We start from the raw sequence: 57,671 nt of genomic DNA, 5'->3' as shown, positions 1-57,671 counted from the left end.
CTTTTCCGGAGATGGAAAAGCTACAGCCAGTGCCACAGAAAATAACCGCCGGCAGCAATGCCGGTAAGGGTGAAAAGGTGCGGTAAGAGCGCACCAGCGGCTGGGTGACCAGTCCGGCTGGGTAAACCTTAGGAGTTGAAAGACCAAATAGGCTGGCAGCGTCCTGCTTCGGCAGGGCTAAGGGCTGCTCGTCCGATGCCAGTGGGTAGGTCGATGGAGCCTGTGCGTGAGTGCAGGCCTAGATAAATGATAAGACGCACGCCCTTGGGCGTAGCGACAGAACCCGGCTTACAGGCTTGTTGTTAAATTTTATTTTTCTGGCTCCTCTCCTTATAATCTCAATAAACTCTTTATTCGGAACTAGCTTCTACCTTCCTTATCTTTGCAGCATAATTGCAACAATTCATCATGCTTGATCTTACTTTATATGACCCGTTCGGAAACATGCAGTTCACAGACACGAACTGTTTCCTGTGCGGCACAATCATCACACACGAACATCGTACACCAGTCTTTGGAGAATGGCTGCAGGACAAGTACAATCTGGGTAAAAAAGAATTATTGCTGCTTGATAAAAGTGTTACCACCTTCAGCCAACTTACCATACCCTGCTGCGATCATTGCCACACGCACTATGTGCTACCATTAGAAGCAGAAATAGAGGAAGCTGCAAGCAACGGCATAACCGGCCTTCAGGCACTGAACCAGCAGAAGGTTTTTCAGTGGATTGGGAAAATGTACTATGGCACACTTATAAATGAGCTAATAAAAGAGGCGAGCCCATACGTAACGCCTGAGTATGCCGTAAGTGAAGACCCTAAAATGCTGGGTAAATTCAGATCCTTTTTTCAGGTGCTGCAGTCAATGCGCGTGCCAATGGTCTTTTCAGATTTCCTGCCCTGTTCTCTCTTCTTTGTGGAAGTAAATCCTGCTGAAGATGATCTTCCTTTTGAATACCAGGATGAGTTAACAACCATGGCGTTCAGTATAAAATTAGGCTCTTTAGCCATTATATGTACACTGCTCGACAATGGTATTATTGGCAGGGCGCTTGGAAGGTTAAGTCAGGTAACCGAGGGCCAGCAGCTACACCCAATCCAGTTAGCGGAGTATAAGGCACGAGTTTTCTATGCGGCTTATATTTTTAACGTAGTACCAGAGTACTTTATCCGTCCTGTAAAACCAGAGGATGATCATTTAGTACTGGATACCCTGATAGACGACGTTACAAATGAAATTTTTAACCCGTGGGATATGACCGCTTATGCACACATGCTAGAAGAGATGTTGAAACCATGGGGGATCCGGGAACAGGAAATCCTTCAGAACCCAAGGCAGCCTCTGAGCTTCCTGCTTACTGAAGAAAATACCTTCAGACCAATGGAGAAGCTGGAAAGGTAATTTTGATAGCTTCAAACAAAAGAGGCGCCTGCTATAGCCAGGCGCCTCTTTTGTTTAATTGCATGCTCTTCTACTCAATTATAAAGCTTACATCTACAGTAGAAGTTATTACCAACTCGCCAGCGGAAATGGAAGGGCCACCTTGATCTGCGTATCCTGCAGATGCCTCCTGCAAAGCCATTTTATACATCGGTCTTGGTCCGCCACCAGGCATACTATCATTAATTGCATACACACGGCCAACTTTTGCTCCAAGCTCGGATGTTAAAGAAGTAGCTTTCTGCTTCGCATTGGAAACAGCTTTCTTCCGGGCTTCTGCCTTATACTTCTCCATATCGCCTACCTGAAAACTAACTCCATCAATGCGATTGGCACCAACTCCATATAAGCCTGAAATGATCTCATCATACTTATTCAGCTTTTTGATCACCACCGTCATTGTTTTCATGGCCATATAAAAATCCGGAGAGGTCTTTCCATACTCCCCCCCATTGTAAACAGGATGAAGGGTGACATAAGAAGTTTGAATATCCCTGGCATCAACTCCCTGCTTTTTCAGGTAGTTGATAATAGCAGCTGCTTTTTTGTCTGTTTCATTCCGGGCAGCTTCTAAAGTTTTCTCGCGCGTTTCAACCCCAAGGTTTACCACAACCTCAGTGGGCTGCACTCTTACCTCTCCCACCCCTGTAACACTTACAAGCGGGGGTAAAACCTGTTGCTGCTGCGCCTGCACCTGTAAGGCTCCCAACACTAATACAAGGAGGAGAATTAATCTTGTCTTTTTCATAATCGGTAGTTTTTTAGTTTCACTTTTATAAGGAAGCTCCTAATGTATAGAGATTCCCTATATAATAGGTTTATCAAATGTTGTACCATAAAAAAGACCCTGGCTTTGTTAACCAGGGTCTCTTCTTTATTTTAGTATTCAGAGTGCGCTCTACGCCTCCTGATACTCAGAATCATCTTCGCTATACCGAGCCAACAGAACTGCTCCTATTGTTAAAGCACCCGCAGCTAGAATTAATTGTGCGGTGGTCAGCTTCTTTGTTGCTTTCAGAATGATGTTACCAACATCGTGCATCAACTCAGGAAGCTTGTCGTGGTGGCCCTGAAATACATGCATGGCAGATTCCACTGTTCTGGACATGTCATGTGGCTGCAGGACTTTTAATACACTTTCATTATCCTTTTTTTGCTGATCCTTGTTACTGTTACCGCTATTGTTGTTTTTTTCGCTGTTATTTTGATTTTGTGATGTGCTGTTTTCCATAGTTATCTGGTTTTTTCAAGTTTTTTGAACAGTAGTTACTTATACGGTGCAATACGTTTAAAAGGTCCGGAATCAGGCTAAGGGCCTTCCTCCATGCTGCACAATCAGCTCTGTCATACGTTGCTGTAAGGAGTCAGCACTTAACATCATGCTTGCCGGAAACCCTACTTTTAGTTCGTCTATATCCAGCGTCTCAGCACCAGGATCATAGTTGTAATTACCTGAAACACCTTTCTCATTAAAACTCCCGCTGTTTGCCTGTAAAGATAGCCCCATTTGTTGCAGACGATCTTTTAGCTGATCGAAAGCCTCTGGCTTAACCCCTGTATATTGCAGTCTTCTACTCATTTTTTTCGTTTTTACTTTGTTATAAAATTGTCTAACGCAAGAAGCCTTTAATGGTTGAAAGTTACAAGGCCTGCCTTTTGTACTAAAATTTACTGGTTGATTTTCAACCACTTTTAACAATCTCTTAAAAAAATAAAATGCTGCCTATTGCGGATAAAAAAACACCCGTTATATTTGCACCACAATCAGACAGAACGGCCCGTTCGTCTAGGGGTTAGGACGCCAGATTTTCATTCTGGTAACAGGGGTTCGATTCCCCTACGGGCTACTGAAAGGGAAAAGTGATCATTCGCATCGCTTTTCCCTTTTTCTTTTTTCGCTAGGTAGTTGTTTACTTCGCTGGAAAGGGCGAAAAAGCCATTGACCCGCTGGGTTCGATAAGCCTCCATTTCACGGTCATAATACCCCCCTCTGTAAACATCATCGCCTGCCGTCTCCTTCTGCTAAGGCCTTGCATAAATGCCGACCAAATTAAACTCCACCTAAAGGAAAATCCTTGCCCGCTTCCATATTGTACACCAGTTCAAGGATATACTACAGCTAACTTAGGAACACAGAGTCAAGCGAAGCTTTAGGCTATGTGTTCAAAATCTAATAAGGGCTGCCTTCTGTAACCATTCTTCTCTATCAACGCGCTTCAGCAAAAACCAACCTGCCCCTATGAAAATTAGGCTCATTCCAATTACGACGCCTAGGGTTAATACCACTGTTGTTAAAGTGGGTACTGCTGCAACTGCTTCCACCTCACTCAGCGCACTGGCACCATTCGTGAAATCCACCAGAAAGTGAATAAAGACTGGCACAAGAATGTTTCCCGTTCTCAGTAGCATACATGCAAAAAAGAAACCTATTCCGGTAGCGAATATCACGGTGTTTGTAACGCCCCAAACATTCTCAGGGTGCCTGATCAGCCCCACCAGGTGAACGGCACCAAAAAGCAGGGAAGAAAGCCAGACTGCCTTTATAATCGGCTGCTTCTTGTTCGCAAAATGCAGGATCAGCAGTGGAAAAACAATTCCCCTGAAAAGCAGCTCTTCCATAATCCCGATCAGGGCCTGCCCAATGCCAAACAGGAGCAGTATGGATGGCGTTGTTGCCAGGTAAAACCCATAGCTGGAATAAGAGAGAATCAAAATAATAGCAACAGAAAGGAGCAACAGCTGAGCATTGGATAAAGTGAAAGGCTTCAACCCATTGAAGGGAAGCAGTCGCTTCTGGAGGACAAAAAAACTCAGACCGATGACAATCAAGACTCTCACAGTCGAATCGGCCAACAAATTGCTGATTAAAGGCCTCTCAACTATAGGAAGTAAGCTCGCTTCCAGGGGTACCCTCAGAGCTAGCACCATCAAGGAAACAATGATAAGAAGAAATGAATAAGTAAATGCTTTAGTCATAGTTCCCGAATTTTAAATGGATGTAGGTGTAACTCTTTTAAAGGCAGCAGGACCATTACTTATAACTTAATCATGATGGGCTGCTACTTTCTAAATATCTGAGAGAAATGTACATTTCCCGTTTACTGCAAAAAAATTAATTATACCAACGCCCGGTTTAAGTCGACCTAAACTGCGTGAAGGCCTCCTAGCTATGGTCTGGGTAAGAGAGACTTGAATAGCTGATAAGAGTAAATGAATAGAAAATAAAATGAACAGCAGGCTCTAATAGGTACAGCAGGGTATTTTAATCCTACACCCCCACCACAATGACAAGAGCCGCTTCCATGCAATGGTGCGGCTCTTTTTGTTTTACAGTTTCCTTCTTAGCCTGAACAAGGCCTGCACTGTCTCTCACAAATGCTTTGCAGCTTAACAGGAAAACGAGCTGTAATTAGAGGAATACCTGTACAACCCCTCTCCGACTTCTCATCTGAAGCCTTTGAGTGTTGGTTCAAGCTACTAGTCAAAGGACATTCTTTGTATGCGCACGGCGTTCAGAATTGCAAGAAAAGCTACACCCACATCGGCGAATACCGCCTCCCACATGGTGGCCAGACCACCGGCACCAAGAATCAGCACGAGGGCCTTTACCCCAAAGGCCAGGGCAATGTTCTGCCACACAATTTGCCTGGTTTTTTTGCCAATGTTGATGGCTGTAGCGATTTTGGAAGGGTAGTCTGTCTGGATAACCACGTCCGCCGTTTCGATGGCTGCGTCGGAACCCAATCCGCCCATGGCCATACCTACATCCGCCAAGGTAATTACGGGTGCATCGTTGATGCCATCCCCCACGAAGGCAACGGTTCGGCCCTCTGCCTTCAGCTTCTCCACATGGCTCACCTTATCCTGAGGGAGAAGTCCGCCATAAGCTGCGTCCAACTTCAGTTCGGCTGCCACTTTCTGGACAATAGAGTCTTTGTCACCGGAGAGCATCACCAGCTGCTTCACGCCTAGTTCCCGCATGCGCTGCACGGCTAGCGGCGCATCTTCTTTTGTTTTATCTGCAATGGTAATATAACCAGCGTAGGCACCATCCACGGCAACCAGCACAATGGCCTCCACAATGTCACGCACGCCAGGGTCGTAGCTCACGCCATACTTCTCCAGCAAGCGGCTATTGCCCACGAGCAGTTGCCTTCCGTCAACTTCACCTTTCAGACCATGTCCGGGTATCTCTTCCACCTGTCCTACTTGATGCTTGTTAAATGCTGGTCCTGCCTCAGCCACTATCGCCTGAGCAATCGGGTGTGTGGATTTACTCTCGAGCGCGGCTACTGCCGTCAGGAACCAGGCTTTATCCTCCATCAACGTCTCTACCTCCCGCACCTGGAAGACACCTTCTGTCAGTGTGCCGGTCTTATCCATCACTACTGTGTCTACCTGCGTCATCAGGTCCAGGAAGTTCGACCCTTTAAAGAGCAACCCATTCCGTGACGCCGCACCGATACCCCCAAAATAGCCTAGCGGAATAGAAATCACCAGCGCACAAGGACAGGAAATCACCAGGAAAATCAGGGCCCGGTACAGCCACTGCTGAAAGTCATACACCTCCACAAAGAAGTAGGGGATAAAGATGAGCCCCACGGCCAGGAAGAAGACAATGGGCGTGTATACCTTGGCAAACTTGGTAATAAACTGCTGCGTTTTGGCCTTACGCGTACTGGCCTCCTCCACCAGCCGCAGGATTTTAGACAAGGCACTGTTCTCGTAGGCAGAAGTCACCTTAAGTTCAATTACCCGATCCAGGTTAATCATACCCGCCAACACGGTCTCACCTTTTTCCTTTGTGTCTGGTTTTGACTCTCCGGTAAGAGCGGCGGTATTAAAGGAGGAGCGCTCGGAGAGCATCTCCCCGTCCAGGGCCACTTTCTCGCCAGCTTTCACCTGTATTACATCCCCCACCTGCACTTCTCTTGCCTTCACAGTAGTGATACCCTGTTCTGTCAGCAAACCCACCTCATCCGGCCTGTTGTCTATAAGCGCCTTGATGGAACGGCGGGAGCGCAGCACAGCCGCCTCCTGAAAATGCTCCCCTATCACGTAGAACAGCATCACGGCAACACCCTCAGCATATTCCCCTATATAAAAAGCGCCCAAGGTGGCCATGGTCATCAGCAGGAACTCATTAAAAAAGCTGCTCCTGATGCTCCGGATAGCGTGCCACACCACGCGCCATCCTACCAACACATAGGAAATGCCATACACGATCAAGCGCACGTAGCCCGTAAACCAGGGCGTATCCAAATAATCGAGCAACAGGCCGGCCAAAAGCAGGATCAGGCTAATAGCTGTCGGGATGTAGGAAGACTTTGCTTCTTCTTCCGCCTCTTCATGTTCCTCTGCTCCCTTTACTTTAGTTCTACCGTCAAGGGAGCAGCACTCTGCTCCTACATTAGGTCCGGGAGCCTCCGCAGTACGGGGAGAAGTGATCTCCAGGGGCTTAAAGTCTTCTTCTATATTTTCGTTCTCTTTCTTTGTAGATTTCATTTGAATCAAATTAGACTTGTTTAAAAAAAGCTTTTTTGCTCAACAAAAAATCTCTTTAATGTACGCGCATATCTACAGCAGGTCTTAAACGCGGTATATTATGGCACCGTCATCTGTGTACCAGGATGTATAGGACTAACAGGTTAAAATAATGAAGGAACCAGCAAAGGGTTTCGTAGGCCAATGTAGTTAAATGAGGTGAGCCCCTCGTACGGCAGATTTACTATGCCCATTCTTTTCCTGTTACCAGGATTGTTCCTTGGTGTGGGGCAAAGGTAAAACAGACCGAAAACGAGCCTTTTACAAAATTTGGGTTATGAATTACATAATTATGATGTAACATCCGAGAACCTGTGTGTCAGGCATAGCCTACAACCTCCACCAGTCACCTTACGATAGTGGCCAGCCTTGTGGTTGAGGCCAGGCAACTCCGTCTTGGGTAAAAAAAGGCAAGGCCACTCTATCAGTCTGATAAAGTGGCCTTGCCTTATTTGTACTCTTCTTTTTATTAAACCGGTAGCTAAGTTACCTGTTCAATATAAGTTTCATACTTTTACTGCCCTCGACGGTTTTCAACCTTATAATGTAGAGTCCTTTACTTAGCCCTTCCCCATTGACTTCTACCTTATTGACCACACCAGGTTTAGCAGTTCCCTCACCAAGGAGTCTGACTAGTTTACCATTCGAATCATACAGTAATACAGTGTAGTCTCCTCCTTGTTCAGTTGTAAAGCTAACTGTAGCTAAATCTACAAAAGGGTTAGGATATACATAAAGATTACCTCTTTTCTCAGATTCTGAAGCAAACAAGGTTTCAACAGAAGTAGCCTTTAACTCCTTTGTTTCCTGTAGATCTACCGGCTCGGAGCCCGCGATTTCTGAAGTTAGCAACGTAAAGTCCTGCTTGCTGCTTACAATACCATTCATAGTGTTAACAGTGATTTTACCAGTGGTGGCATTATGTGGCACTACAGCAACGATTGTGCTGGCATCTACCTCTCTAAAAGATGCCATGGCACCATTAAAACGGACATTGTGTACATCAACTAAGTTTTTACCAACTATAGTAACCTCTGTACCCACAGTGCCAGAAGAAGGTGTAAAGTACTTTATCTGAGGTGATACACCTGCTGTTTTCTTCACCACATTTACCTTGATGGTTTCACTTGCAGACAAGCTACCGTCAGACACGCTCAAGGTGATGGTATAAGTTCCCACTTGTCCACCTGTCGTACTCCAGAAGAAGGTTCCTGAGGCAGCATCAAGTGTGGCACCACGCGGTAAACCTACAGCGCTATAAGTAAGAGTACCTGCAGGTAAACCATCATCTGTCGCGACAATGATAAAGGCAAGAGCATTTCCTGCAATTACTGTTTTATCTCCGATAGTGGCAAGTACAGGTGCCTGGTTGCCTGAGCGAACCGTCATGCTCACCAGCTGCTCGGCTGATGCACCGTAGGGATCTGCTGCACGAACCTTAAACTTATATTCGGCATAGGCATGTCCCACCGAACTCCATTCAAAGGCACCGGTCGCGGAATTGATCATAGCACCCTGCGGATAGTTTTCACCTGCAATAGGCTCCAGGGAGTAAGTGAGCCGTTGTGCTGGCAGGTCTGCATCAGAGGCTGTAGCTGTAAAGCTTACCAAATCACCACTCGTGAAGAACTGAGCAGGAATTGTAGCTAGCACAGGCAGTTGGTTTACCTCATTAACATTGATCGTGATTTCCTGCTCAGCTGACAGAACAGGGTTACCATCGTCTGTTAACCGCACTTTGAAAATATACTCACCTGGTCCTTGTGCTTCTGTCGGTGTCCAGGCAAATACACCCTGCTGGTTTAAAGTTGCCCCCTGGGGTGCCCCTGCTAAAGACAGCGTCAGCTTATTTGCCGGTAGATCCTCATCAGAGAAAGTAGCCGTGAAGGTATAAGCAGCTAGCTCATCTACGGTAACTGCAGCAGGAACGCCTGCAAGTAGCGGAGCCGCATTTACTTCCTCAACTGTCAAGTTGAGCGTCTGCTCGGCATACAGCACAGGAGTATTGTTGTCTGTGGCTCTCACCGTAATACTGTAGCTGTCTGGTCCCTGTGCCTCAGTTGGTGTCCAGGTTACGGTACCCGTTCCTGCATTGATGCTCATGCCCTGCGGCACTTCACCAACCAGGTTAAAGGTTACGACATCTCCGTTTACGTCGGTGGCCGAACTCAGCAGTGTAAGTTGTTCATGCTCCTTTACTGTTGTTTCGCCGGTAACTGTCAGCACAGGAGCCCCATTCACCGTAATGTAAGCTTTAGTCCCGAACACACTGTTGTAGTTGGCAGCATCCTGCGGCACAAAGTCTACAGACAACTCTCTGTTGTTACCTGCTGCCAGTACGGTACCTGTCGCTGGGCTATATGTAAAAGCTCCCGGTACAGTAGCGGTGGCATTTAGCTGTAAAGAAGAGAGTGCTGTGCCCTCGGCAATGTTTGCTGGTCTATTCCAGGTGACACCAGGCGTCGCTTTAAACACTGTGAAGGTTTGCGCTGCAGTGGCCTGATGATAGGTCTCATTTCCTGCCTGCATAGCCTCCACTGTCACACTGCCTGCACCAAGTATGGTAAGCATATTGCCTGACACACTGGCCGGACCAGACACTACCCTGAAGTTAACCTCCAGACCAGATGAGGCCGAGGCAGAAAGTTGAAACGGAGCGTTTCCGTAGGTCTTGTCGGCGATAGCTACAAAGCTGATTATCTGCGTTTGCTTATCAGGCGAGTTCACCACAAAAGAACGATCAACCGACTCGGCTGCCAGGTAATTCTCGTTACCGCCCTGCAATGCTCTGACAACTACTGTTCCCGGTCCCGTCATGGTCAGCATGTTTCCACTGATGGTGGCAGGTCCGGATACAACACTAAACGCTACAGGTAAGTCTGATGAGGCAGTGGCAACCAACTCAAAGGGAGCATCGCCATAGGTTTTATTCGGCAAAGCGTTGAACGTGATAGACTGGCTTGCCTGGAGCACGTTGAAGCCAAAGGTAGCACTTGCAGGTTTGTAGTTTGCATTTCCCTCCTGGTAATATTCCACCTCTACCCGACCAGCACCTGTCATGGAGAGCATTGTCCCGTTTATTGTGGCTGGACCGCTGATCACTCTGAACTTAACTTCAAGACCTGAAGATGCCTCCGCAGAAAGCGCAAATGGTGGGTCACCGTAGGTTTTGTCTTCGATCGTAGCTAATGTCAATGTCTGCTGTGCCTTGTCTACTGTAAGCGTACCTGTGGCGGAACCGACATAGTTTGGATCAATAGCCGAAACAGCTACTGCATAAGTACCCGCATTCACCGGAGCTTCTGCGGTACCACCATAAGTAAGGTTGTAAGGCACATTGGCTGGAGTGGTGCTAACCGTTACAATTCTTGGCTGCCCATTGTATACCTGCTCAAGCCCCTCCAGCTGGAATGCCATAGGTGCCGGATTTACTATGATTCTAACATTAGCACTAGCATTGTTGTAGTTCTCTGGCTGTTGGGGTGTGAATATTACACTCAGCAGCTGGTCTGACCCAGCGTTTAAGACTGTTCCTGCAGCTGGGCTATAAGCGAAGCTACCTGGCACAGAGGCCGTGGCATTCAGCTGTGTAGCAGAAAGTGCTGTGCCGTAGCTAATATCAGCTGGGTTAGCCCATGTAATGGTTGGCGTAGCCTTTTCTACTGTAAAGCTTCGCGAAACAGGAGCAGCGGCATCGTAAGTATTGTCGCCTGCCTGCGTAGCCTCCACCGTTACGGCACCTGCCCCAAGTATGGTGAGGATTCTGCCAGAGATACTAGCCTGTCCTGTTACTACTCTAAAGCTTACCGGCAGACCAGAAGAAGCGGTAGCAGACAATTCAAACGGTGCGTCCCCGTAGGTTTTGTCGGTAATGGCTGCAAAGGTTATGGACTGAGCCACCTTATCCGGAGAGGTAACCTGAAAGGACCTTTCTACAGGCGTCGCCGCATTATGGTTTTCGTCTCCAGGCTGCGAAGCTCTAACGACCACAGTACCCGTGCCTGTCATGGTCAACGCATTACCAGAGATAGTAGCCGGCCCAGACACAACGCTGAAACCTACAGTCAGGCCTGAAGATGCTGTGGCACTGAGCGTGAAAGGAGGATCGCCATAAGTCTTGTCCTGCAGCGCTGCAAAGTTGATGGTCTGGTCAGCTTTGTTCACTGTAAAGGTGGTGGAGACATCAGCCGCAGCTAAATAATTCGCATCGCCTGCCTGCTTAGCAGTTACGGTTACTGTACCGGCACCAAGGATGGTAATGGTGTTACCTGAAATAGAGGCGATACCCTCAGGCACAGCGCTTATACTCAGGCCCACCGGCAAACCGGAAGAGGCAGAAGCCAATACCTGGAATGGTGCATCTCCATAGGTTTTGGTAACCACAGACTCTAGCGTAATACTTTGTGATGCCTTGTCTACAACCAGAGTTCCTGTGCTGGAGCCAGTGTAGTTAGGATCAGTAATGGTAGCTACTACGGCATAAGAACCTGCATTTACCGGTACTGTGGAGCTGCCACCATATGTAACACTTGTTGATAGTCCTGTAGGTGCCGTCGTAACAGTAATTGGGCGTGGCTGCCCGTTATAAGTCTGGCTCAGGTTGCTCAACGCTACAGTTGCAGGCAATGGATTAACCATAAAAGAGTTATCTACAGGCGTAGCAGCGTTGTAGTTTTCGTCTCCTGCCTGAGAGGCTCTGACTATGACTGTTCCCGCTCCGGTTATGGTCAAAGTGTTGCCTGCTATGGTAGCAGGCCCGCTCATAACGTTAAAGCTTACCGGAAGACCGGAACTGGCGGTGGCACTTAGCGTGAACGGAGCATCACCATACGTCTTATCCTGTAGTTGTTCAAAAGTTATCGTCTGGTTAAGCTTGCTGCCAGAGTAGCTGATTACATTCGACTCAGGACCGACACCACAAGAATTCTTATACCTGACCGTATAGTTACCGTTTTCAGTGGCATAAAACGAGGAACTATTAGCAGAGACAATTATGGCTCCGTTCAGGTACCATTGGTATTCTGACACACCAGACCCAAGTGGAGCTGCGGAAGCATACATCCAGCGGCCACTGGCGGTAATAACAGGCGTTAGTGAAGGAGCCTTATCATAAACAGTTACATACAACGTTCTTACATCCCCCTCACCGCAACTGTTTGTCGGCGTGACGGTGATAGTGTGTGTGCCCGCCGTGGTCCAGGTGACAGAGGCCGTATTACCCAGGGATGTAAGGGTGCCACCTCCGGATAGGTTCCAGGCATAAGTTACCCCGGTTTCAGATGACACACTGTAATCTTGCAGACCTGTACAGGTAGACTGAGCACCGGAAATACCGGATAGTACGGCTAGTCGTTTAATGGTTAGATTTGTTGAATTTGGTGTACTGGTATGGGTTGGAGAGTTTGCCACCACCCGAATACGGTAACCAGTACCTGCAGCGGCAGTTTCAGGAATAGTCGCGTTTATGGTACCTGCAACACTGCTTGTAAGGCTCCCAATCGCTACAGGGTTAGTAAAATTTCCTGCTGCATCGGATAGTTCGGCGGTGAACACGTTGTTCGACCCAAACGGTGCGTTAACAGTATACGGCACCTCAACTGACTCGCCTGCACAAAGCTGATCGGTAATAGTGCCAACCAATACATAAAGCTCCTGAGGCGACTCCACCTCAAAACCACTGACATTAACCAAACTCCAACTTCCTTTGGCATCCAGCACCCGCACATACAGCTTATGGTTGCCAATGGAAACGTCGGCCATATCCAGCGCGAAATTCAGGTTACTTAGCTCTGTATTAGGAGAAACGGGAATATTTTTCCCCTTACCATAACCAGGATCGGTGTCTACAAAATACTCTGCCTTTACCAGGTTAGGCAGCGGGTCTTTTGCGGAGAACACTTCTTTATAGATGGAGCGTACGGTAGTTTGCCCCCAGTTGCCGTTGGCATCCTTAAAGCGGGTATACAGTTGGTGAAAGCCAGCCGGCACGTTACTTATATCTGCTGTAAAGGCAAGGTTTGAAAGATTTGCACCCGGCGTGATAGCAATGTTTGTACCGTTACCAAACCCCGGGTCCGAATCAATAAAGTACTCTCCTTTTACAATGTTAGCAGTAGAGGCAGTATTGTTGCTGAGGTTCTCCTTGTAAAAGGTGCGTACCGACGTTTTACCCCAGTTCTTATTCGCATCTTTAAAACGGACATACAGGTTATGGAAACCTATTGGTAATTGCGTGATGTCGAACGAGAAAGCTAAATTATTAAGGTCCGGACCTGGAGACAAAGTGATGTTTGTTCCTTGGCCAAACCCCGGATCATTATCAATAAAAAACTCCCCTTTTACAATGTTGGAAAGTGTAGGTGTTCCGTTGAAGCTTTCCTTGTAAAAGGTTCGCACAGCGGTAATCGACCACCCCCCTTTTGTTGCCGTTGCATCGCCTTCTGTTACCTGGTGCTGCTTTACCAGCGCACGAACATACAGGTTATGGAAGCCAGCCGGTTGTGAAGCAATGTCCACTGGAAAGGTTTTGGTAATGTCCACACCGGGTATGATGGCTATGCTCTGTCCATTTCCAAAGCCGGGGTCATCGTCGATATAATACTCCAGTTTTATGATATCCTGTGCCTGCACCACCGAACCGTGGTAGCAGAGGGCCAGCCACGTGAGCAGCCCCAGCAGCACTGAGGATCTTCTTATATAATTTGTCATAAGATGTTTCTATCAAAGTAAAATGAACGCTTTTATGCAGTATGAGCAGCAGAAACAGGCACAACAAACCAAGCCTGTTACCAATCAGGGGCTAAACCTGAAATCGGTACAGGTACAGTTAAAATGCGCCACTGGCTTCTGCACCAATAGCAGCAGGCGAATACCTGATACTTAGTTGTTTGACTTTACTTTAACCGTGACATCGATTGGGTCGGTACTGCTACCTACAGGCTGGGCCTCCAGGAAGTAAATAGCAGGCACAGGCGGAATGCCAGAGAGCACATAAGGCGTTTGGTTGCTGTACATGCCGGCATCAACAGGATTTGTGGTGGTACTGCCGTAACCAGCACCAAGTGCGGGAGAGCCTACAGCTAGCTTCCACTGCCCGTCTGTTGAAATACCAGCGCCTGGTCCTACAAACACAGTGCTCATATCCACATTAGACTGATTTCCGTTTGCAGTCCCGAACTGCGTGCTGTTGCCTATGTTGTTGGACATCATGTTACCTGTACCTTCCATCGTACCAGTAAACATTATATTATTTGTAAGGGTACTGTTATAGGCAGTTACTTTACCTCTCCGGAAGATGTTGTTCTGAATTAAAGCTACTGTGCCAGAAGAGAGTGTAAGAGCATCCCCGTTAGAAGCTTCACCTTCGAATGCATTTGTAGCTATATGATTATTTGTAATTAGAACACCTGTAGAGGCATAGCTACTCTGGATTCTTACTCCGTAATTCTGAGATATTAATATATTCGAGACAGGAATTGAGGTATTATTGGATTGGTAGTATAAAAGAATTACACCTGTGGCCCAATCAGTAATTTCACCATTTATGCTTGTAATAAACTTGTTTCGCTTGATGGTAATATTATTGGAAAAAATAGTTACAGAACTCACATCTAGCCCCATAATTTCAGAACCCTCAGAGCCACTATTATAAGTTATGGCACCCACTTGAGCAGATATAGAATGCGCCTGTGTATTTGGGTTTTGATCAAGGTAATAGCCCGGACCAATTACTACCAGCTTTTTAGTACTTGTTAGGTTACTATAACTTGTAGCAGACCCTTCCAAGTGTATGGTATCGCCAGAGGCAGCACCATCATGAGCTTCCTGCAGGGTCTTAAAATCGGCGGTTACGCCGTTGTTGTTGTTTACGCGCCAGATTTTGGCAAATGCAGCCGAAGTGCTCAGCCCCAATAACACTACTACGAGTAGTAAAGCATTCTTTTTCATATAATTAAGTTTAGGTTTTCAATATTTTATTAACTTGTTTATTGTTAATAATAAGGTATGCGTAGAACCTGATAATGGAGCCAAGGCTAAGAATGGCTGATTATCTTGTAAAGCACTGGTAATGGTAAACTTGTAAAAGGAGTATTAAGAGAGAGGCAGAGACATCCTTACCTCCAGGAATTCTTTGATAAAGGTGAAGCAGAGATATAGAACAAGTAGAAAAAGCCTTCTTGTTTTGCTCTATTGTAAAGGAGCATCTGTTTAACAGCCTCCTTTAGTTAAAATTTTTATTATAATTTTTATATTAAAGGAGTATGTTTTTATACTAATATAAAATAAGATTGTTTACTGGTATACTTATTAAAACCATATATTCACCCCAGCCTAGGCACCTCCTGCTGAAATCAGAATCTTTCTTTTAAGTTCAGATAGAAAATGTCATCTCCTACTAAACCTTAAAATAGGAGAAGGATAAGAAAAAGTGTGCCCCTCACCACTACCTATTATTTTTAACTCTCTATTCAAGTAACTCCTCTCAGGACTTTTTTTGCCGTTTGGTTTGTTAGATGGCAAAGTGAGAAAACTCCCAAACTGACGGGGCAGACCTTACGCAGCATTTTTGCCACAGTGCTCCCTCGTTTTACCAGATAGTTTTGTAGTTATATTTGAGTACAAGACAAGGAGAAAGTCTTGATACTTGAAGCACATATAGCCACTTTTTTAAATTTAAACGGTAACTTTGTGGCCTGAAAACAGATAATCATGATCCATTTCTTTTTTAGCCAGCCTGATATAGTTTACGCCCTACAAAGCGAGGGAAAACTAACCCCTACAGACATTCAGAAACTTGAATGGTTATTCGGCAACGCCACTCTAAAGCAGGAAACTGTGCTGAGTGGCTTTTTTGTTGGCCCCCGTGCTGCCATGATAACTCCATGGAGTACCAATGCCGTGGAAATTACCCAGAACATGGGCATTGAGGGGATTATACGAATAGAAGAGTTTAAGATAGTAACAGAAGATTTTACCGATTTTGATCCGATGCTTTCTCAAAAGTATAAGGGTCTTGATCAGGATATCTATAACATCCATATTCAGCCGGAGCCTGTGCAACCGGTGACGGATATTGCCGCTTACAACAAGCAGGAAGGATTGTCGCTTAGTGAGGAAGAAGTTGAGTATTTAAACCAGCTTTCCGATAGAGTAGGCAGACCGCTCACCGACTCAGAAGTATTCGGATTCTCGCAGGTTAACTCAGAGCACTGCCGCCACAAGATCTTCAATGGCAAATTTGTAATTGATGGCGAAGAGAAACCAGTGTCGCTGTTCAAACTGATCCGCAAGACATCTGAAGCCAACCCGAACGATATTGTTTCGGCCTACAAAGACAACGTGGCCTTTGTGAAAGGGCCGGTAGTGCAGCAGTTTGCGCCAAGACGTGCCGATATACCTGACTTTTACCAGATAAGCGACTTTGAATCCGTTATTTCCATCAAAGCAGAAACGCATAACTTCCCAACCACGGTAGAACCATTTAATGGGGCAGCCACGGGTTCGGGTGGTGAGATAAGAGACAGGCTGGCCGGCGGACAGGGAGCACTGCCGCTTGCCGGCACAGCTGTTTATATGACGGCTTTGTCGCGCCTGGAAAAAGACCGCCCATGGGAAAAGGCAACGCAGGAAAGAAACTGGCTATACCAGACGCCAATGGATATCCTGATTAAAGCGTCTAACGGAGCTACTGACTTCGGAAACAAATTCGGACAGCCTTTGATCACTGGATCAGTTTTAACGTTCGAGCACGATGAAAAAGCGGATGCAGTTGAGGCGCCAAGAAAACTGGGCTACGACAAAGTGATCATGCTGGCCGGTGGCGTTGGCTACGGGAAGGCAAGCCAGGCACAGAAACAGCATCCGAAAACCGGTGATAAGATTGTTATACTTGGCGGAGAGAACTACCGCATAGGTATGGGTGGTGCAGCAGTATCTTCTGCCGACACAGGTGAGCATGGAACAGGCATTGAGTTGAACGCTATCCAACGCTCTAACCCGGAGATGCAGAAACGCGCTGCTAATGCCATCCGTGGTATGGTGGAGAGTGAGCATAATGCCATTGTTTCTATCCACGACCACGGTGCCGGCGGCCACTTAAACTGCCTTTCGGAATTGGTGGAAGAAACAGGCGGTAAAATTGATCTGGACAAATTACCTGTTGGTGACCCTACCCTATCTGCCAAAGAAATTATAGGCAACGAATCGCAGGAGCGAATGGGTTTGGTGATAGGTGAAGATGATGTTGAAACCCTGCAAAAAATAGCGAACCGCGAGCGTGCGCCAATGTATACCGTTGGTGACGTTACCGGAGATCATCGTTTTACATTTGAGTCAGCCTCTACGGGTGCAAAGCCAATGGACCTGGAACTAAGCGATATGTTCGGCAGCTCACCTAAAGTAGTAATGAACGATAAGACTGTTACCCGGGATTACCAGCCGGTAACTTATGATAACAGTAAGTTTCATACTTACCTGGAGCAGCTGTTGCAACTAGAAGCCGTAGCCTGTAAAGACTGGCTTACAAATAAAGTAGACCGTTGCGTAGGTGGCCGAGTGGCGAAACAGCAGTGTGCTGGTCCGTTGCAATTGCCGCTGAACAATTGCGGTGTAATGGCGCTTGACTTTCAGGGCAAAGAAGGTGTTGCCACTTCAGTAGGTCACGCCCCTGTTTCAGCCTTGATTGATCCGGCAGCAGGTAGCCGTAATGCCATTGGCGAGGCCTTGTCAAATATCGTTTGGGCTCCTCTTAAAGATGGTTTGAAGAGCGTTTCGCTTTCTGCCAACTGGATGTGGGCTTCTAAAAACAAAGGAGAAGACGCGCGTTTATACAAAGCAGTAGAAGCTTGTTCTGAGTTTGCTATTGCCCTGGGCATCAATATCCCGACAGGTAAAGACTCTCTGTCGATGAAGCAGAAGTATAAAGACGAGGAGGTAATAGCACCTGGAACGGTAATTATTTCCGCCGCAGGTAACTGCAGCAATGTGCGGCAGGTGGTAGAGCCTGTATTGCAGCGCGATGGAGGTAACATATACTACATCAACCTGTCAAACGATACCTATAAATTAGGTGGCTCCTCTTTTGCACAGGTAGTAAATAAAATAGGAAATGAAACGCCTGATATTACCGATGCCGCTATGTTTAAGAACGTCTTTAACACGCTGCAACAGCTCATTAAAGAAGGCAAGATTGAAGCAGGTCATGATATTGGCAGTGGCGGTTTAATCACCACCCTGCTGGAGATGTGTTTTGCTGACAATAACCTGGGCGCAAACATAGACCTGACAGCTCTGGGCGAAACAGACAGCATCAAAGTATTGTTTGCTGAAAATATAGGCGTAGTATTCCAGGCAGCAGCCGACGTGGAAGAAACTTTGAAGTCTAACAATGTTCCGTTCCACAAGATAGGTACCAGCACCTCTTCTGCTACGCTTCAGTTAAAAAACGGATCTGATTCTTATAACTTTGACATTGCTGAACTTAGAGATACCTGGTTCAAAACTTCGTACCTGCTGGACATTAAACAAAGTGGCCCTGTAAGTGCAAAAGAACGCTTCGACAACTACAAAAAGCAGGAGTTAAAGTATAAATTCCCGGAAGGGTTTGACGGTAAAAAGCCGGCTATCGATAACTCAAAGCCAAGAATAAAGGCCGCCATCATTCGCGAGAAAGGAAGCAATTCTGAGCGTGAAATGGCCAACGCCATGTACCTGGCAGGTTTCGATGTGAAAGACGTGCACATGACGGACCTGATCTCTGGAAGAGAAACGCTGGAAGATATTCAGTTCATTGGTGCTGTAGGAGGCTTTTCTAACTCAGATGTACTTGGTTCGGCCAAAGGCTGGGCAGGAGCATTCATGTATAACGAGAAAGCAAAAACAGCCCTTGAGAACTTCTTTAACCGTGAGGACACCTTATCGGTAGGTATTTGCAATGGTTGTCAGCTGTTCGTGGAGTTAGGGCTTATCACCATGGGGCATGATCAAAAAGCGAGAATGCTGCATAATGTGAGTCAGAAACACGAAAGTATCTTTACGTCTCTTACTATCCAGGAAAACAAATCCGTAATGCTCTCCAGCCTGGTCGGAAGCACACTGGGTGTTTGGGTGTCACATGGGGAAGGTCGCTTTAGCTTGCCACATACCGAGGATCAGTACCAGATCGTTTCGAAGTACGCTTACGATGGCTATCCGGCTTGCCCCAACGGCTCTGACTATAACACCGCCATGATCTGCGATGAGACAGGTCGCCATTTGGTGATGATGCCGCACATTGAACGCTCGCTTTTACAATGGCAGTGGGCGAACTACCCGAAAGGCCGCCAGGATGAAGTTTCTCCGTGGATGGAGGCTTTTGTGAATGCAAGAAAGTGGTTGGAAACTAACGGGCAGTAAACAATACGAGGAAATTTCACACTATAAATCCTCCCTGAGCTTAATGGGATGGAATAAAAGAAGCCGCTTCATATAAAATGGAGCGGCTTCTTTTATTCCGAAAGCTTATCAACTTCAATCCAGTGTGTTGCTCTAGTTCTACCCCAACATTTAACTTGTCTTGCGTCCTATACTTTTGTGTTTACACTAAAGGGAGGATCCACCTGTCGTATGGAGCTTTGGCTAACCACTGCACCAGATAGCCAACAGTCAGTAGGAAAAAAAGTGGGATCAGGCACTTTATCAGTTTTGTTAATGTAATTTTTTGTTTGTCCCGGACATTTCTGGCCAAGGCACGACTTGGTATGCTTTATATTTTGTTGTACTTTTTACTTGTTTCTTAAGTTCAGGAACTCTTTTGCCTTTTCTATATAAATCGTACTATTATTTTCTGGCTTTTTCTCTATTAGGTTTTCCAATCTGATGTCTGGTGCAATGCCTTCACCAATTTTATTGTATTCTTTGTTATTCCTGTCTATATAGTTGCCCTCAGTTAGGACAAGATATGCTCCGTCTGACAATTCGTGCTCATTATTATTAGATGTCAGTCCAGCGGTATTCGTGCCTATTAATTTAGTATTTCGTCTTCCTACAAAAGCAGCGGATAGTACTTCGCCAGCGCTGCTGGTATTTTTTCCAACTAAAACTGCCATAGGCTTTCTTTTGTTTTTGATTTTGTAAGGCTGTATTTTCATATCAAATACAAGATCATCATTTTCATAAACCTTCCCTTTTTTATAGATCCAGTAGCCATTTTTCCCGTCAGCGTCTTTCCATCCAACAGCTTTTTCTTTTTCAATAAAAGGACCAATCCCTGCCAACATAGGAGACGACATCCCCCCATCGTTACTGCGCAGGTCAATTATCCAGCCTTCTGGATTTTGCTTGTCCAGTTGCGTAATAGCTGCTTGAATAGATGCTGAGTACTCTCTCTGCTCTTCCAAATTGATAGCTGCAAATGGAGGGATAAGAATGTATGCGTATTTCCCCTCAAGCATTTTATATTCAGGTGTCGGAAACTCCATACCCATAGCTCGGTAACCTAATTTGTATGCTTCTATAAGTTCTGGTGGATAGAAGCCGGAATGGTTGTCTTTAAGTTGCTTAAGAGCATCAAGAATTATGGGATATGTGCTTTCTGTACTACTTGCTGTGTCAGTCTTTGCTAATGATTTGAGATATAAATTGTCCCAGTCGACTTTGTTCTTGTTAACCGAACGAGCTTTCATTATATCAAGAGCTTCGGTAACGTAAGTTCGGAGTGAGTCTGCTTGAGCAAAAATTTGGGAATGAGTGGTAAAAATTAATAATAATAGTAGTAAAGGCCTTTTCATTTTTCTGTTTTAGCTTATTGCTTATTTGTATTTTTTGTCAACGGATTTGGCCTTGCGGTGGCGCAGCTACCGCAAAGGTGTAGTTAGCAGCTGGCTTTTTATTAGTTAACACTCTCGCTATTAAGCAGTTTCTTCATGTGCTTGATGGCATAGTTTAACACGTCCACTTTTTCATTCACATAAACATCCGGAGCTATACCATAAGGATCAATGGGGTTTTCTTTGATGTCTTTTGCTCGATAAGAGGATGGAAATACAACTTCAAAACAGCCAATATCTTTGGGTATGCCGTTGAAACCATCTACTACTCCTGCGGTATTCTGGCCATACACAACGACTTTGTCGCTTTGGTTGACGCGATAAACAAAAGTCTCCCCAGAGCTTGCCGTTTCCCTATCCGTAAGAATCGCAATTTTTTTCGGCCCGCTGTAAAGTGTGTCTGCATTAAAGGTCCAGGAATTACCGGCATGCTGGAAATAAGCAGTGCCCTTATTGGCTATAAAACCATCGTACTCTTCCTTTCGTTGCCTGGCATATTCTTCCACACTCAAACCTCTGTTGGCTGCCAGTGCTCCTATAAGCATTTGTGTATTATACTCGCTAAGCCAGAAACCATGTATTGGCAATTCAATAGGGCCGCTTAAAACATAAGGCAGCACAGGAAAATAGGTCCCGTCTTCTCCGCCATCATTACCCCTGAGATCTATTATCATAAAATCCGACTTCATAATGCGTTCATGATGCGATTTCATCAGGCTGTCCACATAAGATCGTTCAACTGAGTAAAAGTCCGGAAGTCTCAGATAGGGGATATCATCGATATACGACAGGTGAAACTGTTTGTATTTTGCCTGTATCTCGTCCTTCGGTTGCTGTTTCTCTACTTCAGGCCATACCTTGTGCCAATCGCCCAGATCATCCATTTCAAGCAGCGATTTGCCAACCAGCTTACCTGTGGTTTTTTTGATGGAATGATCTCCCATCATAAAGTTTACCTGGTAGGAAGCGCCTGCTTTTGAATTTAATTCAAACTTGACATCCGTTTGCTTCCAGTCCGGGTTCGTGCTGTTCAGAACAATACCAACATAATCTCTTTCGCGCTTGCTTCCTGACGGGCTCGGAACGATGGCAACTGTATAGCTGCCATTATCCCAAATACCGAAGATCTGATTTAAGCCGTAGTTGTTTTTTCTATAGGCTTTCTTAAACTGTTTCTCAGAGATTTTAATTTTTTCATCGTGAAAAGTTTTTTTGCCTGAATTTAAGATGTAGGTATGTCCATCTCTGAAGAAAGACAGGTACTGTTCCAGAACAGCTTTACAATCGCTTAAATCAGACACCTGTCCAGCCTTATTTTGAACAACACGCTTGTGTGCATTGTATAAGTCTCTGTTCTTGTCTGTGACTTTGTAGATGAATAGGGAATAGTTTTTTTCATAAGTATCCACAGTTGCATCAAATGCATCGGTACAATTACAATCTTGAGCTTGTAAAGAAATGATTGACACTTTGAATAGGAAGACTGTAAGTAAAGCTTTTAAGGTTGCTTTCATTTTAGGGTTTTAGCATGAATAAATGTTTGGTAACAAAGTTGGCTGCTGCTTTGTGTAATAACTGACTGTGTTGCTTTAGTTTGGTACAATGTGTTCGTGCATAGTATGGGCAAGGCGTAGGCGTAGCCGCAGCCTAAACTATGAACCATGTTGTGTGCTGGCTTTCTTTATTCTTCAAAGTTGTCATAATAGGTAAAGTCCTTAATGATTTTACCATTTTCAATTGTGAAGATGGTGCAGATTGGAAGTTCAAATTCAGAGCCGTCTGGTGCTGTTCCGCTCGATACAAATTCCACAATGACGTGCTTCTCTCCTGAAGGGTATACCTGAATGACTTTGTCGTTTATGTCAGGAAATACCTCGTTTAACTCACTGTACTTTTTGACAATCTGTTCACGTGTCTGTGTTACGATTCCTTGTCCGAGTGATGGGTCTTTGAACTCTGCCGTTTCTGTATACATTTCTGCCATCTTCTCCCACTCGTGGTTGTTGAAGTGCTCAAAGTACCGATTTACTAAATCCACATTTTTTGTGTCCATTGTTGGTTTATTTTGGTTGTTACAGGAAATCATTGCTATGAAGATGGCTAAGAATAGAAGGTTTCTTTTCACTGGTCGTTTAGCTAAGACTGTTTAATTGTTTCTTCGTTATTCCAGCGTGCTTGGCTAAAGCACGCCGAAGTGTGTTTTAGCTTTTGTTGGGTACAGTTATTTATTTAAGTTCAATTAATGTATTTGATAAGTACCTAATGAGAAATATCTTATCAAATTTGCTTACCAACTCATCTTGTTCAAACTGCTCGACACCATCAAACCAAGAATTCGGAATTAGCCCTTCTGCCAAGACAAGTATTGCTTTATCAACCTTGTCTATATAACCTGTCATCTTTTTCTCCTTATCCCTGATGACATTTAATACTTGTCTTTTTGATAAATCAGGCACAAATCTTCCTTTTGCAGAGTACCAGCATACATCTGATATTTGATGAAAGTAGTGTCCACTCACATGAACTAGTTCATGTGGAAGATTTTCTTTAATTGAAAATGAAAAATGTTCATCAAATGTTCTCCCGTCCATTTCCAATTCAATTAATCGACATACTTGATTAGCAAGGGTCGTTTTTCGCTTTTTATTTAATATTAGATTATTCTCAAAGTGAAAACTAATATGGAGTGGAATTCCTTTTGCAATCGTAAAAAGGTGTTGAGCAGCTTCTAATATTTCGTCTTCTGTAGCATGCTTTTGTGCCGGTGGGAATTTTTCATTCGGTCCCTTCTCATTATGGATTTGAGTTACTTCTACCGCTATGATTTCTCTACCTGTATTGATCATAAAATCAGGGGGTTCAGGTGAGCTTATATCTCCATCTGGTAGAATAGAATACAACTCCTTCAACTTATTGAAAAAGGAATGTTCTATCTCATGCTTGTCTTTCATATTTTAATTGAACCCAACGGACTAGTATAAAAAACGTGCTAGGCCGTCGGCCGTAGCATGTTTTTTATACAATGTTGTGTGTTGTTATTTTTTTCAATTATTAAAAAATGACAAAGGAGATTTGATGAAATTTAAAGTTGCGACCAAGACCTTAGGGTAGTTATTGATTATATTTTATATCAAAGATTCCTGCTTTAAGCTCAATGACTTCCTCTGTTTCGGTACCAATGGCTTTACCGCTAAAAGTTCCTTTGATGCGACGCTCCTCCTTGTTGATTGAAGTAATAATTACCTCGATATCTTTTTGTTCAAATCTGGTAAGACCAACGTAGTTTATATATTTATAATTTCTAAAAGTGTTAAACTGGACTTGGACATACCTTTGAGGGTTGTTCATGTCGTATTTAACATGATATGGAACAGGTAAATTTTCTATATCAAATCCACCAAATGAAATGTGAATAAAATCTCCATAAGACTGTTGTTCTTCTAATAAATTTTTTTCTGATCTGGAAAGTGTTAGTTGAGGGAAATCTCCGATAAGTTTATATATGTTATAAGCTTCTTTATCAATTTTCGCATTTGGGTAGCAATCTTTTACAGGTTGAAAAGCAAAAGACTTTCGATTGTTTTCTATAGTTACATTAATATAGCCATTAGTGTAAGAATCAACCGGCTCGACTTCCTCAATATCACAGCTTACAAATATTAGGAGGAAAAGAAATGAGGAAAATAGATTGTAAATTTTCATAGTTTAATTATTATGTTTATTTATATTTTTTAATTACACACAACTAGCCGATATGTATGAACATACGGTTATCTGCACTATATATGAGGGTGTTTGAGCCTGCTTTCAGACACTTTTTACCTCTTCCACCCTTTTCTTCAATAGCCTCCATGATCATAGTATATTATTTAGCTAATATAGGAATTAATCATAGCTTATCAAGTAGTACAAGGAGTAAACCATAGCCCTGCTTTTATGTACTCTTCTAAAGCCACTAAATCCATTAGGAAAAGAAAGCAAAATGAAACTTCTGACACCCCTTCTCCTTTTAATTTTACCTTAGGTGGTGGGATAGAAGCAAAAGAAAAGTTACTGTACTTCAGTACTGGTTGTACAACAATACTTTTCATAAAGCTAACAAGCCTCATATGTTGTTCAGGTTCACAAAGTAAAAGTTATTCAAGGCCACCAGCTTTTGCGTGCTGCAGTAGGCAAAAGCCAGAGGTAACTATAAAATATGATTTTAGAAAAAGGCCTTGATTAAGGAGAAGAAGAAGGTTTTGTAAAATATTTACAGTATATTGTAAAAAATAATGAACAAATATACCGCTGCGTATGTAGTAGGTGTATAATAAAAAACACAATATGAATAACGGAACAGTAAAATTCTTTAATGACCTGAAAGGGTTCGGGTTCATCAAAGAAACAAATTCAGATCAGGAATACTTCGTGCATGCCTCTGGCCTTGTAGATGAGATCAGGGAAAACGACGAAGTTAGCTTTGACCTGCAGGAAGGACGTAAAGGACTAAACGCAGTAAACGTAAAACGCGCTTAGTTTTAAGCTATAGATCACAAAAAAGCCTTACCATCCGGTAAGGCTTTTTTTTTGCACATACCCTTCTGTAAAAGCCACCACCCAAAGCTAAAGAGAACATTAACTGCTTCTCAACTGCATCCGTTTCACTCTTTTACTATGCAGGTAACAAAACTTTTTAGGTTTTATAAGACTATATGGCTGTAGTATAATTGCTTAGTCAGAAACTGCAGTCTATATTAGCAACAAAACTACCATCATGAACACTTGGCACTCCAGTACGAAAGAGGAAATTCTATCTGAATTAGGCACATCATCTTCAGGTCTGTCTGAAGCTAAAGCGGAAGCTATTCTGAGGGAGGTTGGGCCTAACAAGCTGGAGGAAAAGAGGCGGAAAAGTCCGCTGAAAATGCTGCTTCAGCAGTTTACCGAAACCATGGTGGTCATCCTGATCGTTGCTGCGCTGCTCTCCCTGTTCCTTGGCAAAACAACAGAAGCTGTGGCTATACTGGCCATCGTGCTTCTTTTCGGCTTTCTGGGGTTTATCCAAGAATACCGCGCTGATCGTGCCATGGCCGCACTGAACCGGATGGTGGTACCTAAAGTGCGGGTGAGAAGGGGCGGTAAAGTAATGGAAGTATCCGCAACTGATCTTGTGCCCGGAGACATAGTAGAGCTAGAGGCTGGCAATGTGATTCCTGCAGACCTTCGGGTGATGGAGTCCTTCAACCTAAAAATACAGGAGGCAGCCCTAACGGGAGAATCGGAACCTATAGACAAAGAATCTGCCCCTATCTCTAAAGGCGACATTCCTTTAGGCGACAGAATAAACATGGCCTACATGGGAACGGTGGTAACCTATGGAAGAGGGGTCGGAATTACTGTCTCTACAGGAATGAACACCGAACTGGGAAAAATTGCGGATATGATCGGGTCCGTTGAAACAGGCAAGACCCCGCTGCAGGAAAGGCTCGACAAGCTCGGTAAGATGCTGGCGGTTTTTGGTGCAGTAGCAGCGGCTCTTATATTCGGTGTGGGTATACTTTTAGGGGAGACTGCCGCAGACATGTTCCTAACAGCTGTAAGTGTGGCTGTAGCCGTTGTGCCCGAGGGACTCCCTGCGGTGGTGACCATCACACTGGCGCTGGGCGGCCAGAGAATGTTGAAGCGAAACGCGCTGATAAGAAAACTCCCGGCAGTGGAGACGCTTGGCTCCGTAACCGTTATCTGCTCAGACAAAACGGGTACGCTCACCCAAAATAAAATGACCGTGACAGTGGTGGACCTGCCTGATCGGGTAGTAGAAATATCTTCCGGAATGTTGGAGAGCCAAAGCAGGTCTGAAGATGATCTTGATTTTGCTCTTGCCGTTTCGGTGCTGTGCAATGACGCCACACACTACCACACCAGCGATTCTCCCTCTAAAGTTATCGGAGATCCCACGGAGGCCGCCTTGCTTATTGCCGGAGCTAAAAGAGGAATAGATAAAGAGCACCTGTACGAGACCCTGCCAAGGGTAAATGAGGTACCCTTTGACAGCACCAGGAAAAGGATGTCAACCATCCACAAAGTGGAAGGTGCTTTGCCTGCTTACTTACAAAAGCTCCGGAACAGCCCTTTTCTGCTTTGCTCAAAAGGCGCCCCAGACTCACTTTTGAATGCCTGTGAGTTTGTGTGGGTTAAGAACAACCAGGTGCCGCTGGATGATGAATGGAGGGAACGCATACTGCAGGCAAACTCAAAACTGGCCCAAAATGGCATGAGGGTGCTGGGGCTTGCTTTCCGCAGCATGGAAGCACCGAGCAGTGATACGGACGCAGAGCAGGAGCTGGTTTTCGTTGGCCTTGCAGGAATGATAGACCCGCCACGGCAAGAGGTCAAGGCTGCGGTTGAAAACTGCAAGCTGGCAGGTATACGCCCGATCATGATTACCGGTGACCACCCCCTGACGGCTGCAGCCATAGGTCGGGAGCTGCATTTTACTGACCAGTATAACGCTGTTTCAGGAGAGATGCTGCAAAAAGGAGATGAGGAAGAACTTATGACCTTAGCTAGAACAACCTCTGTGTATGCCCGTGTATCCCCCGAGGACAAGCTTAAAATAATAAGCGCACTACAGAGGCAGGGAGAGGTAGTGGCCATGACCGGTGACGGAGTGAACGATGCCCCGGCCCTGCGGAAAGCTGACATTGGAGTAGCTATGGGCATAACCGGTACAGACGTGGCCAAGGAAGCGGCAGACATGGTGTTGCTGGATGATAACTTTACAACCATTGTTGCTGCGGTGGAGGAAGGCAGGGTCATATTTGATAACCTGCTAAGGTTTATCAAATTCTCTCTTGCAGGTAACATTGGCAAGGTGCTGATCATGCTTGTTGCGCCTTTGTTCGGAATGGTGATTGCACTTCAGCCCCTGCAGCTGCTGTGGCTGAACCTGCTTACAGATGGCTTACTTGGGCTAGGCCTGGGTACAGAACCAGCGGAGGAAGACACCATGAGAAGGCCCCCAAGAAATCCGGAGAAAGGAGCGCTGGAGAAAAAAGACTTTTACCAGATGGGGATCGTGGGCGCAACCATTGCGGCAATTTCGCTCGGCCTTGCGGTGTACTACTACAACCCCTCAGATCCCGGGGACCTTACCTGGCAGACGATGATCTTCGCAACCGTGGGATTCGCACAGGTTTTCCAGGCCCTTGCACTGCGCTCTTCCAGCCACTCCCCTTTTGCCATCAAAACCAACCCGTTGATGGTGATTGTTGTGGTCTCTGCTGTTCTGCTTCAGCTTGTTGTCATCTACATGCCTGGCTTGGAAAGCTTCTTCAGACTGGTACCCTTATCAGCCCAGGACCTGCTAATCTCTGTTGCAGCAGGAAGTATAGTCTTTATTGTTGTAAAAATTGATAGGAAGATTTTCAAAAGATAGTGTAGCACATAAAGCTTTTCCTTCCTTCATATTTTAGGTACTAAAAAGCTCCTCTTCAGTTATGACATAACTCTGGCAACTCGTCCGGGAGATGTTAAAGATTGGTACTCTTTTTTCCTGCTTCAAAGCCACTGTTGTTAAAGATGTCTTTATCCCATTTCCGATATTCATAATATTTGGATTTTGGCTCACCTGTCCAACCATTAATTCCTTTCCGGGGAAGATGAACAGCATGAATATAAAAGACAGGAATAAAAGACAACCCCAGAATCACCAGAGCATACACCCGTCCAAAAACGATGGAAATGGTTACAATAAGAGTGACTGAGATAAGGTATTTAAGAAGTTTCCTCCATTTAGGGCTTCTTTCTTCAAAGTGACCTAAAAAAATATGGCCGCATAAGAACACAATACTCACTATTGCGATCTCAAACCAGATGGTATTGGTACTCCACATAACTGATCTTACCTGCTACATTATATCTTTGCTTGTTTTCTCTTGTATGAGGTGTGCACAGCTTGGCTTGCCCTTACGGGCTTTACCCTTCTTAGCTGTTCGCAATTACTTCAATGTTTTTATTAACAGCTAGCAGATCCTGTATGACCTCACTATTGCTTTCCGGAGCTATATAGACCTCATCATATCGGTTATACTTAATTATCAACCCATTCTTAGCAAGGGCTGGTTTGATCCCAGTCCACATGGTTTTTCCGACTATAACTTTGTTGATTGCGCTTATTTCTATTGTACCTTTCAAAAAGGCTGACTTGTATTTCAGCTTACCATTTTCAATTTGGTAGTAAGTGTCAAAGTATATCCAGGTAAGAAGGGCAACTGGCACCAGTGCAGGCAATAAGATTAATGGCAATAAAGCGAGTGGCGCTTCCGAATACGTGGCTCTTTCAAGGGTGAAAACCACAAAAAGGAAAATCAGGCCTCCTAATAACAAATAAAGAACGAACCCCTTTCTCTTTGCTTTATAAGTTTTCATTGATCAGGATTATAGAACAGGATAGGGTATAAAAGCAGTAGCAGACTTGATGGCAGCCCCTTTTCTACCGTTACAGCTTATGGCTGCAATAACTTTAGATTTACCACTACACCAACTATCGCACTGTAATAAGAACAAGGTAATCTACCGGCACTCCTGTCTACTAAAATTTGTGCGCCTGACGTAATTATTATTCTGACTCCAATCTATTAATATAGGCTTTCATTTTTGCGATTTCCTCTTCTTGCGCCTTTATTATTTCATCGGCTAACTTCCTTACTTGAGGGTCTTCTATGTCTGCCCTCTTACTTGTAAGAATAGCTATGGAATGGTGAGGAATCATTGCTTTCATGTATAACACATCACCAATTGGTGTTTGTGTTCTTACTAAAGTTAAAGCACCAATAAACAATACAAAGCTGCCCACTACAATGGCAATGTTTTTCTTCTTGTTCTTGTACATATTTTGCATAAATGACAGCATTATAACTGCCATTGCGGCAATACCTAAACAAGCCATATAAAAACGTGTTAGACTGAAATATACATGGTCGATTGCGTACGTGTTAAAATACATTGTTATGTACATGGCAATAAAGGACCCAAGTAACATCAAAAAGAACCTCGTGTAATTACTGATGTTCTTTTTGTTTTCATTCTTTTCCTGGTGGTTATCCATTCTATTATAGTTAAAGTTATTGCGTTTCCTTAATGTTTTTCCCAGCTTCTTCTTTTACCTGTCGCCACAAAGCCTGATAGGCAAAGTATACCGCACAGGCAGGGTATTACTTCCCCGCTTACCGGAATAACACCTTAAAAGTTCAATCATCCTGAGTGCTTCCTTGTCTGCCCCAGCTGCAGGGCTTGCTTTTGTCTGGCTCAGCTATCCTTCGGGAACCATAGTTGACATAACACCCCGGTAATATACCAACTATGGGTTTGTTGAAAAGATACTGGCTTCTTTAACAAAGACTCTTCTGTTCAGCTTCAGCTGTGCGATAATAAGTTCTGCAAAGTCTTCCGGATGCATCACGCGTTCAGGATCGCCGGTGATAAGATTAGCACTATTTGCAAGGTCAGTTACAACCGTGCTAGGAGCCAGAGCCGTTACCCGGATATTATGCTTGCGCACTTCCTGCATCAGGCTCTCCGACAAACCAAATACAGCAAATTTAGAAGCACTGTAGGCACTGGTTACCGGGCTACCTGACTTGCCTGCCGTTGACGAAATATTGACAATGTCTCCGGTTTTTCGCTCAATCATTTGCGGCAACACAGCACGGGTAGTATAATACACACCAAATACGTTCACCTTAACCTGCTGTTCCCATACCTCAGGCTTCAGCTCCAGGAACTTACCAAAAGTAGCTGTACCAGCGTTGTTTATGAGGATATCAACCGCCCCTAAAGTATCCTGTACTTTGGCTACAGCTGCCTCCACTTCTTCCCTGTTGCTCACATCGGCTGTGGCAAATGCGGCTTTTACCCCCAAACCAGTAATTTCGTCGGCAACCGCTTTTACATCTTTCTCTGTTCGGGCTATCAATCCCACATGCACACCTTCCTTAGCCAGCGCAATAGCTACTGCCTTTCCTATGCCTTTGCCAGCGCCGGTTACCAACGCAACTTTGTCTTTTAGATTCTCCATCTATTGTTTTTGAGCTTTAGTTTACAAAACGATCATATAGTTTTAGTACATACGCAATAAGGAGAACGTATTGTTTTGCAACCGACTCTATTCCACTATTGCCATTACGTTCTTTTTCTATGAACAAAGCTTAGTAGAGCCTCAGGTATTTGCAGGTGTTATCCATTCAGTCCAATCAACTTTAGGCTACATAATAAGCTAATTTTTAGTTGTTTCGTACAATATAAAATCTTAACTTATATCTATAATCTTGAATCAGGCCTCTCGTACTTTAGCTTAGTAGGATTATGTATACAACCATTTTTAAATTTGACGAAGGGAGCCCTTACGTAAGCAGTAAGCGCCCGGTAGCCCAGGAAATAAATGACAGGCTGCTATGGCGGGCTATGCGCCTTGCAAAGACAGGCAAGCGTATTTTTAAAGATGGCCTGATCGTATATACCCCTATTCCGGCTTATCTGAGTGGGCCAACCGTATTGGAAGTATACTGGGACTATAAAAGCTCTGAAGAGTACGACTGCTATCTGGATGCTGCCTCCTGAGCCTGCCAATAACATTACTGACCCAAAAGACCACCTTCTGAGTAGAAACTGAAACTAAAGATAAAAGGCACCCCGATAACAGGGTGCCTTTCTTATTCAGTATAACCAACTCTCAACAGGGATATTTAATCCCTGCCATAAGAGGAGGACCTTATTTTACGTCAAAACGATCCAGGTTCATTACCTTGTCCCAGGTTTTAACGAAGTCTTTTATAAACCGCTCTTTTGAATCTGAGCAAGCGTACACCTCCGCAACAGCCCGTAGCTCTGAGTTAGAACCAATGATCAGGTCGACACGGCTACCCGTCCACTTCACTTCACCGGTTTTACGGTCACGGCCTTCAAACTCGGTATCAGCTTCTGACGTTGCTTTCCATGTAGTGTTCATATCGAGCAGGTTCACAAAGAAGTCGTTTGTAAGTGTTTCAGGTTGATTCGTAAACACACCACGCTTAGATTTATCGTAGTTGGTGTTCAGTACACGCATACCCCCTACAAGTACTGTTAGCTCAGGTGCAGTAAGGCTCATCAGCTGTGCTTTGTCAATCAGCATCTCCTCTGCTGAGGCAGAAATGTTATCCCGGTTTCTGTAATAATTGCGGAAGCCATCAGCATTCGGCTCCAGAACAGCGAAAGCGTCCCAATCGGTTTGCTCCTGCGTAGCATCCGTACGTCCGGGTGTAAATGGCACTTTCACCTCATGTCCAGCATTCTTGGCTGCTTTTTCAACACCGGCACAACCTCCCAATATGATCAGGTCAGCCATCGAAACCTGTTTGCCACCAGTCTGTGCACTGTTGAACTCCTCCTGAATGCTCTCATATTTCTGAAGCACCTTCTGTAATTCGGCTGGGTTGTTCACCTCCCAATTCCTCTGAGGCTCCAGGCGGATTCGGCCGCCATTCGCGCCTCCCCTCTTATCAGAATCACGATAAGTAGAGGCAGAAGCCCAGGCAGTAGAAACTAACTGAGAAACAGAAAGCCCGGAGTCCAGTATCTTGTTCTTCAGATCACTGATATCCTGATCATTAATCAGTTCATGTGTTACGGCCGGGACAGGATCTTGCCAGATTAGTTCTTCCTCAGGCACTTCCGGACCCAGGTAGCGCGTAATCGGCCCCATATCGCGGTGCGTCAGTTTATACCAGGCCAGGGCAAATGCATCAGCAAACTCCTCAGGATTCTCCAGAAAATGTCTGGAAATCTTTCCGTACGAAGGATCCTCACGCAAGGCAATGTCGGTAGTCAGCATAAAAGGTGCATGCTTTTTAGCAGGATCGTGTGCATCTGGCACAGTGCCTTCGCCTTCCCCATTCTTCGGCTTCCACTGGTGGGCACCAGCCGGGCTCTTGGTAAGCTCCCACTCAAAACCAAAGAGGTTCTCAAAAAAGTTGTTGCTCCATTTTGTAGGAGTAGTCGTCCAGGCACCTTCCAGGCCACTGGTGATGGTATGTTCAGAATGGCCTTTGCCCATGGTATTTCTCCAGCCCAGGCCCATTTCCTCAATGCTGGCACCTGCAGGCTCTACCCCTACATACTCTCTCGGGTCGCCTGCGCCGTGTGTTTTACCAAAGGTATGTCCACCTGCAATCAGGGCAACAGTTTCATAGTCATTCATTGCCATTCGGCCGAAAGTCTCGCGGATGTCCTGTGCTGCCGCAACTGGGTCAGGATTTCCGTTCGGTCCTTCCGGATTCACATATATAAGGCCCATGTGCGAAGCCGCCAGCGGGTTTTCCAGCACTCCACCTGCGTGGCGCTCCTTGTTTCCAAGCCATTCACCTTCCGATCCCCAGTAGATGTCTTCCTCCGGCTCCCAAACATCTTTTCTTCCACCGCCAAAGCCAAAGGTTTTGAACCCCATAGACTCCAGGGCGCAGTTACCTGCCAGAATCATCAGGTCGGCCCATGAGATCTTCTTGCCATATTTCTGCTTTATTGGCCAAAGCAGCAAGCGTGCCTTGTCCAGGTTAGCGTTATCCGGCCAGCTGTTAAGAGGGGCAAATCGCTGTGAACCAGAACTGGCTCCTCCCCGTCCATCAGCAATTCGATAGGTACCGGCGCTATGCCAGGCCATACGTATAAAAAGCGGACCATAGTGCCCGTAGTCTGCCGGCCACCAATCCTGAGAATCCGTCATCAGGTCAAAAAGGTCCTGCTTCACAGCCTTCAGATCAAGCTTCTTAAACTCCTCTGCATAATCAAAATCTTCCCCCATAGGGTTTGATTTGGATGAATGCTGATGTAGTATCCGAAGGTTCAGCATATCCGGCCACCAGTCGCGGTTCGATCTTCCGCTACCTGCCGTATAGTGTACAGCTCCACCCATAAAAGGGCATCTTCTGGACTCGTTGGTATCCCATACAGGAGTGTTAGGGGCTACATGCCTGTCTTTTTTATGTTCCATAGTTAGGTTATAAAAAATGAAATTTGAATAGACTTTTATTTAGAAGTAATAGTTAATTATTTATAAATATACCTGTTCGAGGACCTGTAACCAAATTTTATCGATTCGAATTATCTATCAGCTTATAGGAAATATCTATAAGCGCTGTTTTCTTATCAATTTGAGGGGTTTTGAATAAAGGCTGATTAGCTACTTATCCGTTTGTGCATACTCCAATTTTAAGACATTGGTTAAAAACATAATAAGAATTTCGAGGAAGTTCTGTGTCTATCCGGAGCAACTTACTCTTAAATGGGTACAGACTCTAAAATGTGATACATGAAGTGCTCTATTCGCTATTTTATACCTAAAGAAATCTGCTTTCAGATAATATAAAAACTATAAGAAACTAATGTCAGCACGAGCGAACCTGCTTTAATTCATCGTCTGGATCCGGTTCTTCCTTAACCGTTAGTACAGAGCATACAGAAACATAAGCCAAAAACGCACGTTGCATTCTCATGTGCCTGCTACTCATTTTAAATAAGGGAGCAGTCATCTTTCTTCCGATTTATTATTTTAAGCAACAAATTGACGCAAGGTATTATCATTTCTTTAGGTAGCATCAATGCCGACTTTCAGGTCCGGGTGGATAAGGATCCGTACCAAACAACCACCATGATTGGCCACGACCTCCAAAGGTTGGGCGGTGGCAAGGGTGCTAACGTGGCGTACCAGGCGCATCTATTAGGAGCTTCCGCTACACTGATCGGCCGGGTCGGCAACGATGACCTCAAGGAGCAGGCCCTAAAGCCGCTCCGGGAAATGGACATTGACCTCACCTATGTCCGCGCTGTTGACGGTGCTTCTACCGCCGTCTCTATGATTGCCGTTCCACCGAATGGGAAAAAGAAAATCATACTTGCGCCCAATGCCAATGATGTATGGGTGGAAGAAGATAAAGATGAGGTACGAAAAGCCATTTTACAGGCACCGGAGGGTTCTGTACTTGTAGCAGATTATGAGGTAGCTCCTGCTATAGTTGAGGTAGCTATAAATGCGGCACAGGAAAAGAACTTCACAGTCATTCTGGACCCTTCTCCCACTGACCGGGTGGACAAACGGTTATTTGAAAAAATTAACTACCTCATTCCTGATGCATCTGAAACAGAAGGTCTGACCGGCACTGCACCTGCTTCCTTGGAAAAGGCAGTAAGCGCTGCCCATAAATTATTGGACCAGGGCGTGAAAAATGTTCTGGTTAAGTTAGAAGGAGGAGGATGCATTGCAGCCAACAAAGAGATCACCTTTCACATTCCTGCCATTCCGGTTGAAGTGGTAGATACCACCGGGGCAGGAGATGCCTTCGCTGGTGCGCTTGCGGTTGCCGTGATGGAAAAGCGTCCGCTGAAAGAAGCCGCATGTTTTGCCTCAGCAGCCTCACTTGTTGCTGTTACTGGCTTCGGCTCTCAGCCAGCTTATGCTTCACGGGAGCGTGTAGAGCACTATTTTGATTTGACCATAGATAAAATTGAGGAGATATGATGGAAATGGATAAGGCCTGGTGCATTCATTTTGATCATTATGATCCGGCTGATGAGGGGCGCCGGGAAGCTTTACTCGCTCTTGGAAATGGCTGCCTGGCGTCCAGGGCAGCGGCTCCTGAATCCAGAGAAGATAAGATTCACTATCCGGGCACCTACCGTGTGGGATGCTACAACGAACTGATAACCCAAATACAGGGGCAGGATGTAAAAAACGAATCCATCGTAAACCTGCCAAACTGGTTGCCTTTTTCCTTTCGGATGGAAAGGTCTGACTGGTTTTCACTAGATGACGTGACAATACTGGATTATGAACAGACTCTGCATATGCAGCAAGGGCTCCTGACCCGGAAAGTGCGCTTTAGTGATGAGCAGGGACGGCAGACCTTAGTACAGGAACGCCGGTTTGTGAGTATGGCTCAGCCTAACCTTATGGCACTATCTATAGCGCTTACCCCCCTTAACTGGTCTGGTAAGCTTGAACTGCAATCTAATCTGGATGGACGGGTGATAAATAACAAGGTAACCCGGTATGCACCCTTCAATAAGGTGCACCTGGAGATACTAAACACCGGAGAATGGGGAGAAAATGGTATAGAGCTTCTTGCGCGCACCAACCAGTCTTCTGTTACAGTAGCTTTGGCCGCACGGACTAACTTATGGATTGCTGAGCAAGAACACAAGGCACAGCGGGTAGTAAACCACGAAGACGACCATGTATCTGACTATCGGCGAATTTCTTTAAGAGAGGGCGAAGAGGTGAGGCTTGAAAAAATAGCCGCGCTTTATACTTCGCTTGACATACCAGAGGACGCATGTGCCCGGACTGCACAAGAAACACTGCTAAAGGCATCTGACTTTGACACCCTCTTTACAGCCCACAAAGATGCGTGGCAGAACCTGTGGCAGCGCAGCTACATTGAAGTTGATGCAGCAGATCAGCTTTGTTACTTCCGCCTACACATCTTCCATATCCTGCAAAACTTCTCCCCACACACAGCCAAAATGGATGTAGGCGTACCTCCGAGCGGCTGGCAAGGTGAGGAATACCACGGGCAGGTATTCTGGGATGAGTTATTTGTATTCCCGTTCCTGACTTTCCATTTTCCTGATTCCGCACGGGCATTGTTGCAGTATCGTTACCGCCGCCTGGATACAGCCCGAAAGCTGGCAAAAGAGAATGGCTACCGGGGTGCCATGTTCCCCTGGCGCAGCGCGAGTGACGGCGAAGAAGAAACTCCTCCATTTCAACTAAACCCGATATCAGGAGAGTGGATGGAAGACAGAACCTGTCTGCAGCGCCACGTTGGGGCTGCAGTGGCTTATAATATCTGGTATTATGCAAAAGTAACCGGTGATCAACAGTTCCTGGCAGACTGTGGAGCTGAACTTATCCTGGAAATTGCCCGCTTCTGGGCAAGTATTTCTAAGCATAACCCTGCACTAAACAGGTATGAGATCCATGGTGTAGTTGGGCCTGACGAATATCAAACAATGTATCCGGAAGCCAATTCACCTGGGGTAAGCAACAATACTTACACTAATGTAATGGCCGCCTGGACACTCTGCCAGGCACGACGCTTATTCGAGCAACTCAACCCGCAAAGGCAACAGGAACTGATGGATAAACTGGCTCTTAGCTCAGAGGAGTTTGAGCACTGGGATGAGGTAAGCCGAAGAATGCGGATCGTTTTTCGTGAAGACGGGACAATAAGTCAATTCGAAGGATTTGATCAACTAAAAGAATTTGATCTACAAAAATTCAGGGAAAAGCACGGACACCAACGCCTGGATTGGGCCCTGGATGCAATGGGTGACTCAGTAGAGAAATACCGGATTTCCAAACAAGCCGATACCGCTGTTCTACTGTATCTGTTTACACCAGCGGAACTGGTCAATCAGTTTGAGCGGCTGGGCTACTCCCTAAATGAGGATATACTTAAGCGCACGATAACAAATCACCTTTCCCAGACAGCGCACGAGTCAAGCCTTTCCCGTTTTATATACGCTGGGGCACTGGCAAGTCTGAGTACAGACCAGTCCTGGAGCTTTTATAAAGAGGCCCAGCAGATTGATATGTCTCCTGAAGACAAGGGCGCTTCAGAAGGCATTCATCTCGGCGCTATGGGAGGAACTTTAGCTGTGCTGCTGCATCGTTACCTGGGTATAAAAGTTAAATCAGATTACCTGGTTATTACTCCCTCCTTACCAGAAGCCCTTTCCCCGGTACGCATCAGTCTAAACTTCCGGGGGGCAGAATATGTGTGCGAGATTAGCCGCACCGCTGAACCCCTGGTTAAAGTTGCAGAACGTGTAAATGCAGGACACATCAATCTTAATTTGTCTAAATAATTTTCATACAGTTAAACTAATAGGGAAATTAAACAGACTGAAAACAGTAACTCAGATCCCGAATGCTAAACAGCGCTAGCCTGACGCACCAGCCATATTCGCTTATTGATCTGTTGGACCACCCGCAGGCAAAGGCTAACAGCTCATTTACTAAAATTTAAAGCCCCTCAACTACTAAGTTCAGGGGCTTTGAGTATAGCTGTAAGGTTATATATACAGGTTATAGCTGTACTACAAGTACATTAGTTAATAGGAAACATGCAGTATACCAGCTAGTATAAGAGCATTTTTTACCATGCACTTCAAGAGCAAAGACAAAATACACCAACTGTTTGCACCACTTTTCTTCACATTAACCTTCTAAAAACCAACCCGTTATAAAAATTAACGATAACTACGAAGGATATGGCACAAACGACAACTCTGCAGGTTTCAAGTTTAGCGTTCGACAATAATGCTCCTATTCCCAGACAATATTCATGCGACGGAGAAGATATTAATCCCCCGCTGAGGATAGGCAACCTGCCCGAGAGAGCGGAAAGCCTGGTTATAATCGTGGAGGACCCGGATGCACCTAATGGCACCTTCACCCATTGGATGGTATGGGACGCACCTCCCCACCCCAGCATAGAAGAGAACAGTAAACCAGGTGGCACAGTAGGAAGGAACGATTTCGGAGAGAACAACTATAAGGGCCCCTGTCCGCCCTCTGGTGAGGAACACAGGTATTTCTTTAAAGTTTATGCCCTGGATTCGAAAGTAAACCTGGACCAGGATAGCACCAGGGAAGCTCTTATGGTATTGGTAGATGAAAAAGCCATTGGCTATGGGGAGCTGATGGGTACTTATAAAAAAGGTTAGAAAGATATGTCTCCCGCCGGTTTCATAGCAGTCCTGTTAATAGCTTTTATCGTTGGCGCTGTTTTCTATTTCCTCTTTAAAAGCAAGGGACCCTGGGGAAGCTTCTGGACCTTTTTTCTGGTAGTGCTGCTTGGTGTATCTTTAGCCTATGTATGGGTGCGGCCATTTGGTCCTGTATATTGGGGCGTTGCCTTTTTCCCTCTGTTGTTTATAGGGCTGCTTTTTGCACTACTTCTGGCTGCGGCAACACCTCCAGGAAGAAACAGAAATGCTACCCGCAGAGGCTATAGCCCTGGCACACCGGAGGACGGGCAAAGTGAGATATCACCTGAGGACGACAGAACCGTTCTTGGAATCTTTTTCTGGACGGCAGTCATTCTGTTTGCTGCGTTGCTGATAGCTGGTATTTTTTACTAGCGTTCACACTAATGTTGCTTCTTTTTCTGCGCCGCTCCAAAGAACAGGATGCGTAAAGCAGCCGGCTGAAATGAGTTGTTTTCCTTCATAAAACCTTAAAACTATACCGCTATGATGACAACCAAAGAGGAAATGATTGAAAGACAGCTAAAGGGAAGAGGTATACACGACCCTAAGGTAATCAATGCTATGTGGGAAGTAGACCGCTCCATTTTTGTACCGGATGATATACTGGAGCACACCTACGAGGACAGGGCTTTACCTATTGGAAAAGAGCAGACGATAAGCCAGCCTTACATTGTTGCTTATATGGCACAGGCATTAGACCTGAGCCCCAATGATGTGGTGCTGGAAATAGGCACGGGCTGCGGATATAACGCAGCGGTTTTATCCCGGATCGTTTCGCATGTGTACAGCATTGAGGTTATAGAATGGCTGGCAAATCTGGCAAAGCAAAATTTAAGAGAAGTAGGTTACCGGAATATTACCATACGCCATGGAGACGGTTATAAAGGATGGCCCGAGGAAGCCCCTTTCGATGCTATTGTGCTTACAGCCGCCCCTCCGGCTATACCGGAACCACTAAAACTGCAGTTAAAGATAGGAGGAAGACTGCTGGCTCCTGTCGGTACAGGAATCCAGCAACTTGTTCTGCTGGAAAGGACCGGCAAAGACTTTTTTGAAGACACTCCACTTTTACCTGTTCAATTTGTGCCTATGACAGGGGAAGCTCAAAAGAGACCCGGTAGCAGCAGCTAAGCATCGATGACAACAACTAAAAGAACGGAGGCTTTAGGGAAAGCCCGTGACCTGATGGAAAGTTACTCCCGCAGAACGGGCCTGCTGGGGACTGAGGGGGATATCTCCCATCGTTACCTCTGGACTGACGCTTTCGCAGTACAGACATTCTTCGGACTGGCCCATGCACTTGATGATGCTCAATATAAAGAGAATGCGCTTAAGCTGATCACCGCAGTGCATGAAACACTTGGCCGCTTTCGGAAGGAAGACAGAAGGTCTGGCTGGATAAGTGGCTTGCCCGAGAAGGAAGGAGCTGCACATCCCACAGCAGGAGGCTTGCGTATCGGCAAAAAATTACCGGAGCGTGCCCCAGGTGAGCCCATGAACGAGCGGCTGGAGTGGGAGCGTGACGGACAGTACTTCCACTATTTAACCCGTTGGGTAAACGCTCTCCTTCTGGCGGCGCAGGAAACGGGAGAGCCACGCTATGCTGCCTGGGCAACTGAACTGATACAGGCTGGCGGTAAGTTCCTGTACAAAACCAATGGAAGGAGCCGGATGTACTGGAAAATGAGCATCGACTTAACCAGGCCCCTGGTTACAAGCATGGGTGCCCACGACCCGTTGGAGGGTTTGATCTGTGCAGAAAGTGCACGCTTAGCTACACCTCAAAAGGCAAATGATCTTGAACCCCTGATAAAGGACTTTGAAACCTTGTGTGCCGGTCAGGATTGGGCAACCACAGACCCATTAGGCTTAGGCGGACTGCTGCTAAATGCTGTACGAGCGGCAGAACTTGGGACTTCCCTCAGACATCTACCCGAAGAGATAAAACCAGAAAAGCTTTTAACTGATAGTCTGGACGGACTAAAAGTGTATGCTAAGATAAATAATCTGGAGGCACCTGCACAAAATCGATTGGCTTTCCGCGAATGTGGCTTATCCCTGGGCTTGAGCACTTTATGCTCTAAGCAGCAGCAACTTAAAGAACAGGGTCTTGATGTGGATGCGTTTACAGCCTACTTTCATCTGGCAAATGCTATAGAAGATTTTTGGGGTAACCCTGACAACCAGCGCGTTTCCACCTGGATAGATCATAAAGACATCAATACAGTCTCACTAGCTGCCAGCTTAGTGGCAAACTACGCTCCTATTGATTTTTAAAGGTTTTTCCTAACGCATTGTAAAGACAGGAGCACGATAAATCACTCAAGTCTTGATGCTGTATTAATCTATAGCTCCGCAGGCAACAGGCAGTGTTACATGAGCAGGTACGTCAGGAAGAGACTGTACACTTGCAGGCAAACTGGCATCTGACCCTACTCCATGTATAAAGATAACATGTCTTGTCAAATCTATATCCATACCAAACTTCTCTTTATAGGCTGAAGAAAGCTCATTCAGATTTACTGTTTTCTGATAGCTAAGCTTTCCTTCATTATCAGTGGTTGGATAGGTATCAGTTTTAATCTCCATATTCACAGGATTATCATGAAGCGGGATCATTGTTATACCGGCACTTTGCCTTGTCTCGATCAGATCGATTATACCATCCTTATTCGTATCTGCTTCCATGCCAGGAGGGCAACTTGCATCTGCGGGGGTTTCAAAGCTATGGAGATGTTGCAGGTGCATGGTGTTTGGCTCTAAACCTTCGGCATTAACTGTAATTAACAGGAGGCTGTCCCGTACTTCGAACCTTGCAGTACCGGAGACATCCCGCCCATCATTGGCCTCACTGTTCAGGCTACTAAGGTTCACATCGTAAACCATTCCCTCTCCTTCTGTGGCTGTAGTTTCAACAGTCTGTCCCTCTACCACCCCGCCTTCCTGCATTGCCTGTTGATTACAGGAAAAAAGAAAACCGGAGAGCACTGAAATCAGCAAACAAGTACTTGCAAACATTTTGGCCATAGGACTTTTTCCTTAAAAATTTAAAGTATTTATAAAACATAACGTTCATAATACCAATTTGTTCTAAAATCATCTCGTGTAATCTGTGCTGCTGTTTCAGCTTCCTGATCACTGATCTTAAAACTTAAGTTCTCATCTATTGCCTTACCGCTTCTTAGGTTTACAGATGTTATTTCTACTGGCGGCTACTTCAGGCTGGGCATCCATCTGCAACCTTAAAGGCCTGCTTAGCCACAGGTAAAGGAAACAGTTGAAAATGTTGAACCAGGAATACGATGCGGCAATATTCCCTTTGAAAATCAGCAACTTAACTACTAATAAACTACCTCCGCTTAACTTTATCTCAACAAACCGACAGATACGGGGGGTGAACGTATAAATAATTAGATGTAAAAACCAAAGAAAACTATCATGGAAGACAAGGACGACGTGAAAAGAAACAGAAAGTCTTTATGGCTATGGATTGTGGGCATATTAGTTATAGCGGGTATTGTGTGGTGGATTGTTGCTGACGGAGAGGAACAAGTAATTGCTTATGACGCACCAGAGACAGGTCAGGTTCAGGAAACCGTTGGTGGTAGTGCATCTGCGGTTTTGAGGGCGTACGTTCAGTTTGCGGAAGAAATGCCAGCCAAGCCAGACTTTAACATGAACCATGATTATATAAATGAAGGTATCCTTAAACTGCAGAACGCTTTGCAAGTTCTTGTAAGGGAGAAAACAGACTTGGGTGCTGAACTTCAGGATGAAATGGAGGCGCTTGAAAGTACTGCAAACGAGCTGCAGAAAAATCCTGAATCCTTGCGACATGCAGAACTCACACAGCAAGCGTTTGTTCGATCTGCCAGGATACTGCAACTGGTACAGGAGGATGGAGAAGAGGACTTAGTGAACAAAGTGATGGCCGCTGCTAACGACATAAAAGCACAGGTGCCCACACTAGACCAGAAAACGGAGATCCTACAGTTCTTCAGGATATCGGCTCAAGCAATTGCGCAAATGAGTGATGAAGTTGAAAGTGAGGAAGGTCCTGCAAGCCTTTGATAAATCTTGAAAACCGGCGTCATTTAAAGTCTCCTTTTACGGGTAAGAAAGCTTCAGCTCCGGTGGCTTAAAACCGAAAGAGATTTGATAGAGTATAGTGCAGTATCAATTAGAAATTAAGTGCCTGCATGTATTCTTAAATACTCTTCGAATGCTCTCTTCACTACTACGCCACTTCCATAACCGCACTCCCTGGTTTACCGCCAACTTCGACTCCTGCTCCGCCCTGGCAAAAGCATTGGGAAACTACCTGCACGGTCATGCTTTTGCAGGAGTCGGCGAGACTCCAAACAGTGAATTACTTGCCGAAGTGATTAACCTGATGCCGTGGGAGCTTCAGAAGTCAGTCTACGTAAAGGGAAGCTCTAAAGAAGCCGTTTCCCCGGATAAGCTCGGGGAAGTTAATGCGGAGGAATTCTCTGAATGGGTCACAGGCCTTTACCCTGCTAAAAAGTACCCTGTCATACTGATCGGGTCATCCAATGGCGCGGCTGTGCATATGGCTGCGGCAATGGGAATCCCCTGGCTGCCACAGACTTTTATGATTCCTGTAGAGGCACCTGATCACTTGTCTGTAGATGACCCCATTGAGCGGATGGAGTGGGCTGTGGAGCCTGCACGTCAATTACTCTCCGCTAACCCGGACCTGCAGCTACACCACATGATGGACCCAAACCAGGACAGACCCATGCTGAATGCCATCTCCTACTTCCGGGTTAAGCGTTTGCAGTTAGGCGCCGCTTATGAAGAATTTATTACCAATAACCTGGAAAAAGGTAGCACACTCCTCCTGTTGGATTGCCGCAAAAGCTGGCCCATTACCAAGGTAGATACCCGCCATTACTTTCAGTTCGGAGGTTTAGGAGGAATCACACCGGAAGGATACCATCAGGGCAGTGAAGAAATAAGTGAGTTTCTCAGGCGTAATGAATCGGATGTGGAGAAGTGGACTGCACCGAAGCCTGACGGAACAGGACCGGAGTCAGAGTGGGGATTTGAACCAACCCTGGGAGAGGACATTACCCGTTTCGCTCAGGAGAACGGATACCAGGTGCAGCGCATCGTTTATGAAGAGCCAGAGGACCTGAGTCCTTTCGTGGCAGACCTGTACCACTGGTGGTATGAACAACGAAGTATGGCAGCAAAAACACTGATAGCTGATATGTTCTTCCTGCTGGAGCCCTACTGGACCATCCGCACCGGCTCCGTACCCTTCTGGCTTGCCTTCAACTCCAAATCATCTGTAAACCGCCTGAAAGAATACCTGCGCAAAACAGCCCCGTATGAAAATGTTTACATACTTCCGTTCTCGAATGGCGTCAAAGCCGTGGGCCTGGCCACATTGGAAGACATGAAATCCGCACTAAGTTACGCACGTAATACAGGAGACTTTATCGGCTTTGATCCATCCCTTTATCCCTTCGACTTTGGCATTTACGCCAGGTACCAGAAAGAGATGGAGGAACGGTTACCGCTGCGGTATGATATGGAACCGTCTCTGACGCTGGTGCAATTGCTAGCCTTTGCAGATCAGACCAAAAGTGAATACCAGGTAAAAATTGTCAGCTAGCGAATATCCAGACAGGCAGTTTGTAAAGGGCCAGCCTGTAAAACAGAAGAGGCTGTTCCGCTAAGGAACAGCCTCTTCTGTTTTAAATAAAGGAAGTTTAGGCCTGCTTTACAAGCTGTACTTCGCCCTGTATCTTCAGTTCTTCGCCCAGCATCACGCCTCCGGTCTCAAGAGCTGCATTGTAGTTAATGCCCCAATCCTTGCGGTTGATCTTGCCGTTGATAGAGAAGCCTGCTTTTACGTTGCCCCACGGGTCTGTAGCGATACCATTGTGCTCCACAGAAAGCTTCACGGGCTTGGTAGTATCTTTAATGGTCAGGTCGCCGAACAGGTTGAACGTATCCTCATCCACCCGCTCTACCTTGGTAGACACGAAACGCATGTTCGGGTGCGCTCCTACCTCGAAGAAATCTGCATTGCGCAGGTGCTCATCACGCTGCTCGTTATTGGTATTGATAGAGGCTACGTCAATATCTGCCACTACTTTTGCATCTGAAAAACTATCGCCTTCCGTAACAGCCTCCGCTTCGAACTTGGAGAATTTACCTGTCACGTTTGAGATCATCAGGTGCTTTATCTTAAATCCTAGTTCACTGTGCGAAAGGTCCAAAGACCATTTAGTTGTTGCCATAATCGTATTTGAAAAAATTTACTGTTTTATAATTATATTAATGATGTTATAATACCTAACACTGTTAAGTAAAAAGGCAAAAAAATATTATGCTCTCATGCCTGAAACAAAGCCGCGGATAAAGTCCTTCAGCACCATCTGGTTCAGCTCTTCTTTGCTTTCGCCGGTGCCCATCATGTTAATAGAGATCAGTCCGTGGAGCATTGACCAGAAGGTATGCAGTTTCAGAAACGGGTCAGTTTCCGGAGCCTTACTGGCAGCTATCATCTCCTTTACCGGTTGCAGGATCAGTTCGCTGAAAGTGCTGAGCTCGCTTATCTGGTTTACTGTTTCGCAGGAGGGGATCCCCAGCCCGTACATTACCTGGTAATAGGCTTCGTTCTCAAAGGCAAAGCGCCAGTAAGCATAGGCCATGGCCTCTATCTGCTCCTCCGGGCTGCCAGCCCCTTCTTTGGCTTTTACCAGCGCCTCGTTCAGCTTTCGGAATCCCTGCTTTGTCAGTTCCAGCAGTATCGCCTCTTTGTTAGCAAAATGGTCGTAGATCACGGGCACGCTGTACTCTATCGCCTCCGCAATCTTTCGGATAGAAAGCGCCTGCCACCCATCCTGCACTACCAGTTGCCAGGCAGCCTCCAGGATAGAGGCTCTTATCTCTTCTTTATGCCGTTGCTTTCTTTCCGCTATTCCCATTTTATCTCTGTTATTTTACCTAACAGTGTTAGCAAAGGTATAAGTTCAGTTTGATTTATCAAAATATTGCATTCAGGTAGGTCTTAGGGCAAGCCTCCCTGGCAACCAGTGCGAATCCTGATCAGGACAAATGTTGCTTGTGCACGAATGGACAACAGGTTGATCGGGAACGATTCGGACAGGTTGATTCTGACAATTTTATTCGTGCACGATTCGGACAGGTCGCGACCTGTCCGAATCTACGAAAGGTCGTATACCTGCTTTATGGCTTTACCGGACAGGAAACGTAACAGGATGCTAGGGTACGATTACAGCCGCGAAGGCTTGTACTTTGTTACCTCCTGCGTGCAGGGCAGAGCCTGCGTGTTCGGGCATGTTGCTGAGGAGGAGATGGTACTGAACAAGTATGGACAAATAGCAACGCAGCAGTGGCATTGGCTGGCAGCGCAGTACCCGTACCTGGTGTTACACGCTTTCGTGGTGATGCCGAACCATGTGCATGGCATCATTGAAATAGATCAGAATCTTGTAGTGCGGACAGGTCGCGACCTGTCCGCACAATTGCCCGTCGATGAAACAGGAACAGAAAAAGAATCATCACGCACAAAAGTCAAATCCATTTCCGAACTGATGGGAGCTTATAAGGCAACCACCTCCAAGCAGATCAGGTTGGCCGGCCTTGCCGATTTCGCATGGCAGCGTTCCTTTCACGACCACATCATCCGACACGAAAGAGCATACCGTCACATCGAGCAATACATCCAGAACAACCCCGCCCTATGGAAAGACGATGTGTTTCATCACCCCCTTTCGTAGGGACAGGTCGCGACCTGTCCGCACATTCCCCAGACCTGTCCCCACAAAGGCCTGTCCATGAAAAAGGAAGCATGAGACCAGAAAAGCTTTTGCAATCGAACATCCTGTGAATCCTGATTCTAACGATTTTATTCGTGAACGATTCGGATATATTTCCTGTGCACGATTTGGATATATTTCCTGTGCACGATTCGGATAAATTTCCTGTGCACGATTCGGATAAATTTCCTGTGCACGATTCGGACAGGTCGCGACCTGTCCCTACGAGTATTAATTTTCTCCTATACTTTCTCCCTGAATTTTGCTAAACTGCAACAGCAAAACCATATACTTCAACCGGAAACAAACATGCCCCATACCCCTACCCCTGCCGTTGCCCACTTCATCACCCGCTGGAAAGCCTCCGGCGCTTCGGAACGTGCTAACTACCAGCTGTTTTTAACAGAGCTGTGCGAACTGCTGGGTGTGGAGAAACCGCAACCGGCCACCGACAAGGTGCATGAGGCAAGCTATACTTTTGAGCGGCCTGTGGTGTTTGATGATGGCGAGGGAAAAACCAGCACCAACTTTATTGACCTTTACAAGAAAGACTGCTTTGTGCTGGAGGCAAAGCAAGGCGCTGACAAGGCAAGTATAAGCGAGGCGGAATTACTGGGTGCAGAACGGGCAAAAATCAAAACCGGCACCGCCACCCGCGATACCCGCACCTGGGACCGCGAAATGAAGAAGGCCAAGGAACAGGCCCTGCGTTACGCCCGCTCGTTGCCGACCACCGAAGGCTGGCCACCGTTTCTGGCCGTGGTAGATGTGGGTTATTGCATTGACCTGTATGCCGACTTTGCGCGGCAGGGAAAGACCTACGTGCCGTTCCCGGACCCGCAGAACTATAGAATTACCTTAGAAGAACTGCACCGCGAGGAAGTGCGCGAGCGCCTGCGTTTGCTCTTCACCGACCCGCTGGAGCTGGACCCGAGCCGCCGTGCTGCCCGTGTAACGCGTGCACTGGCCGAACGGCTGGCAAAGCTTGCTGCCTCTCTAGAGCAGTCCGGCTATACCCCGGAGCAGGTATCGGGTTTTCTGATGCGCTGTTTGTTTACCATGTTTGCCGAAGACGTGCAGCTGCTGCCCGAAAAATCGTTTACTAAACTACTGCAGGACTACCGCCAAAGTATAACCTACTTCCCCGATGCGTTGCAGGCGCTCTGGCAAAGTATGGACAAGGGCGGTTTTGACCCGGCACTGCGCACGGTTATCCCGCAGTTTAACGGCTATTTGTTTAAAGACCCCGAGGCGCTGCCCATTACCGAGGCGCAACTGGACTTGCTTATACTTGCCGCCGAGGCCGACTGGGCCGACGTGGAGCCTGCCATTTTTGGTACGCTGCTGGAGCGGGCTTTGCAGCCGCGCGAGCGCCACAAGCTGGGTGCCCACTACACGCCCCGCGCCTACGTGGAGCGTTTGGTAATGCCCACCGTTATTGAGCCGCTGCGCGAAGAGTGGGAAGCCGCCCGCACCGCCTCGGCCATATTGGAAGACAGCGGCGACGAAGCCGGAGCCCGCAAAGAGATCGAGAACTTCCACCGCCGTTTGTGCTCGGTGCGCGTGCTTGACCCGGCCTGCGGCAGCGGCAACTTTTTGTACGTTACCCTGGAGCACCTCAAAAGGCTGGAGGGCGAAGTAACCGAATACCTCGACCATTTCCCGGGGCAGAAAACGCTCGACATGACGGGCGGCTATACCGTAACGCCGGCGCAGCTGCTGGGCCTGGAGGTAAACCCTCGGGCAGCGGCCATCGCCGACGTGGTGCTCTGGATCGGGTATTTGCAATGGCACTTCAGGGCGCACGGCTCGGCCACCCGCCTGAGCAACCCTATTTTGCGCGAGTACGGCAACATAAAGCAGCAGGACGCGGTGCTGAGCTACTCCGAACGCAAACCGCGCCTCGACAGCAACAACCAGCCCGTTACCCGCTGGGACGGCCACAGCACCAAAACGCACCCGGTTACCAGACAGGAAGTGCCCGACGAAACCGCCCGAACTATAGTTTACGATTACCTCGACCCCAAACCCGCCACCTGGCCCGAAGCCGATTTTATAGTTGGCAACCCACCGTTTATTGGCCCTGCCCGTATGCGCGAGGCTTTGGGAGATGGCTATACCGAAGCACTCCGCAAAGTATACAAAGGCGCTGTGCCGGAGAGTGCAGACTTCGTGATGTTCTGGTGGTATAAAGCTGCTGAGATTGTTCGTGCAGGCAAGGCAGAACGCTTCGGCTTCATCACCACCAATAGTATAAAACAGACCTTTAACCGCCGTGTGATTGAAGCGCAGATGGAAGCTAACCCAAAGCTTTCTATCACCCTTGCTATACCTGACCACCCGTGGGTAGATAGTGCTGACGGTGCCGCTGTAGAAATCGCTATGAGCGTTGCAGAGAAAGGAGAAATTATAGGTAGGATATTATCTGTGGTTTCAGAAAGTAAAACTGATGGACTTGAAGTGCAGGTTACTTTCTCTGAAAAAGATGGAAAAGTACATCCTGATTTAACTATAGGCGCAGAGGTAAGCAAAACTGTTGCTCTAAAATCAAATGAAAGTATAAGTAGTATGGGTGTAAAGCTTCATGGACTTGGATTTGTATTGGAACCAGATGAAGCAAGAAATATAATTAAACTAAATTCTAAGGCTCAAGAGGTAATAAGACCATACTTAACAAGCAGGGATTTAGCTCAAGGAGTAAAAGAAAAGTATGTAATCGATTTATTTGGTCTTGATGAAAAAGATGTACTTCGGGAATATCCCGAAGTATACCAACTTGTTTCTCTTAGAGTTAAACCTGAAAGATTAGCAAAAGCCGCAAATTCAAAGGATGCAGAAAAATATGCTAAAGAGTGGTGGTTATATGGAAAAACTCGACCTCAATTAAGGCAGACTATTAAGGGTTTAGCTAAATTTATAGCTACATCTAGAACAGCAAAACATAGAGTATTTCAGCTGCTAAGTTCAATCAATCAAATAGAAAGTGAAGTAGTAGTTATAGGTATAGATGACACCTATCATTTGGGTGTACTTTCATCAGACATTCATAAAAGATGGGCACTAGCAGCGGGTAGCGATTTAGGTGGAAATACCCCTAGGTATAATAACTCTGTTTGCTTCGACCCCTTCCCCTTCCCTGCCGCCACCGAAGCGCAGCAGGAGCAGATCCGAAGTATAGCCGAGCAGCTGGACGCGCACCGCAAGCAGCGGCAGGCGCAGCACGCCACGCTCACCATCACCGATATGTATAACGTGCTGGAGAAACTGCGGTCGGGCGAGGCGCTTACTCCCAAAGAACAGAAAACCCACGAGCAGGGCCTGGTAAGTATACTGCTGCAGCTGCACCAGGAGCTGGATGCCGCCGTAGCCGCTGCCTATGGCTGGCCCGCCAACCTGCCCGAAGAAGAGATACTCGAGCGCCTGGTTGCGCTTAACAAGGAGCGCGCCGCCGAAGAAGCACGCGGCCACATCCGCTGGCTCCGCCCCGCTTACCAGAACCCGCAAGGCACCCAGCAAGGCGAGCTGGGTATGGAAAGCAAGAAACGTGTAGGGACAGGTCGCGACCTGTCCGTAAAGGAACAACTGGCCTGGCCTAAAAACCTGTCGGAGCAGGCGCAGGCCGTGCAACGTGCCCTGCAACTGCACGAGCGCCCCGCCACCGCGCAGGAGCTGCTGCAGCAGTTCAAGCCTGTTACCAAAACCCAGCAACCCCAGCGCCTCCAGCAGATCGACAGCCTGCTGCAAACGCTTCATGGGTTGGGTTTGCTACGCAAAACCGAGAAAGAACAGTATGTTAAATAAACCTTAAAACTTGCACTATGAAAAAAGCCATCTTACTGATTTCTATTGCCTTTGGGTTAGGCCTGTCGGCACAGGCTCAGGAACAAACTGCCAGTCAAGAGTTACTGCAGCCGTCCTCCGGCGAAGTTTACGAGTACATTACTGTGTATGTAGCTCATAAGCAGCGCATCAAAGGCTGGAACGCCTGGGTAAGAGATAACAGGAATCCGTATGCAGAAGCCGTTCCTATCAACGACGAAACAAACGAGCTCCAGAAATTTAGCTCACCCTACGATGTCATCAATTACCTGGGCAGCCTGGGCTGGGAGTTTGCTGCTTTCACACCAAGCCTCAACGGACAATTCTCCTGGCAGGATTTTATGATGAAGCGGAAGAAAGTAAAGGCTTAAGGTTTGTCCAGCAGTACCGGGTCCAACCACCCCTGCCTCTCCTTGTCAAAGGAGGGGAGTCTGCTACTACTGCTTCTGCTGTCTTTAGAACAGCAACAGTTTTCATGTTGTCATCTTGTAAAGATCTTGTGTGAAGGGAGGTTAAGCAACAGCAATGGAACCTCTAATAAAGCTAAGGCAATGCCAGATTCCCCTCCTTAGACTAGTGAGAACGAGAGTTTGAAACTAGCGAGCGTAGCTCTGAGGGGCAGGGGTGGTTGAACCCGGTACTGCTAAAACCAGCAGGAGCAGTGGATCCGACATTCCTTGCGTCTACCCGCTGTTATTCAGAAAGTTGTTCGATGATCTTACGTTTAACGCCGCGCTCTATTTCGCGCTCCACATTTATAGTGTCAGCCGCACCGATCTTTGTAGCCAGCGAATCTATACCGGTGTGTCGTTTAAGCTCTTTGTTTGCGGTCTGGTGCAGCGAATCAATGGCCATATTAGCACCAGATTCCACTGCGTTGTAAAGGGTGTCCTGCAGGTTATTTTCTGTGGAGCAGGCTGTAGCACTTAAGGCTATGGCTACATAAAGTAATTTCTTCATTCTTGTAAATAATTAGACGTGGCTAAGATACTACTATAACTACAGGAACCATACCAACTTCTATCAAAAGGCTGTGATCAGCAGCTTAAATCTACCTAACGTTGAGGCAGCGACTTTTAACCCGGGCACAAGGTACCGCATGCAAAAGCGTATGTTTTAAAGCAGATCAACAACACAACATAAAACAGACTTCCGTTACTCCTTAAACTCCTCCCTTAAAATTTTCCTGTGCGCGTAGAAAAGTCCTACAGAGCCATCTTTCAAAAATCTCTTTTCAAACCCTCAGCACAAATATAGTATTGGCCTAATATTTGCAGCTTCTCCCGTGGCTGCAGTTTACTTCTGGCTTACCGATCAGTAAAAAGCACCTGTGCCTCATTATCATTCATCACACCTAAGCAAAACAACATGAAAAAAGCACTTTTACTACTTGTTATCCCCTTCGGCCTCAGCTTGTCAGCAAGCGCGCAAACACAACCGAACCCTGAGTATTACCAGCCAACAAAGCTACAGGAGGCACCCGGTTCACAGGCTGAAGAGTATGTTCAGGTTCTCTTAACTCCTACGGATTGGGGCAAAAGCTACAAAGTTCGCCTCGAGTTTGGTGACAGGATCGTTTCCATAAACCAGTACCTGAAAACCGACGCAAAAGAAGAAAGATCATTCCCCACTACTGTAGCTGTCATGAACCTCATGAATGAGCAGGGCTGGGAGTTTCTTAATTTTATTCCGGATACCGATGGAAAGTTTGATTACAGACGCTTCCTGATGAAGCGGAAGATTGTAAAGGCGTAAGTTGATGCTGTAGTACCGGGTCCAACTGCCCCTCCGAGCTATGCTCGCTAGTTTCGAACTCTCGTTCTCACTAGTTTAGGTAGGGAAGTTTTTTACTTACTTAAGTTACTGCTAATTTTCTGTTACACGGATTCTAGTTGTTACTGCCGTTGTTGGTGCTTTACTAACAACAAAAAGTGATTACCCCGACTAAACTACTGCTGGTGAAAACACCAACACTAGTAAGAAAAAGCAGTTCTCCTATGCACCTATCCTGTACTGGACCTAATAGATAATTTTACAGCATAAAGAAGCCGCTCCATTTTATGTGGAGCGGCTTCTCAATCTCACAGGTCAGCAGCACAATCCAGCCAGCAAGAAAGGCTCTTTTAGTAGCGTACATTCCTGCTCGAAAGCTGCCTTAGTTCTTCTCAGGATCTGATTTTATCCTGCTTAATAACCGCCGGAGTAGTATCCCTGATCGTAGTCCATGCCGCTGCGGCCCCGCGAGTTCCGGGTGTTGTAACGGTCAGAAGTGCTGTCGTAGTCAGGCGCGCCGTAAACCTGGAGTATATCACCCAGGCCGCGTCTTTCTCTGTTGTTGCGCATCTGGTATTCCTGGTCGTTGTTGCTGTAGCCTCCAGAGCCACTCCAGTCTCTGCGGGCATCGTAGCGGGTGTACCTGTCGTCTTCGTCGCGGTCACGGTAATTATTACGGAAGCGGTCGCGGTCCTGGTAGTCTCTGTTGTAGCGGTTGTCGTTTTCGAAACGCTCACGGTACACTCTTTCGAACTTGTTCCGTGTTTCAGGGTCCAGCCTATTGTCTCTGTCTCTGTCGCGGAAACGGTCGTCGCGGTAACGGTCGCCGCGGTCGAAGTCGTAGTAGCGGTTGTGCCTGCCACTGTCACTGTCACGGCCACTGTAGCGGTCGTAATAATCATCGCCGTAGCCTGAGCCGAATCTATCTCTGTTGTATCTTTCCATAGCGTTTCGTTATAGGTTTTTTAGATATATTACTTACCTACTAACGGCAGTGTGGGCTCATGGTTATAGACAAAAGGAACAGCTGCACGGGCTGTGCGGAAAAGAGCTATACTTCAGCCACTCAGCCATCATTCCACCCTCAACAGCTCCAACGTCACTGAAAAAGTCTCTTCCACAACCCAAACCTAATTCTTGCGGTACAAAAGCATACTATGAAAACGGCAAAGAAAATAACCTTCTACATTACCTTAGTTTTAGGCACAGTACTAATACTGGTAACTCTGCTATCACTGCTCTATGACCTGCCGTACTGGTACATCAAGGCACTTGATTTTCCGAGAGAGCAAGTGCTGGCAGGGCTGCTGCTTTGCCTGGTCCTGTTTATTCCTGTTAATAAAGAATGGCGTTTGCCGGCTGTGGCCTTCGCGGTCGGGCTTGTAAGTGCCGTTGTGATACAGTCCACCTATATTCTGCCCTATACCACCCTGGCAGGTAAAGCAGTAGAGTCCTCAGAGCCTTCAGCAGTGCAGGCAGAGCAAAGCTTTAGCCTGATGCTGGCCAACGTCTGGATGAAAAACCGGGAGGCAGAGCAGTTACTGCAAATTGTGCAGCAGGCGGACCCTGACCTGTTGATAGCCATGGAGACAAACCAATGGTGGGTAGACCAGCTAAGCCCGCTCCGCCAGAAGTATGCGCATGTGGTTTCCTACCCCTTAGATAACACTTACGGTATGGTGCTGTACTCAAAATTCCCCCTCAAAAAAACTGAGATCATGTTTCTGAAGCACAAAACCGTCCCCTCTATCCACACCAATGTAGTACTGCCAAACGGAAAGGAGTTTATACTTCACGCTGTACACCCGGTACCCCCCAAGCCCAGCGAACATCCTGATAATGTGGGCGAAGAAGAAGTGGCGCTGCTGAAGGTAGGCAGGATGGTAAACCAGACGGAGATGCCTTCTGTGGTGGCCGGCGACTTTAACGATGTGGCCTGGTCACGTACGTCGCGTATGTTTAACACGGAAAGCAGGCTTCATGATGTGCGGGTGGGCAGAGGTCTCTACAACTCGTTCGGGGCTCAGAACATTCTGTTCCGCTACCCGCTCGACCATGTGTATGTTTCAGAAGAGTTCAGGGTGCTGGAAATGGAGCGACTGCCTAAGTTCGGCTCCGACCATTTTCCTATCCTGGTCAAGCTTCATTTAACTGAATAGTCAGGCTTTAACAATGCGTATTATTTATACTTTGGTGTTTGCGAAAGCTGCAAACACCACAACCCGCTGTTGTTTAAAGTAAAGGTGCGCAGTTTCTCTGGCGCATGTCCGGTATATTTCTATCTTTGTTAGGACAAGCACCTAGGCTACACCCATGAAAAAACTCCTACTCCTTCTGCTGTTCCCCCTGCTCACTTCAGAGCAAGCATCTGCACAACAGATCCCCAACATCCTGCCTCTGCGCGAAAGAGCCGCCGTGGAAGATGCCCTGCTTCAGGAGCGCCTGGACAAGCTCCTCCCCGAGCTTATGCGCCGCGAAGGCATCGATATGTGGGTGATTGTGGCGCGGGAGTACAACGAAGACCCGGTGGCCAAAACCATGCTGCCCGCTACCTGGCTGGCTGCGCGCCGCCGCACCATTATGCTGTTTCACGACAAAGGACCGGGCAAGGGAGTAGAGAAGCTGGCGGTGGCCCGCTACGACATCGGCAATCTGATGAAAGGCGCCTGGGAACCGGAGCAGGAGCCGAACCAGTGGAAGCGGCTGGTGCAGTTAATAGTAGAGCGAAATCCGAAGAAGATCGGCCTTAACTACTCCCCCACCTATGCTCATGCCGACGGCCTCACCAAAGCGGAGTATGATAGCCTGATGCATTACCTGCCCGCAGCTCAGAAAAAAGCCGTTGTATCGGCAGAACGATTGGCCGTGGACTGGCTGCAAACCCGTACAGACCGTGAACTGGAGGTGTATGAGCAGATCAGCCGCATCGGGCACAGCATTATAGCCGAGGGCTTTTCAGAGGAGGTGATACAGCCGGGCGTAACCACCACCGAGGATGTGATGTGGTGGTACCGCGAGCGCATTGCCGACCTGAAGCTGGATGCCTGGTTCCACCCGACCGTAGATGTGCAGCGTGCTAACCCGGGAGCGGGCGATTCGCAGCGTTCGTTTTCGCAGCGCCCTGGCGTGGAAGTGATCCTGCCCGGCGACCTGCTGCACGTGGACCTGGGGGTCACTTACCTTAACCTGAACACTGATGTGCAGCAACTGGCCTATGTACTGAAGCCCGGCGAGGCAGACGCTCCGGCTTATCTGAAAAAAGCCCTTGCCACCGGCAACCGCCTGCAGGATATTCTTACCTCTAAATTTAAAGAAGGGAAAACCGGAAACCAGGTACTGAAGGAGGCGTTGGCGCAGGCGCAGAAAGAGAAGATTGTAGCCAGCATTTACTCCCACCCCATCGGTTACCACGGCCACGGCGCCGGTCCCGCCATTGGCATGTGGGATATGCAGCAGGGCGTGCCCGGCACAGGAGACTACCCGCTGCGCCACAACACAGCCTACGCCATCGAGCTTAACGCCAAGGTAAACCTGCCGGAGTGGAACAATAAAGAAATACGTGTGATGCTGGAGGAGCAGGCCGTACTCACACCAAACGGAGTGCGCTACATCGACGGTCGCCAGAAAGAGCTGCTGCTGATACCCCGCAACACTACCTATCTAAAGCAGTAACCACGGCCAAGCTTTATTTAAACAAAAAGTATCATCTAATTTGCGTTATTTGCCAAACTAAAATTCGATGAATGTAAGTTCGGCTATGAGTGCCGGTACTTTTACATGGTACGAACAGAATAAAACCTTCTTCTTTAACAGTTAAGTAAAAATGGCCACAGGACTCCTCGCGCTTCTGGATGATGTCTCTGCTCTTGTAAAAGCGAGTGCAGCAAGTCTGGATGATGTTCCAGCTCAAGTATCAAAAACAACAGGTAAGGTATCTGGTATTGTCATCGACGACACTGCCGTAACACCAAAATATGTAGTGGGTCTCGACCCCTCCCGGGAGCTTTCGATCATTTACCGGATCGCTAAAAAGTCCCTGATCAACAAGCTGCTTATTTTAAGTCCGGCAGCGTTTCTCCTTGGTTTCTTTGCGCCATGGGCAATCACTCCTATCCTGATGCTGGGCGGTGCCTTCCTGTGTTTTGAAGGTTATGAGAAAGTACATGCTATGTTTAGCAAGCATCACGCCGATGAACATAGCCCAGAGGATCATTTAAAAACGATCACGCCTGAAGAACTGGAGCAGACAAGGGTTAAAAGCGCCGTTCGCACCGATATGATTCTTTCTGCTGAAATCGTTGCCATCACCTACTCTACTGTGGCAGATAACCCGATCACGACCCAAATTGCTGTGATGCTGTTTGTGGCTGTACTTATTACTGTAGTTGTTTACGGGTTCGTAGGCCTGATCGTGAAGGCAGATGACATTGGCCTGCACATGGCACAAGAAAAGAATCACAGGCAAGTAAGGAACATTGGAAAGGGCATTGTTAAGTTTATGCCAGGCTTTTTAAGCTTCCTGGGCTATATCGGGACAGCCGCTATGTTGTGGGTAGGTGCCGAAATTATTGCGCACGGCATTCCTTTTACGAGCCATGCTCTGCATAACCTGGAAGTGGCCCTGGCCGATGTGCCTGCTTTAGCGTGGTTGGCAAAGGTTGTGGTAAGCGCTTTGGGAGGATTGATCCTGGGGTTCCTGATTGAAAAAGTTGTAGTACTTGTACGGAGGATGTTTTAGGTACCAGACCATTCCAGAAAATATAATTGTTGAATTTATACAAAGGCCCTTCAGTATGTTCTGAAGGGCCTTTGTAATTTAGTTCGGATATGTAAAGAGGCTTTTATCTTTTTGAGTTCATTTAGCTTGTCAGAGGATCACGATCAACTTTATAACATATTACAAGGGAAAACAATGAGCTCCAGCATGCTAGCTAAAAAGAATATAGGTAAAGTACTTCTCCTCATACTCATCTCTGCTTAACGTAGCATCCTGGTTGTGATCCCAGCGGCTAAAGAAGCCGCCTCCAAGCTCTTCTGAGCTTAGTGAGTTGTTTTTATCCTCATCCCATTCAGTGAAGAAGTTTAGCTTTTCCATACCTTTATTAAATTCAGAATCGCCCAGCTTCCCGTCACCATCCATATCCCAGGCTGCCCAAACCTGGTCTTTCACATTAAAATCTGCAGCGAACTTTTTCCATTCAGTTTCTGAAACTTTTTTATCAAAGTCCTTATCTACCATAACCAACAAAGCTAAGTTAAGCGCAGCTTTAGGATCACCTGGAATGGTGTACCCCATCCAGTCCAAATAACCATAGATATTTACATTGCTAAAGGTTTTTATAAACTCAGATTTGTTTAGGTTCGGTGCATGTATAGTCACATTAACAAAGCCCTTTGTAATATTCTGTCCTTTATCTTCTGCCTCCACTATTACTGTATAGGCAGCTGTGCTGGCACTCTTTGGCAGCTTTAAATCTTCTCTTGTTAAAGATATAGTAAAGTCCAGCTTATTTTTATATTCTTCAGGAACATCAAAATTGGAAAGCAGAACTTGGTTACTGCCATCAGGATCGGTTCGGATAACCCGCACCACCTCCAATTCCCTGTCATCAGAAACGAAAACCCTTACAGAAATGTACTCAATCACAAGAATAGTAGCATCAGCCGTCGGTGAGACGATACT

General features: G+C 46.5%; 44 protein-coding genes, 1 tRNA gene and 1 other RNA gene (2 of these 46 running past the window's edge). 23 read left to right on the top strand and 23 right to left on the bottom strand.

Annotated features, from left to right (window positions below; translation table 11 throughout):
- Both rnpB and ACFSRY_RS15310 read left to right on the top strand, forming a co-directional pair.
- Positions 1-307, top strand: an RNA gene (gene rnpB, locus ACFSRY_RS15315) — RNase P RNA component class A (it extends 87 nt beyond the left edge of the window).
- Positions 308-408: 101 nt separating this feature from the next.
- Entirely contained in the window at positions 409-1,401 is a 993-nt protein-coding gene (locus tag ACFSRY_RS15310; RefSeq protein ID WP_377509564.1) for a hypothetical protein, read from the top strand.
- Between the two features lie 70 nt (positions 1,402-1,471).
- On the opposite strand, the gene ACFSRY_RS15305 is transcribed toward ACFSRY_RS15310, so the two are convergent.
- The 3 genes from ACFSRY_RS15305 to ACFSRY_RS15295 form a co-directional block, all read right to left on the bottom strand.
- Positions 1,472-2,188, bottom strand: coding sequence for an SIMPL domain-containing protein (locus ACFSRY_RS15305; protein WP_377509561.1), 717 nt, complete (start codon positions 2,186-2,188; stop codon positions 1,472-1,474).
- A 150-nt stretch (positions 2,189-2,338) separates the two neighbouring features.
- Positions 2,339-2,671, bottom strand: coding sequence for a hypothetical protein (locus tag ACFSRY_RS15300; protein WP_377509558.1), 333 nt, complete (start codon positions 2,669-2,671; stop codon positions 2,339-2,341).
- 72 nt (positions 2,672-2,743) lie between these two features.
- Entirely contained in the window at positions 2,744-3,019 is a 276-nt protein-coding gene (locus ACFSRY_RS15295) for a hypothetical protein (RefSeq protein ID WP_377509555.1), read from the bottom strand.
- Positions 3,020-3,215: 196 nt separating this feature from the next.
- Between ACFSRY_RS15295 and ACFSRY_RS15290 the strand changes: the two genes are divergently transcribed.
- Positions 3,216-3,287: transfer RNA gene (locus ACFSRY_RS15290), tRNA-Glu, on the top strand.
- A 316-nt stretch (positions 3,288-3,603) separates the two neighbouring features.
- Here ACFSRY_RS15290 and ACFSRY_RS15285 read toward each other — a convergent pair.
- From ACFSRY_RS15285 to ACFSRY_RS15275, 3 genes are all read right to left on the bottom strand, one after another.
- The gene (locus ACFSRY_RS15285) at positions 3,604-4,416 is read right to left on the bottom strand and encodes a CPBP family intramembrane glutamic endopeptidase (RefSeq protein ID WP_377509552.1); all 813 of its coding nucleotides are present in this window, start codon (positions 4,414-4,416) and stop codon (positions 3,604-3,606) included.
- 501 nt (positions 4,417-4,917) lie between these two features.
- Positions 4,918-6,945: a heavy metal translocating P-type ATPase gene (locus ACFSRY_RS15280; RefSeq protein WP_377509549.1), complete on the bottom strand. Its 2,028-nt coding sequence runs from the start codon at positions 6,943-6,945 to the stop codon at positions 4,918-4,920.
- A 525-nt stretch (positions 6,946-7,470) separates the two neighbouring features.
- Positions 7,471-13,692: an MBG domain-containing protein gene (locus ACFSRY_RS15275; RefSeq protein WP_377509546.1), complete on the bottom strand. Its 6,222-nt coding sequence runs from the start codon at positions 13,690-13,692 to the stop codon at positions 7,471-7,473.
- 22 nt (positions 13,693-13,714) lie between these two features.
- Here ACFSRY_RS15275 and ACFSRY_RS15270 point away from each other — a divergent pair, with 22 nt between their 5' ends.
- A complete protein-coding gene (locus tag ACFSRY_RS15270) occupies positions 13,715-13,867 on the top strand; it encodes a hypothetical protein (protein WP_377509543.1) in 153 nt (50 codons plus the stop codon).
- On the opposite strand, the gene ACFSRY_RS15265 is transcribed toward ACFSRY_RS15270, so the two are convergent.
- Positions 13,864-14,931, bottom strand: a complete 1,068-nt coding sequence (locus ACFSRY_RS15265; RefSeq protein WP_377509539.1) for a hypothetical protein — start codon at positions 14,929-14,931, stop codon at positions 13,864-13,866. The genes ACFSRY_RS15270 and ACFSRY_RS15265 overlap by 4 nt on opposite strands.
- Before the next feature lie 762 nt (positions 14,932-15,693).
- Here ACFSRY_RS15265 and purL point away from each other — a divergent pair.
- Positions 15,694-19,377: a phosphoribosylformylglycinamidine synthase gene (gene purL / locus ACFSRY_RS15260; protein WP_377509536.1), complete on the top strand. Its 3,684-nt coding sequence runs from the start codon at positions 15,694-15,696 to the stop codon at positions 19,375-19,377.
- A 368-nt stretch (positions 19,378-19,745) separates the two neighbouring features.
- On the opposite strand, the gene ACFSRY_RS15255 is transcribed toward purL, so the two are convergent.
- The 5 genes from ACFSRY_RS15255 to ACFSRY_RS15235 form a co-directional block, all read right to left on the bottom strand.
- Positions 19,746-20,750 (bottom strand): S41 family peptidase, encoded by a 1,005-nt coding sequence (locus tag ACFSRY_RS15255; RefSeq protein WP_377509533.1) that lies wholly within the window; start codon positions 20,748-20,750, stop codon positions 19,746-19,748.
- A 101-nt stretch (positions 20,751-20,851) separates the two neighbouring features.
- Positions 20,852-22,303 carry a S41 family peptidase gene (locus ACFSRY_RS15250; protein ID WP_377509530.1) on the bottom strand — a complete coding sequence of 484 codons (1,452 nt, stop codon included), beginning with the start codon at positions 22,301-22,303 and terminating at the stop codon, positions 20,852-20,854.
- 167 nt (positions 22,304-22,470) lie between these two features.
- Positions 22,471-22,827: a nuclear transport factor 2 family protein gene (locus tag ACFSRY_RS15245; RefSeq protein WP_377509527.1), complete on the bottom strand. Its 357-nt coding sequence runs from the start codon at positions 22,825-22,827 to the stop codon at positions 22,471-22,473.
- A gap of 187 nt (positions 22,828-23,014) precedes the next feature.
- Complete coding sequence (locus ACFSRY_RS15240) at positions 23,015-23,740, bottom strand: hypothetical protein (protein WP_377509524.1); 726 nt, start codon at positions 23,738-23,740, stop codon at positions 23,015-23,017.
- A 160-nt stretch (positions 23,741-23,900) separates the two neighbouring features.
- Positions 23,901-24,491 (bottom strand): hypothetical protein, encoded by a 591-nt coding sequence (locus ACFSRY_RS15235; RefSeq protein ID WP_377509521.1) that lies wholly within the window; start codon positions 24,489-24,491, stop codon positions 23,901-23,903.
- Positions 24,492-25,115: 624 nt separating this feature from the next.
- On the opposite strand from ACFSRY_RS15235, the gene ACFSRY_RS15230 reads away from it, so the two are divergent.
- Positions 25,116-25,307 (top strand): cold-shock protein, encoded by a 192-nt coding sequence (locus tag ACFSRY_RS15230; RefSeq protein ID WP_337070799.1) that lies wholly within the window; start codon positions 25,116-25,118, stop codon positions 25,305-25,307.
- A 238-nt stretch (positions 25,308-25,545) separates the two neighbouring features.
- Positions 25,546-28,209, top strand: a complete 2,664-nt coding sequence (locus ACFSRY_RS15225) for a cation-translocating P-type ATPase (protein WP_377509517.1) — start codon at positions 25,546-25,548, stop codon at positions 28,207-28,209.
- Positions 28,210-28,303: 94 nt separating this feature from the next.
- On the opposite strand, the gene ACFSRY_RS15220 is transcribed toward ACFSRY_RS15225, so the two are convergent.
- The 4 genes from ACFSRY_RS15220 to ACFSRY_RS15205 form a co-directional block, all read right to left on the bottom strand.
- Entirely contained in the window at positions 28,304-28,666 is a 363-nt protein-coding gene (locus ACFSRY_RS15220; protein ID WP_377509514.1) for a hypothetical protein, read from the bottom strand.
- A gap of 91 nt (positions 28,667-28,757) precedes the next feature.
- Positions 28,758-29,201, bottom strand: coding sequence for a PH domain-containing protein (locus tag ACFSRY_RS15215; protein WP_377509511.1), 444 nt, complete (start codon positions 29,199-29,201; stop codon positions 28,758-28,760).
- Positions 29,202-29,391: 190 nt separating this feature from the next.
- Positions 29,392-29,880: a DUF305 domain-containing protein gene (locus ACFSRY_RS15210; protein WP_377509509.1), complete on the bottom strand. Its 489-nt coding sequence runs from the start codon at positions 29,878-29,880 to the stop codon at positions 29,392-29,394.
- A 252-nt stretch (positions 29,881-30,132) separates the two neighbouring features.
- Complete coding sequence (locus ACFSRY_RS15205; RefSeq protein ID WP_377509507.1) at positions 30,133-30,849, bottom strand: 3-ketoacyl-ACP reductase; 717 nt, start codon at positions 30,847-30,849, stop codon at positions 30,133-30,135.
- A 287-nt stretch (positions 30,850-31,136) separates the two neighbouring features.
- On the opposite strand from ACFSRY_RS15205, the gene ACFSRY_RS15200 reads away from it, so the two are divergent.
- Positions 31,137-31,391, top strand: coding sequence for a hypothetical protein (locus tag ACFSRY_RS15200; RefSeq protein ID WP_377509504.1), 255 nt, complete (start codon positions 31,137-31,139; stop codon positions 31,389-31,391).
- Positions 31,392-31,542: 151 nt separating this feature from the next.
- On the opposite strand, the gene katG is transcribed toward ACFSRY_RS15200, so the two are convergent.
- Positions 31,543-33,798, bottom strand: a complete 2,256-nt coding sequence (gene katG, locus ACFSRY_RS15195) for a catalase/peroxidase HPI (protein ID WP_377509501.1) — start codon at positions 33,796-33,798, stop codon at positions 31,543-31,545.
- A gap of 570 nt (positions 33,799-34,368) precedes the next feature.
- Between katG and ACFSRY_RS15190 the strand changes: the two genes are divergently transcribed.
- From ACFSRY_RS15190 to ACFSRY_RS15165, 6 genes are all read left to right on the top strand, one after another.
- On the top strand, positions 34,369-35,322 hold the full coding sequence (locus tag ACFSRY_RS15190; RefSeq protein ID WP_377509498.1) for a ribokinase: 954 nt from the start codon (positions 34,369-34,371) through the stop codon (positions 35,320-35,322).
- Positions 35,319-37,673 carry a glycoside hydrolase family 65 protein gene (locus tag ACFSRY_RS15185; protein ID WP_377509495.1) on the top strand — a complete coding sequence of 785 codons (2,355 nt, stop codon included), beginning with the start codon at positions 35,319-35,321 and terminating at the stop codon, positions 37,671-37,673. Before ACFSRY_RS15190 ends, ACFSRY_RS15185 begins: the two co-directional genes overlap by 4 nt.
- Before the next feature lie 405 nt (positions 37,674-38,078).
- Positions 38,079-38,534: a YbhB/YbcL family Raf kinase inhibitor-like protein gene (locus tag ACFSRY_RS15180; protein ID WP_377509492.1), complete on the top strand. Its 456-nt coding sequence runs from the start codon at positions 38,079-38,081 to the stop codon at positions 38,532-38,534.
- Positions 38,535-38,540: 6 nt separating this feature from the next.
- Complete coding sequence (locus tag ACFSRY_RS15175) at positions 38,541-38,951, top strand: hypothetical protein (protein WP_377509489.1); 411 nt, start codon at positions 38,541-38,543, stop codon at positions 38,949-38,951.
- Between the two features lie 111 nt (positions 38,952-39,062).
- Positions 39,063-39,710 carry a protein-L-isoaspartate(D-aspartate) O-methyltransferase gene (locus ACFSRY_RS15170; RefSeq protein ID WP_377509486.1) on the top strand — a complete coding sequence of 216 codons (648 nt, stop codon included), beginning with the start codon at positions 39,063-39,065 and terminating at the stop codon, positions 39,708-39,710.
- Between the two features lie 6 nt (positions 39,711-39,716).
- Positions 39,717-40,856, top strand: a complete 1,140-nt coding sequence (locus ACFSRY_RS15165) for a hypothetical protein (RefSeq protein WP_377509483.1) — start codon at positions 39,717-39,719, stop codon at positions 40,854-40,856.
- Between the two features lie 63 nt (positions 40,857-40,919).
- Here the strand turns inward: ACFSRY_RS15165 and ACFSRY_RS15160 are convergent, their stop codons facing one another.
- Positions 40,920-41,597, bottom strand: coding sequence for a hypothetical protein (locus ACFSRY_RS15160; RefSeq protein WP_377509480.1), 678 nt, complete (start codon positions 41,595-41,597; stop codon positions 40,920-40,922).
- Positions 41,598-42,017: 420 nt separating this feature from the next.
- Between ACFSRY_RS15160 and ACFSRY_RS15155 the strand changes: the two genes are divergently transcribed.
- Complete coding sequence (locus ACFSRY_RS15155) at positions 42,018-42,650, top strand: hypothetical protein (protein ID WP_377509477.1); 633 nt, start codon at positions 42,018-42,020, stop codon at positions 42,648-42,650.
- Between the two features lie 151 nt (positions 42,651-42,801).
- The gene (locus ACFSRY_RS15150; RefSeq protein ID WP_377509474.1) at positions 42,802-44,220 is read left to right on the top strand and encodes a hypothetical protein; all 1,419 of its coding nucleotides are present in this window, start codon (positions 42,802-42,804) and stop codon (positions 44,218-44,220) included.
- A gap of 97 nt (positions 44,221-44,317) precedes the next feature.
- Here ACFSRY_RS15150 and ACFSRY_RS15145 read toward each other — a convergent pair whose 3' ends face one another.
- Positions 44,318-44,851 (bottom strand): YceI family protein, encoded by a 534-nt coding sequence (locus tag ACFSRY_RS15145; RefSeq protein ID WP_377509471.1) that lies wholly within the window; start codon positions 44,849-44,851, stop codon positions 44,318-44,320.
- 87 nt (positions 44,852-44,938) lie between these two features.
- Positions 44,939-45,541 (bottom strand): TetR/AcrR family transcriptional regulator, encoded by a 603-nt coding sequence (locus tag ACFSRY_RS15140; RefSeq protein ID WP_377509468.1) that lies wholly within the window; start codon positions 45,539-45,541, stop codon positions 44,939-44,941.
- Positions 45,542-45,805: 264 nt separating this feature from the next.
- Here ACFSRY_RS15140 and ACFSRY_RS15135 point away from each other — a divergent pair, with 264 nt between their 5' ends.
- The 3 genes from ACFSRY_RS15135 to ACFSRY_RS15125 all read left to right on the top strand — a co-directional run bounded on the left by ACFSRY_RS15135 (position 45,806) and on the right by ACFSRY_RS15125 (position 50,586).
- Positions 45,806-46,357, top strand: a complete 552-nt coding sequence (locus ACFSRY_RS15135) for a transposase (RefSeq protein ID WP_377509465.1) — start codon at positions 45,806-45,808, stop codon at positions 46,355-46,357.
- A gap of 348 nt (positions 46,358-46,705) precedes the next feature.
- A complete protein-coding gene (locus ACFSRY_RS15130; RefSeq protein ID WP_377509462.1) occupies positions 46,706-50,197 on the top strand; it encodes a class I SAM-dependent DNA methyltransferase in 3,492 nt (1,163 codons plus the stop codon).
- 17 nt (positions 50,198-50,214) lie between these two features.
- The gene (locus ACFSRY_RS15125) at positions 50,215-50,586 is read left to right on the top strand and encodes a hypothetical protein (protein WP_377509459.1); all 372 of its coding nucleotides are present in this window, start codon (positions 50,215-50,217) and stop codon (positions 50,584-50,586) included.
- 322 nt (positions 50,587-50,908) lie between these two features.
- Here ACFSRY_RS15125 and ACFSRY_RS15120 read toward each other — a convergent pair whose 3' ends face one another.
- Positions 50,909-51,175 carry a hypothetical protein gene (locus tag ACFSRY_RS15120; protein ID WP_377509456.1) on the bottom strand — a complete coding sequence of 89 codons (267 nt, stop codon included), beginning with the start codon at positions 51,173-51,175 and terminating at the stop codon, positions 50,909-50,911.
- Positions 51,176-51,583: 408 nt separating this feature from the next.
- On the opposite strand from ACFSRY_RS15120, the gene ACFSRY_RS15115 reads away from it, so the two are divergent.
- Positions 51,584-51,970, top strand: coding sequence for a hypothetical protein (locus tag ACFSRY_RS15115; RefSeq protein WP_377509453.1), 387 nt, complete (start codon positions 51,584-51,586; stop codon positions 51,968-51,970).
- Between the two features lie 432 nt (positions 51,971-52,402).
- Here the strand turns inward: ACFSRY_RS15115 and ACFSRY_RS15110 are convergent, their stop codons facing one another.
- Positions 52,403-52,933 carry a hypothetical protein gene (locus ACFSRY_RS15110; RefSeq protein ID WP_377509450.1) on the bottom strand — a complete coding sequence of 177 codons (531 nt, stop codon included), beginning with the start codon at positions 52,931-52,933 and terminating at the stop codon, positions 52,403-52,405.
- 212 nt (positions 52,934-53,145) lie between these two features.
- On the opposite strand from ACFSRY_RS15110, the gene ACFSRY_RS15105 reads away from it, so the two are divergent.
- The 3 genes from ACFSRY_RS15105 to ACFSRY_RS15095 all read left to right on the top strand — a co-directional run bounded on the left by ACFSRY_RS15105 (position 53,146) and on the right by ACFSRY_RS15095 (position 56,726).
- Positions 53,146-54,147, top strand: a complete 1,002-nt coding sequence (locus tag ACFSRY_RS15105) for an endonuclease/exonuclease/phosphatase family protein (RefSeq protein ID WP_377509447.1) — start codon at positions 53,146-53,148, stop codon at positions 54,145-54,147.
- Between the two features lie 154 nt (positions 54,148-54,301).
- Positions 54,302-55,660 (top strand): M24 family metallopeptidase, encoded by a 1,359-nt coding sequence (locus tag ACFSRY_RS15100; protein WP_377509444.1) that lies wholly within the window; start codon positions 54,302-54,304, stop codon positions 55,658-55,660.
- A gap of 151 nt (positions 55,661-55,811) precedes the next feature.
- On the top strand, positions 55,812-56,726 hold the full coding sequence (locus ACFSRY_RS15095; protein WP_377509441.1) for a DUF808 domain-containing protein: 915 nt from the start codon (positions 55,812-55,814) through the stop codon (positions 56,724-56,726).
- Positions 56,727-56,915: 189 nt separating this feature from the next.
- On the opposite strand, the gene ACFSRY_RS15090 is transcribed toward ACFSRY_RS15095, so the two are convergent.
- A protein-coding gene (locus ACFSRY_RS15090) for a hypothetical protein (RefSeq protein WP_377509438.1) crosses the window boundary here: on the bottom strand, positions 56,916-57,671 show its 3' portion. It continues 153 nt past the right edge of the window; 756 of the gene's 909 nt are visible here — the last part of the coding sequence; its start codon lies beyond the right edge, outside the window; it ends in the stop codon at positions 56,916-56,918.

The sequence above is a fragment of the Pontibacter locisalis genome (assembly GCF_042684605.1).
GTDB classification, from domain to species: domain Bacteria; phylum Bacteroidota; class Bacteroidia; order Cytophagales; family Hymenobacteraceae; genus Pontibacter; species Pontibacter locisalis.
This window is presented reverse-complemented; position numbering and strand designations above follow the sequence as displayed.

What these genes read in the sequence shown, in the direction of transcription:
- ACFSRY_RS15275 (WP_377509546.1), bottom strand. Translation starts at nt 13,692, where the DNA reads ATGACAAATTATATAAGAAGATCCTCAGTGCTGCTGGGGCTGCTCACG.
- ACFSRY_RS15170 (WP_377509486.1), top strand. Translation starts at nt 39,063, where the DNA reads ATGATGACAACCAAAGAGGAAATGATTGAAAGACAGCTAAAGGGAAGA.
- ACFSRY_RS15285 (WP_377509552.1), bottom strand. Translation starts at nt 4,416, where the DNA reads ATGACTAAAGCATTTACTTATTCATTTCTTCTTATCATTGTTTCCTTG.
- ACFSRY_RS15210 (WP_377509509.1), bottom strand. Translation starts at nt 29,880, where the DNA reads ATGGATAACCACCAGGAAAAGAATGAAAACAAAAAGAACATCAGTAAT.
- ACFSRY_RS15230 (WP_337070799.1), top strand. Translation starts at nt 25,116, where the DNA reads ATGAATAACGGAACAGTAAAATTCTTTAATGACCTGAAAGGGTTCGGG.
- ACFSRY_RS15140 (WP_377509468.1), bottom strand. Translation starts at nt 45,541, where the DNA reads ATGGGAATAGCGGAAAGAAAGCAACGGCATAAAGAAGAGATAAGAGCC.
- ACFSRY_RS15200 (WP_377509504.1), top strand. Translation starts at nt 31,137, where the DNA reads ATGTATACAACCATTTTTAAATTTGACGAAGGGAGCCCTTACGTAAGC.
- ACFSRY_RS15160 (WP_377509480.1), bottom strand. Translation starts at nt 41,597, where the DNA reads ATGTTTGCAAGTACTTGTTTGCTGATTTCAGTGCTCTCCGGTTTTCTT.
- ACFSRY_RS15175 (WP_377509489.1), top strand. Translation starts at nt 38,541, where the DNA reads ATGTCTCCCGCCGGTTTCATAGCAGTCCTGTTAATAGCTTTTATCGTT.
- ACFSRY_RS15240 (WP_377509524.1), bottom strand. Translation starts at nt 23,740, where the DNA reads ATGAAAGACAAGCATGAGATAGAACATTCCTTTTTCAATAAGTTGAAG.
- ACFSRY_RS15180 (WP_377509492.1), top strand. Translation starts at nt 38,079, where the DNA reads ATGGCACAAACGACAACTCTGCAGGTTTCAAGTTTAGCGTTCGACAAT.
- ACFSRY_RS15185 (WP_377509495.1), top strand. Translation starts at nt 35,319, where the DNA reads ATGATGGAAATGGATAAGGCCTGGTGCATTCATTTTGATCATTATGAT.
- ACFSRY_RS15105 (WP_377509447.1), top strand. Translation starts at nt 53,146, where the DNA reads ATGAAAACGGCAAAGAAAATAACCTTCTACATTACCTTAGTTTTAGGC.
- ACFSRY_RS15120 (WP_377509456.1), bottom strand. Translation starts at nt 51,175, where the DNA reads ATGAAGAAATTACTTTATGTAGCCATAGCCTTAAGTGCTACAGCCTGC.
- ACFSRY_RS15155 (WP_377509477.1), top strand. Translation starts at nt 42,018, where the DNA reads ATGGAAGACAAGGACGACGTGAAAAGAAACAGAAAGTCTTTATGGCTA.
- ACFSRY_RS15165 (WP_377509483.1), top strand. Translation starts at nt 39,717, where the DNA reads ATGACAACAACTAAAAGAACGGAGGCTTTAGGGAAAGCCCGTGACCTG.
- ACFSRY_RS15095 (WP_377509441.1), top strand. Translation starts at nt 55,812, where the DNA reads ATGGCCACAGGACTCCTCGCGCTTCTGGATGATGTCTCTGCTCTTGTA.
- ACFSRY_RS15295 (WP_377509555.1), bottom strand. Translation starts at nt 3,019, where the DNA reads ATGAGTAGAAGACTGCAATATACAGGGGTTAAGCCAGAGGCTTTCGAT.
- purL (WP_377509536.1), top strand. Translation starts at nt 15,694, where the DNA reads ATGATCCATTTCTTTTTTAGCCAGCCTGATATAGTTTACGCCCTACAA.
- ACFSRY_RS15115 (WP_377509453.1), top strand. Translation starts at nt 51,584, where the DNA reads ATGAAAAAAGCACTTTTACTACTTGTTATCCCCTTCGGCCTCAGCTTG.
- ACFSRY_RS15225 (WP_377509517.1), top strand. Translation starts at nt 25,546, where the DNA reads ATGAACACTTGGCACTCCAGTACGAAAGAGGAAATTCTATCTGAATTA.
- ACFSRY_RS15235 (WP_377509521.1), bottom strand. Translation starts at nt 24,491, where the DNA reads ATGAAAATTTACAATCTATTTTCCTCATTTCTTTTCCTCCTAATATTT.
- ACFSRY_RS15220 (WP_377509514.1), bottom strand. Translation starts at nt 28,666, where the DNA reads ATGTGGAGTACCAATACCATCTGGTTTGAGATCGCAATAGTGAGTATT.
- ACFSRY_RS15265 (WP_377509539.1), bottom strand. Translation starts at nt 14,931, where the DNA reads ATGAAAAAGAATGCTTTACTACTCGTAGTAGTGTTATTGGGGCTGAGC.
- ACFSRY_RS15215 (WP_377509511.1), bottom strand. Translation starts at nt 29,201, where the DNA reads ATGAAAACTTATAAAGCAAAGAGAAAGGGGTTCGTTCTTTATTTGTTA.
- ACFSRY_RS15250 (WP_377509530.1), bottom strand. Translation starts at nt 22,303, where the DNA reads ATGAAAGCAACCTTAAAAGCTTTACTTACAGTCTTCCTATTCAAAGTG.
- ACFSRY_RS15150 (WP_377509474.1), top strand. Translation starts at nt 42,802, where the DNA reads ATGCTCTCTTCACTACTACGCCACTTCCATAACCGCACTCCCTGGTTT.
- ACFSRY_RS15205 (WP_377509507.1), bottom strand. Translation starts at nt 30,849, where the DNA reads ATGGAGAATCTAAAAGACAAAGTTGCGTTGGTAACCGGCGCTGGCAAA.
- ACFSRY_RS15255 (WP_377509533.1), bottom strand. Translation starts at nt 20,750, where the DNA reads ATGAAAAGGCCTTTACTACTATTATTATTAATTTTTACCACTCATTCC.
- ACFSRY_RS15130 (WP_377509462.1), top strand. Translation starts at nt 46,706, where the DNA reads ATGCCCCATACCCCTACCCCTGCCGTTGCCCACTTCATCACCCGCTGG.
- katG (WP_377509501.1), bottom strand. Translation starts at nt 33,798, where the DNA reads ATGGAACATAAAAAAGACAGGCATGTAGCCCCTAACACTCCTGTATGG.
- ACFSRY_RS15305 (WP_377509561.1), bottom strand. Translation starts at nt 2,188, where the DNA reads ATGAAAAAGACAAGATTAATTCTCCTCCTTGTATTAGTGTTGGGAGCC.
- ACFSRY_RS15280 (WP_377509549.1), bottom strand. Translation starts at nt 6,945, where the DNA reads ATGAAATCTACAAAGAAAGAGAACGAAAATATAGAAGAAGACTTTAAG.
- ACFSRY_RS15270 (WP_377509543.1), top strand. Translation starts at nt 13,715, where the DNA reads ATGAACGCTTTTATGCAGTATGAGCAGCAGAAACAGGCACAACAAACC.
- ACFSRY_RS15300 (WP_377509558.1), bottom strand. Translation starts at nt 2,671, where the DNA reads ATGGAAAACAGCACATCACAAAATCAAAATAACAGCGAAAAAAACAAC.
- ACFSRY_RS15310 (WP_377509564.1), top strand. Translation starts at nt 409, where the DNA reads ATGCTTGATCTTACTTTATATGACCCGTTCGGAAACATGCAGTTCACA.
- ACFSRY_RS15135 (WP_377509465.1), top strand. Translation starts at nt 45,806, where the DNA reads ATGGCTTTACCGGACAGGAAACGTAACAGGATGCTAGGGTACGATTAC.
- ACFSRY_RS15100 (WP_377509444.1), top strand. Translation starts at nt 54,302, where the DNA reads ATGAAAAAACTCCTACTCCTTCTGCTGTTCCCCCTGCTCACTTCAGAG.
- ACFSRY_RS15145 (WP_377509471.1), bottom strand. Translation starts at nt 44,851, where the DNA reads ATGGCAACAACTAAATGGTCTTTGGACCTTTCGCACAGTGAACTAGGA.
- ACFSRY_RS15110 (WP_377509450.1), bottom strand. Translation starts at nt 52,933, where the DNA reads ATGGAAAGATACAACAGAGATAGATTCGGCTCAGGCTACGGCGATGAT.
- ACFSRY_RS15125 (WP_377509459.1), top strand. Translation starts at nt 50,215, where the DNA reads ATGAAAAAAGCCATCTTACTGATTTCTATTGCCTTTGGGTTAGGCCTG.